At 68.0% G+C, this 46,648-nt stretch carries 35 protein-coding genes; 18 read left to right on the top strand and 17 right to left on the bottom strand.

Features of this window, described 5'->3' with window-relative positions:
* Positions 1-741, top strand: a 741-nt coding sequence (locus ABGB08_RS45795) for a helix-turn-helix domain-containing protein (protein WP_347604089.1), incomplete at its 5' end; no start/stop codon positions are given.
* 111 nt (positions 742-852) lie between these two features.
* Here ABGB08_RS45795 and ABGB08_RS45790 read toward each other — a convergent pair.
* Positions 853-3,024, bottom strand: coding sequence for a beta-propeller domain-containing protein (locus ABGB08_RS45790; protein ID WP_347604087.1), 2,172 nt, complete (start codon positions 3,022-3,024; stop codon positions 853-855).
* A 42-nt stretch (positions 3,025-3,066) separates the two neighbouring features.
* Positions 3,067-5,220, bottom strand: a complete 2,154-nt coding sequence (locus ABGB08_RS45785) for a serine/threonine-protein kinase (RefSeq protein ID WP_347604085.1) — start codon at positions 5,218-5,220, stop codon at positions 3,067-3,069.
* A 148-nt stretch (positions 5,221-5,368) separates the two neighbouring features.
* Here ABGB08_RS45785 and guaA point away from each other — a divergent pair, with 148 nt between their 5' ends.
* Together guaA and ABGB08_RS45775 are read left to right on the top strand one after the other, a co-directional pair.
* A complete protein-coding gene (gene guaA, locus ABGB08_RS45780) occupies positions 5,369-6,934 on the top strand; it encodes a glutamine-hydrolyzing GMP synthase (protein WP_347604083.1) in 1,566 nt (521 codons plus the stop codon).
* A 151-nt stretch (positions 6,935-7,085) separates the two neighbouring features.
* Positions 7,086-8,213 (top strand): acyltransferase, encoded by a 1,128-nt coding sequence (locus ABGB08_RS45775; protein ID WP_347604081.1) that lies wholly within the window; start codon positions 7,086-7,088, stop codon positions 8,211-8,213.
* On the opposite strand, the gene ABGB08_RS45770 is transcribed toward ABGB08_RS45775, so the two are convergent.
* Positions 8,210-9,013 (bottom strand): polysaccharide deacetylase family protein, encoded by an 804-nt coding sequence (locus ABGB08_RS45770; protein ID WP_347604079.1) that lies wholly within the window; start codon positions 9,011-9,013, stop codon positions 8,210-8,212. The genes ABGB08_RS45775 and ABGB08_RS45770 overlap by 4 nt on opposite strands.
* Positions 9,014-9,184: 171 nt before the next feature.
* Here ABGB08_RS45770 and ABGB08_RS45765 point away from each other — a divergent pair, with 171 nt between their 5' ends.
* A complete protein-coding gene (locus ABGB08_RS45765) occupies positions 9,185-12,046 on the top strand; it encodes a glycosyltransferase (RefSeq protein ID WP_347604077.1) in 2,862 nt (953 codons plus the stop codon).
* Positions 12,043-12,735, top strand: coding sequence for a hypothetical protein (locus ABGB08_RS45760; protein WP_347604075.1), 693 nt, complete (start codon positions 12,043-12,045; stop codon positions 12,733-12,735). Before ABGB08_RS45765 ends, ABGB08_RS45760 begins: the two co-directional genes overlap by 4 nt.
* Here ABGB08_RS45760 and ABGB08_RS45755 read toward each other — a convergent pair.
* The gene (locus tag ABGB08_RS45755; protein ID WP_347604073.1) at positions 12,722-14,215 is read right to left on the bottom strand and encodes a stealth family protein; all 1,494 of its coding nucleotides are present in this window, start codon (positions 14,213-14,215) and stop codon (positions 12,722-12,724) included. The two genes, ABGB08_RS45760 and ABGB08_RS45755, sit on opposite strands and share 14 nt — an antisense overlap.
* 203 nt (positions 14,216-14,418) lie before the next feature.
* On the opposite strand from ABGB08_RS45755, the gene ABGB08_RS45750 reads away from it, so the two are divergent.
* The 3 genes from ABGB08_RS45750 to ABGB08_RS45740 are packed head-to-tail and all read left to right on the top strand — an operon-like array spanning position 14,419 to position 17,337.
* A complete protein-coding gene (locus ABGB08_RS45750) occupies positions 14,419-15,276 on the top strand; it encodes a CDP-alcohol phosphatidyltransferase family protein (protein ID WP_347604071.1) in 858 nt (285 codons plus the stop codon).
* Positions 15,269-16,270: a sulfotransferase gene (locus ABGB08_RS45745; RefSeq protein WP_347604069.1), complete on the top strand. Its 1,002-nt coding sequence runs from the start codon at positions 15,269-15,271 to the stop codon at positions 16,268-16,270. The genes ABGB08_RS45750 and ABGB08_RS45745 overlap by 8 nt, the downstream gene beginning before the upstream one ends.
* Positions 16,267-17,337 carry a sulfotransferase gene (locus ABGB08_RS45740; RefSeq protein WP_347604067.1) on the top strand — a complete coding sequence of 357 codons (1,071 nt, stop codon included), beginning with the start codon at positions 16,267-16,269 and terminating at the stop codon, positions 17,335-17,337. The genes ABGB08_RS45745 and ABGB08_RS45740 overlap by 4 nt, the downstream gene beginning before the upstream one ends.
* Here ABGB08_RS45740 and ABGB08_RS45735 read toward each other — a convergent pair.
* The 3 genes from ABGB08_RS45735 to ABGB08_RS45725 form a co-directional block, all read right to left on the bottom strand.
* The gene (locus ABGB08_RS45735; protein ID WP_347604065.1) at positions 17,318-18,376 is read right to left on the bottom strand and encodes a glycosyltransferase; all 1,059 of its coding nucleotides are present in this window, start codon (positions 18,374-18,376) and stop codon (positions 17,318-17,320) included. The two genes, ABGB08_RS45740 and ABGB08_RS45735, sit on opposite strands and share 20 nt — an antisense overlap.
* Positions 18,373-21,084 carry a CDP-glycerol glycerophosphotransferase family protein gene (locus ABGB08_RS45730; RefSeq protein ID WP_347604063.1) on the bottom strand — a complete coding sequence of 904 codons (2,712 nt, stop codon included), beginning with the start codon at positions 21,082-21,084 and terminating at the stop codon, positions 18,373-18,375. Before ABGB08_RS45730 ends, ABGB08_RS45735 begins: the two co-directional genes overlap by 4 nt.
* 163 nt (positions 21,085-21,247) lie before the next feature.
* On the bottom strand, positions 21,248-21,733 hold the full coding sequence (locus ABGB08_RS45725; RefSeq protein WP_347604061.1) for an NUDIX domain-containing protein: 486 nt from the start codon (positions 21,731-21,733) through the stop codon (positions 21,248-21,250).
* A 145-nt stretch (positions 21,734-21,878) separates the two neighbouring features.
* Between ABGB08_RS45725 and ABGB08_RS45720 the strand changes: the two genes are divergently transcribed.
* Complete coding sequence (locus ABGB08_RS45720) at positions 21,879-23,342, top strand: ATP-binding protein (RefSeq protein WP_347604059.1); 1,464 nt, start codon at positions 21,879-21,881, stop codon at positions 23,340-23,342.
* On the opposite strand, the gene ABGB08_RS45715 is transcribed toward ABGB08_RS45720, so the two are convergent.
* From ABGB08_RS45715 to ABGB08_RS45690, 6 genes are all read right to left on the bottom strand, one after another.
* Positions 23,343-24,101 carry an SRPBCC family protein gene (locus ABGB08_RS45715; RefSeq protein WP_347604057.1) on the bottom strand — a complete coding sequence of 253 codons (759 nt, stop codon included), beginning with the start codon at positions 24,099-24,101 and terminating at the stop codon, positions 23,343-23,345.
* A 60-nt stretch (positions 24,102-24,161) separates the two neighbouring features.
* Positions 24,162-25,025 (bottom strand): xanthine dehydrogenase family protein subunit M, encoded by an 864-nt coding sequence (locus ABGB08_RS45710; protein ID WP_347604055.1) that lies wholly within the window; start codon positions 25,023-25,025, stop codon positions 24,162-24,164.
* A complete protein-coding gene (locus ABGB08_RS45705; protein ID WP_347604053.1) occupies positions 25,022-27,361 on the bottom strand; it encodes a xanthine dehydrogenase family protein molybdopterin-binding subunit in 2,340 nt (779 codons plus the stop codon). The genes ABGB08_RS45710 and ABGB08_RS45705 overlap by 4 nt, the downstream gene beginning before the upstream one ends.
* Positions 27,358-27,831 (bottom strand): (2Fe-2S)-binding protein, encoded by a 474-nt coding sequence (locus tag ABGB08_RS45700; RefSeq protein WP_347604051.1) that lies wholly within the window; start codon positions 27,829-27,831, stop codon positions 27,358-27,360. The genes ABGB08_RS45705 and ABGB08_RS45700 overlap by 4 nt, the downstream gene beginning before the upstream one ends.
* 109 nt (positions 27,832-27,940) lie before the next feature.
* Positions 27,941-28,198, bottom strand: a complete 258-nt coding sequence (locus ABGB08_RS45695) for a hypothetical protein (protein ID WP_347604049.1) — start codon at positions 28,196-28,198, stop codon at positions 27,941-27,943.
* The gene (locus ABGB08_RS45690) at positions 28,188-29,414 is read right to left on the bottom strand and encodes a hypothetical protein (protein ID WP_347604047.1); all 1,227 of its coding nucleotides are present in this window, start codon (positions 29,412-29,414) and stop codon (positions 28,188-28,190) included. The genes ABGB08_RS45695 and ABGB08_RS45690 overlap by 11 nt, the downstream gene beginning before the upstream one ends.
* A 768-nt stretch (positions 29,415-30,182) precedes the next feature.
* Here ABGB08_RS45690 and ABGB08_RS45685 point away from each other — a divergent pair.
* The 5 genes from ABGB08_RS45685 to ABGB08_RS45665 all read left to right on the top strand — a co-directional run bounded on the left by ABGB08_RS45685 (position 30,183) and on the right by ABGB08_RS45665 (position 35,649).
* A complete protein-coding gene (locus tag ABGB08_RS45685; RefSeq protein ID WP_347604045.1) occupies positions 30,183-31,367 on the top strand; it encodes a PspC domain-containing protein in 1,185 nt (394 codons plus the stop codon).
* Positions 31,364-32,002, top strand: coding sequence for a response regulator transcription factor (locus ABGB08_RS45680; protein ID WP_347604043.1), 639 nt, complete (start codon positions 31,364-31,366; stop codon positions 32,000-32,002). The genes ABGB08_RS45685 and ABGB08_RS45680 overlap by 4 nt, the downstream gene beginning before the upstream one ends.
* Before the next feature lie 27 nt (positions 32,003-32,029).
* Positions 32,030-33,490: a glutamate--cysteine ligase gene (locus tag ABGB08_RS45675; protein ID WP_347604041.1), complete on the top strand. Its 1,461-nt coding sequence runs from the start codon at positions 32,030-32,032 to the stop codon at positions 33,488-33,490.
* Positions 33,491-33,711: 221 nt separating this feature from the next.
* A complete protein-coding gene (locus ABGB08_RS45670) occupies positions 33,712-34,485 on the top strand; it encodes a neutral zinc metallopeptidase (protein WP_347604039.1) in 774 nt (257 codons plus the stop codon).
* Between the two features lie 252 nt (positions 34,486-34,737).
* Positions 34,738-35,649 carry a CPBP family intramembrane glutamic endopeptidase gene (locus tag ABGB08_RS45665; RefSeq protein WP_347604037.1) on the top strand — a complete coding sequence of 304 codons (912 nt, stop codon included), beginning with the start codon at positions 34,738-34,740 and terminating at the stop codon, positions 35,647-35,649.
* Between the two features lie 171 nt (positions 35,650-35,820).
* On the opposite strand, the gene ABGB08_RS45660 is transcribed toward ABGB08_RS45665, so the two are convergent.
* The 4 genes from ABGB08_RS45660 to ABGB08_RS45645 all read right to left on the bottom strand — a co-directional run bounded on the left by ABGB08_RS45660 (position 35,821) and on the right by ABGB08_RS45645 (position 38,879).
* Positions 35,821-36,651, bottom strand: coding sequence for a methyltransferase domain-containing protein (locus ABGB08_RS45660; protein ID WP_347604035.1), 831 nt, complete (start codon positions 36,649-36,651; stop codon positions 35,821-35,823).
* A 52-nt stretch (positions 36,652-36,703) separates the two neighbouring features.
* Positions 36,704-37,423 carry a PIG-L deacetylase family protein gene (locus ABGB08_RS45655; protein ID WP_347604033.1) on the bottom strand — a complete coding sequence of 240 codons (720 nt, stop codon included), beginning with the start codon at positions 37,421-37,423 and terminating at the stop codon, positions 36,704-36,706.
* A gap of 114 nt (positions 37,424-37,537) precedes the next feature.
* Entirely contained in the window at positions 37,538-38,446 is a 909-nt protein-coding gene (locus ABGB08_RS45650; RefSeq protein ID WP_347604031.1) for a M23 family metallopeptidase, read from the bottom strand.
* Positions 38,447-38,531: 85 nt separating this feature from the next.
* The gene (locus tag ABGB08_RS45645) at positions 38,532-38,879 is read right to left on the bottom strand and encodes a hypothetical protein (RefSeq protein ID WP_347604029.1); all 348 of its coding nucleotides are present in this window, start codon (positions 38,877-38,879) and stop codon (positions 38,532-38,534) included.
* Between the two features lie 184 nt (positions 38,880-39,063).
* Here ABGB08_RS45645 and ABGB08_RS45640 point away from each other — a divergent pair, with 184 nt between their 5' ends.
* The 4 genes from ABGB08_RS45640 (at position 39,064) to ABGB08_RS45625 (ending at position 46,549) form a co-directional block, all read left to right on the top strand.
* On the top strand, positions 39,064-39,930 hold the full coding sequence (locus tag ABGB08_RS45640) for a hypothetical protein (protein WP_347604027.1): 867 nt from the start codon (positions 39,064-39,066) through the stop codon (positions 39,928-39,930).
* A gap of 9 nt (positions 39,931-39,939) precedes the next feature.
* A complete protein-coding gene (gene pcrA / locus ABGB08_RS45635; RefSeq protein ID WP_347604025.1) occupies positions 39,940-42,150 on the top strand; it encodes a DNA helicase PcrA in 2,211 nt (736 codons plus the stop codon).
* Positions 42,151-42,982: 832 nt separating this feature from the next.
* Positions 42,983-43,693: a hypothetical protein gene (locus ABGB08_RS45630; protein WP_347604023.1), complete on the top strand. Its 711-nt coding sequence runs from the start codon at positions 42,983-42,985 to the stop codon at positions 43,691-43,693.
* A 141-nt stretch (positions 43,694-43,834) separates the two neighbouring features.
* Positions 43,835-46,549, top strand: coding sequence for a LamG-like jellyroll fold domain-containing protein (locus tag ABGB08_RS45625; RefSeq protein ID WP_347604021.1), 2,715 nt, complete (start codon positions 43,835-43,837; stop codon positions 46,547-46,549).
* Positions 46,550-46,648: the final 99 nt, after the last annotated feature.

Below are 46,648 nucleotides of genomic sequence, written 5' to 3'. Positions count from 1 at the left end.
ATGCCAGGGGGCAGGCTCACCCAGCAGGAACGCCAGCAGATCGCCTTGGGGCTGGGAGACGGGCTCGCCTACGCGGAGATCGCCAGACGCCTCGACCGTCCGACCTCGACGGTCACGCGTGAAGTGATGCGCAACGGCGGCCCCACCGGCTACCGCGCCGACCTGGCCCACCGCGCCACGGAACGGCGCGCCCGCCGGCGCGGGCCCGGCTCGTCGCGGGGGTCGCAGTCGGCCCTCCAGCCGTACGGACGCGACGCCGAGGCCGTCCGTGAGTACGAGGAGTTGTTCACCACCGTCATGATGGCTTCGGGCCTGCCCAAGATGATGGCGCGGGTGCTGGGCTGCCTCTACACCACCGACGCCGGCAGCCTCACCGCCTCTGAGCTCGTCCAGCGGCTCCAGGTCAGCCCGGCGTCCATCTCCAAGGCGATCGCCTTCCTGGAGAGCCAGGACCTCGTCCGCCGGGAGCGCGACGAACGCCGGCGCGAACGCTACGTCGTCGACGACGACCTCTGGCACCAGTCGACGATCGCCAGCGCCCGGTCCCTCGTCCAGGTCGTCGAGGTCGTCCGGCAGGGCGTCGGCGTGCTCGGCCCGCACTCCCCGGCCGCGGTCCGCCTGGAGAACATCGCCCGCTACCTCGCCTTCGTCGCCGAAAAATTCACCCGCGCCGCCGAGCAGGCCCGCGAAATCCTCTACACCCAGCCCAAGGGCGGCGGGGTGAACAACCGGCCAGAGTGACAGACCCCACTGCGGTCAGCCAAGTCGCCGGGGTGCAGTGGTTCATGCGCTGTCCCCTGGCCCGGGTTCTCGCTTGGGCCCGGGCCAGGGTCTGCGTGGGAGTTGTGGAGGTCAGGTGAAGGGGAGCCAGGTTTGGTCGGTGAGGGTGGTGGAGTCGTTGATTTTGAGGCCGAGGTCGGAGACGGTCCAGATGGTGTTGCCGATGATCAGGCAGCGGCGGATGCCGGGGTTGGCGGGGGCGAATTCGGCTTGTTGGGCGACTTTGGGGTGCTTGATTGTGCCGAGTTTGGTGATCTGGGTGTCGGTGATGTGGAGGACCAGGGCGGAGCTGCCTTCGGACCAGTTGTCGCCCCAGCTCATGAGGGGCATCATCGCGAGGCCGCTTTCTGGCCAGTAGAGGAACGCGTGCGGGTCCCATTCGGCGTCGGAGCCGCTTTGTTCCTGGACGAAGCGGGCTAGGGCCTTCGGGGCGGCGGGGTCGGCGACGTCGAAGAGGGAGACCTGGGTGCCGGTCTGGCGGCCTTCCGTGGTGGCTTCCTGGCCTACGCCGATCAGGCGGCCGGGGCCGGCGGGGTGCAGGTAGGCGGAGTAGCCGGTGATTTTGAGTTCGCCGGTGACCTTGGGGGCGGACGGGTCGCGGAGGTCAAGGGCGTACAGCGGGTCGACCTGGCGGAAGGTGACGACGTAGCCGAGGTCGCCGATGAAGCGGACCGAGTAGATCTGCTCGTCTTTGCCGAGGCCGGTGACCGAGCCGACCTGGGCGAGGGTGTCGGATTTGAGGACGTAGACGGCGCTTTCACTCTTGCCGTTAGCCGTCTGCGGGGTGTCGGTGGTCGCTATGCGCAGATGTCCGGCATGTTCGGATAGTGAGTACTGGTTGAGCAACCGGCCGGGGACCGAACCGGAGCTCACATAGCGGGGTGAACCCGGCGCGGTGATGTCGAAGCGGTGAACTTCGGTTCGTTCGGGCGGAGGGGTCGCTTCCGGCACGGCGGTGGACTGCACAGCGGAGGGAACGACCTCCGGGATGGGGGTGGTGGACTGTATGGCGGAGGGGACGACCTCCGGGACGGCCGGGGCGGATCGCACGCCGGAGGGGGTGGCCGCCGCAGGAGGTACCGGGCTTAGGGTGATTTTTTCGGCGTCTGGGTGGCTCGGCTGGACCTCGGGTGCCACGGAGCCGACCGGGTCCGGGATCAGGGTGGGCATCTCCGGGTCGTGCGTGGGTGCCTGCGCCGTGGGTGTGCTGACGACGTCGGGGATGGGCATCGGCATGAACCAGAACTGAGGGTTGCTGGTGACGTAGAGGCTGTCCTTCGTTCCGTACACGGTGTCGCCGTCGGCGACGACGCTGATCGGCTCGACCGCCGCGAAAGAGCCGTTCAGGTCCAGGGTGTGCACGGTCAGCAGGGACGTGCCGGTGAACTCGGCGGGGTGGGTGACGTTCTCGCACTTCACCGTGTGCGGCGTCGTGACGCCGTTGGCCTTCACCTCGAACTTGGGCAGCCAGGCCCCGATCGGCGCGTTTTCGACGGCCGCCTTGTTCGCCGCCAGTATGTCGGCGGCCGATGCGTTCGGCTTCGGCTCGGGGATGGCGATGTCGGGTGCGGACTTGACCACGATGCGGACGGTCGTGCCCACCATCCGGGCGTCCACATGGCTGCCGCTCAGCGACATCGAGGCGAGTTCGGTGGGTTTGCCGGTCAAGTCGACCAGGACGTACTTCGGGCCGAGCGGGCCGGGACGAACCCGGGCGATCGAGTCGATGGCCATGACGTCGCCGCCGTGGGTCATCAGCACCAGCGCGCGGTTCCCCGACAGCAGCAGGTCGGCCGGCATCCAGTTCTGCTCCTTCGGCACCAGCCGGAGCTCACCGGTCACCTTCCGGGTGGCCGTGTCGATCACGCGGAGCACGCCCTGGGTGACCACGACGACCCGGGCGCCGTCCGTCTTGACCAGGTCGGGCTCGTCCACTCCGGCTTCGTGCACATTCGTGGTCGAATACGAGCCAACGCTGGCCGTGTCGGCTGTTTTTTCGGCCGTGGCCTGCTCCATCAGGCGCATGGGCGGACTGCCGATGCCCCACGCGCCGACGTTCCGCGCGGTCGCCGCCCGCAGGCCGGCGAGCATGTCGTCGCATCCGTTGTAGGAGACCAGCTGGATCTTGCCGGTCAGGTTGACCGCGGGGGGAGCCGAGGAGCCACCGCCGCTGCCGCCGGACACGCACGCGGTGGCTAGCAGCGCGACGGCCACCGCCCCGGATGCCCGAATCGAAATCCTCATGCCCCCTACACGGATCCGGTTTGAGCACGGTTCAGGTAGGACCTAACTGCTACCGGTGCGTACGTAGTAGGGAGACAGGCGTTTCACATCGGTCATTTCGATGAGATTGCGTACGACGCTACCTTCGAGATCTACGACGGCGACCTTGGACAACTCCGCGCTGGGCGACATCCAGCAGTACAGGTGCTGCTCGTCCCACCAGCCGAGCACCGTGTTGCAGTCGGAGGTGAACTGGGTCTGTGCCGCGCCAGCCTCGGAGTCCCAGATGCAGTTCCCGGCGTTCGTGTCGGGGCATTTGGTGACGAACCTATCGCCGGACGGCGAGTACAGGCCGTTCGCGGTGTTGTACGGCACGCCGACTCCCGGGATCGTCTTCACGACCTCCCCCTGGAAGTTGTAGTGCCGCAACCCGCTCGTCGTCCCATCCGTATAAGCGATGACAAATCCGGATTCGTCGGGGCTCCAGTAGAAGCGGCCGTCCTTGATCGTGGGGTCGTTGATCCGGCGGACGGTGGTCTTGCCGGTGGCGATGTCGATGACGATGAAGCCCTTGACGGTCCAGTTCTCGCCGCTCGGGTTGAGGATCGTGAACAGCAGGCGGGTGCTGTTCCTGGACCATTCGCCGTACTCGTACGTGAGCGGCAGTTTGACCGTCTTGAGGGTCTGCACCGCGCCGGTGGAACGGGTGATGATTTCCACGCCGTGGTAGTTGTCGGACATGTAGTTGCGGGGGCGCCCGACCGCGTAGGTCCCGTCCGGGGAGAGGTACTGCTGCCAATATTTGGTGCTGCGGGTGAACTTTCCGTCACGCGACTCGCGTGGGTAATTGACCCATTTCTTACCGGATTCGTCGCTGATGTCGTAGTAGGTGAGTGCGAGAGGGTCGGTCGAGGCCTCGTACAGGTAGGCGGACAATCCCGGCATTTTCGCACGGACCACCGTGGGGGTGGGGCTCGGCTGCGGCTCGGGAGTTGTCGGCTCGGACGACACGCTGCTCGACGACGACGAGCTCGCCCCGGTCGTCCCGGTGTTGTTGTCGCGCATCGCGACCACGACGACCGCCGCGATCGCGACCACGGCCACCCCGACCGCGACGGCGGCCAGACCGACCCTGGAGCCCTTCTGGACCGGAACCTGCGTGCCCATGTGGTGGATCGGCTGCGGGTGGTACGGCGGGGGTGGCGGCTGGTTGACCGGAGGCCGGAGGGGCTGGTTGACGGGCGGCATGCCGTAGGAGCCCGTTTGCGGAGGAATGCCGGCGGCGTACTGCTTGGTCGGAACGGGCGGCGGCGCGCCGTACGGCGCATTCGGTGGGGCCCAGGCGTTGGGCGGCGGCGGAGTGGCGCCGGCCGCGGCGGCCGCTTCCTGCAGGATCGCCGGGTTCGGCTGGGCGTGCTGGAGCAGCCGCAGCAGCACCTGCTCCGCCGTGGGCCGGGCGCGTGGATCCTTGGCGACACACGATTCGACCACGTCGCGGAGCAGACCGTGTAACGCGTCGGTGGTCGGCGTTGCGTTCAGGATGCGGTTGATCACCGCGGGGAGGGTGTCGCTGCCGAACGGGCTGTTGCCGGTCGCTGCGTACAAAATGGTGCAAGCCCAGGCGAACAGGTCGGCGGGCGGGCCGACCTGATGGCCCATGATCTGCTCCGGCGCCATGTACGCGGGAGTCCCTACCGGCCGGGATGTCTGGGTCGCGGACGCGTCCAGCGCCTTGGCGATGCCGAAGTCGATCACCCGGGGGCCGTCCGGGCCCATGATCACGTTGGCCGGTTTGAAGTCGCGGTGCACCACGCCCGCTTGATGAATCGCGGCCAGCGCGGTCGCCGTGCCGATCGCCAGCCGATGCAGCGCGGGCCCGCCCAGCGGCCCCGACGTCAGCACCCGCTGCTGGAGCGTGTCCCCTTCGATGTACTCACTCACGATGTACGGCTGATCGCCCGCCACGCCCGTTTCGATCAGCTGAGCCGTACAGAACGGCGAAACCCGCTTGGCGGCGTCCACCTCCCGCAGGAACCGCTCCCGCATCATCGGATCCCCGGCCAGGTCCGACCGGAGCAACTTGACGGCGACGTGATCCCCCGACGACCCCACCCCAAGAAAGACGACCCCCTGGCCACCTTCCCCGATTCGCCCCTGAAGGCGGTACGCACCCAGGTTGTGGGGATCGCCCGACCTTAGTGGAACGATTTCCGGCATAAGAGAATTGTGGATCCACCGAAGACACGGCGGAAGCATCGTGTCCTGATGGTTGTACTAGTTGGCGGCTCCACGTCGTGGCGTACGGGTGGGAGGACGGCGTCGATAGACTGGTGGGACCGCTGGTTCTTGGCTTGGGGGTCTTGTTGTGTCCGGTGAGGTGCGGCAGTCGGAGTTCGACACGGTTTTGGTGGTCGACTTCGGGGCGCAGTATGCGCAGTTGATCGCGCGGCGGGTGCGGGAGTGCCATGTGTACTCCGAGATCGTGCCGTCGACGATGCCGGTGGACGAGATGATGGCCAAGCGGCCCAAGGCGATCATCCTGTCGGGGGGGCCTTCTTCGGTGTATGCCGAGGGGGCTCCGGCTGTGCCGGAGGGGTTGTTCGAGACCGGGGTGCCGACGTTTGGGATCTGTTATGGGTTCCAGGTCATGGCGCAGGCGCTGGGCGGGCGGGTCGCGCGGACGGGGGCGGCGGAGTTCGGGGGGACGGCGCTGACCGTGCTGCGGGAGGGCATGCTGTTCGCGGGGCTGCCGGCGGCGCAGCAGGTGTGGATGTCGCACGGGGATTCCGTGGTAGCGGCTCCGGAGGGGTTCCTGGTCACGGCGTCGACGGCGGACACGCCGGTGGCGGGGTTCGAGAATGCGGCGCGCGGGATCTACGGGGTGCAGTTCCACCCCGAGGTGATGCACTCCGATCACGGGCAGGCGGTGCTGAAGCACTTCCTGGACGCGGCGGGGTGCCGGCCGTCGTGGACGATGGTGAACATCGTCGAGGACGCGGTCACGGCGGTGCGGGCGCAGGTGGGGGACGGGCGGGCGATCTGCGCGCTGTCCGGCGGGGTGGATTCCGCGGTCGCGGCGGCCATCGTGCAGCGGGCCATCGGGGAGCGGCTGACCTGCGTGTTCGTCGATCACGGGCTGCTGCGCAAGGGGGAGGCGGAGCAGGTCGAGCAGGATTTCGTGGCCGCGACCGGGGTGAAGCTGCGGGTGGTGGACGCGGCTGAGCGGTTCCTCAAGGCGCTGGCGGGGGTGAGCGAGCCGGAGGAGAAGCGGAAGATCATCGGGCGGGAGTTCATCCGGGTGTTCGAGGATGAGCAGCGGGCGATCCTGGCGGACGGGCCGGCGGACTTCCTGGTGCAGGGCACGCTTTATCCGGATGTGGTGGAGTCGGGCGGCGGGACCGGGACCGCGAACATCAAGTCGCATCACAACGTCGGCGGGTTGCCGGAGGATCTGAAGTTCTCGCTGGTGGAGCCGTTGCGGGCGCTGTTCAAGGATGAGGTTCGCCGGGCGGGGGAGGAGTTGGGGCTGCCCGCGGCGATGGTCTGGCGGCAGCCGTTCCCCGGGCCTGGGCTGGGGATCCGCATCATCGGTGAGGTCACCCAGGAGCGGCTCGACATTCTGCGTGAGGCCGACGCGATCGCTCGGGAGGAGCTGTCGCGGGCCGGGCTCGATCGGGAGATCTGGCAGTGCCCGGTGGTGTTGCTCGCCGACGTGCGCTCGGTCGGGGTGCAGGGCGATGGCCGTACGTACGGGCATCCGGTCGTGCTGCGGCCGGTCACCTCGGAGGACGCGATGACCGCCGACTGGTCCCGGGTGCCTTATGACGTTTTGTCGCGCATCTCCACCCGGATCACCAATGAGGTCCGCGAAGTGAATCGTGTCACCCTCGACATCACCAGCAAGCCCCCGGGCACCATCGAGTGGGAGTAGTCCCGCCCGGCTCGGTGAGTTGGGGTGAATCGGGCGGTGTGGGATCTGGTGGGCGGGTAGGTTAGCGCGAGTGATTTCCACACAGCAGGGGCTTTCTTCGCAGAGTTCGCGAGTTGCGGCTGGGCCGGGTGTGTCGTCCCGTGGGGGGCGGATGGCTTGGCTGGATGCGTTGCGGGGGGTGGGCGCGCTCGCGGTGGTGGGCGAGCATATGCTGCCGTGGATTCTGCCGGGGTTGCGGCCTTATTGGTTTAACATGGGCATGTATGGCGTGCTCGTATTTTTTCTGGTTAGTGGATATATTATCCCGGCTTCGTTGGAGTCCAGGGGTGACGTTCGAGCCTTTTGGATAAGCCGGATATTTCGTCTTTATCCGTTGTATTTGGTTGTTATTGCGGTTGCGTTGATTATTGCTATTTGGGTGCCTGTTCGGGTTCAGGTGCCTCGGGATCTTTCAGGTGTAGCCGCGCATATCAGCATGTTGTTGGATGTTGTTCACATCGGTGGACTTGCCGATCCGATGTGGACTTTGTCGTACGAGATGGTGTTTTATCTGCTGGTCACAGCCCTGTTCGTACGCGGGATCCATCGCGCGAGCGGCGTCTACGCGGTCGTGTTCGGCGCGATCGCCATCGTGGCCGGGATCGTCTTCGATTCACCGATACTCGGCGGCCCATGGCCCGCGATCATCTCCGGGGCCCTCTTCCTCACCGGCCTAACCTGCCTGTTGTCCGGAAATTTCCGGACAACTGCCGCCTACACGCTCGGCCTCATGGCCGTCATTCTGCTGCTGTTCAGCGGCTACGTCCCCTGGTTCGGCGCCGCGATCCTCGCCGTCATGTTCACCGGCACAACCCTCTACCGCTGGGAACACGGCACCGGCCCATTCTGGCCGGTCCTCGCCTCCGCCGCCCTGGTCGCCATCTCCCCGGTCTGGTCGATCCAAGCCGGCTGGTGGTGGGTCCAACCCCAGGTCTGGATCACCACCCTGGCCCTGGCCGCCGCCACCTTCGCCGCCGCCAGAGCCCTCCGCGACCGCACCATCCCCCGCACGCTCGTCTGGCTCGGCCTGGTCAGCTACTCCGTCTACCTGCTGCACCACCCGCTGCTGCGCCTGCTGCCCGAATTCTTCGGCGACCTGCGCTACCTCACCCTGACCACCAGGCTCGCCCTCGGCACCGGCTACCTCACCACGCTGCTGCTGCTCAGCTGGGCCACCTACCGCCTGGTCGAAGGCCCAGCCCAACGCCTCGGAAAACGCCTGGCCAGAAGAACGGCCTAGACCTCGCCGGCCGGCCCGGAGAAGTCATCGTCGTCGTCCAGCTCGCCGGTCTCATTCTTCGGGTAGAACTCACCCGGCACCAACGTCTGCCCTTCCAGCAGCTTGGACACCGTGACGAAGTAATACCCCTCCTTCGCCAGCGTGGAGAGCACCTTCGGCATCGAGTCGACCGTCTCCTTGACGGTCTCGTGCATCAGGACGACCGCGTTCTTCTCAGCCGCCTCCAGCGCGGCCGTAGTGAGGAACGCCACATCCCGATATTCCTTGACATAGTCCTTGGTAGCGACCGTGCCCGGGATCTGGATCAGCTTCAGCTTGGCCACGACCGCGTTCACGTCGTCATCGGTCAGCCCGCCGGGCGCGCGGAACACAGTCGGCGTCTTGCCAGTGGTCTTCTTGATCAGCTTCTGGGTCTCGTTGATCTCTTTGTAGATCGCAGCGGGAGACAGGTCGGTCAGCCACGGGTGGCTCCACGTGTGGTTCCCCAGCTCATGGCCACCCTTGACGATGTTCTTGGTCAGCACCGGGTGTTTCTTCACTCGCGAGCCCATCACAAAGAACGTCGCCTTGGCCTTGTACTTCTTCAGCGTGGCCAGCAGCTTCGTGGTGTTGTCCGAGGGACCGTCGTCAAAAGTCAAAGCGATGCACTTGTGTGTCTCGCAGAACGGGACGGCCTTTTTGCCCGGGGCCGCTCTGACAGTGACCTTTGTGTCCACGGGGGCGGCCTGCGCTCCGGCCGCCGGTAGCAGCACCAGGGTCGCACAGGCGGTGAGGGCGGGAATGGTGTGACGCAGCAGCATTGCGGCATCCTAACGTGCCCTCCTGGGAGTTTTCTGAGGCTCTCGCCATTCGGGCGGAGCCGACGCGGCAAGGAAAGCCCAACCGGGCCGCTAGGAAACCGCAAACCCTGGCATGACCTGCCGATTCGGTGTCCATGTTGGCTGGAAAACGACGAACCCGGAGGATGGTCCGTGCCTCGACTGAGCGTCATCGTGCCGATGTACAACGTGGCCGCGCATGTGGGGGCGTGCCTGGAGTCGCTGCGGGCGCAGACGTACCGCGATCACGAGGTGCTGATGGTGGACGACGGGTCGCCGGACGGGAGCGCGGCGGTGGCGGCCCGGTTCGAAGCGGCCGATCCGAGGTTCCGGTTGATCCGGCGGCAGCACGGCGGTCCCGGCGCGGCCCGCGAGACCGGGCTGCGGCACGCCACCGGCGAATCGTTGCTGTTCCTGGAGGGCGACGACATGGTGCCGCTGACCGCGCTCGAACTGATGGCGGGCAGCCTGGCTGAGTCGGATTCCGACCTGGTCACCGGGAATGTCCGCCGGTTCAGCGCGCGCGGGGACTGGCCGTCGCCGGAGCATCGGGCGATCTTCGCCAAGCCTGAGTGGCGGACTCATATCAGCCGCCGTCCCGATCTGTTCGGGGACCGCCTGATCACCAACAAGTTGTGGCGGCGCGAATTCTGGGACGGGCTGCGATTCGCGGAACACGAGGACATGGTTATCGCCCTGTCCGGGCACCTGCTGGCCAAGGCGGTGGACGTCCGGCCCGAGCCGGTCTACCTCCGGCGGCAGCGGGAGGAGGCAGACCTCAGCGTGTACGCGCTGGAGGCGCGGTTCGCGGCCGTCCACGCGATGCGGGCGTTCCTGGTCGAGCAGGGCTTGGACGAGCAGATCGAAGCGTGGGACTTGGCGGTTTTCGAGAGCGATCTGCCGGTTTTCCTGGACGCGGTAGACCACGCCGACGACGCCTACCGGGAGACGTTCGCCGAGCTGACCAACGCGTACCTCGATCACGCCCCGGGCGTGCTGGCGCGGCTGCCGGTCGGGCGGCGGGTCAAATGGCATCTAGTACGCGAAAAAAGGATGGCCCAGCTGGTCCGCCTGACGCGGCGGGAGCGGCGGGGCTGGGTGCGGGAGCGGGCGATCGGCGGATTCGGCCGATACCGCCTGCGCAGCAGCGCGCTGACCCGCCTGGGCGTGCAGGTTCCGGCCGAGGTGCTGCGGCTGCGCGAGGAACTGGCACTGCAACAGCGGGTGGACCGGGTCGAGTGGGTGGACGGCAAGCTGGTCGTCGAGGCGCGCGCCACCGTGCGGTTCCTGCGGCCCACCCGGCGGCTGCACCAGCGGGTGTACGCCTGGCTGGCCGACGATCGCGCCGGCCGCCGGATCCGGCTTCCGGTCAAAAGGGTCAAAGCCCGGCCGCTGGTGGCCAAGCCAGGAGTCCGGCGTACGGACTGGGGCGGCTTCACCTTCGCCGTCGATCCCGCCACGCTCCCACCTGGCGACTGGCAGGTTGACCTGCTCGTCATGCACCGCGGCATGGTCCGCAAAGCCCGCCTGGCGGGCGCGCCCAGAAAGTTGCGCACTCTTGTCGTGAACGGCGCTCGCGTGGTGCCGTCCCGCACGCTCGCCGAGGAGCTGCTCGTCGCGGTCCGGCCGCAGGACACGCGGGTCGGCCTGCTCCGCGTGGAGCGAGACCAGCTCCTGCTCCACGGTGACGCGTCCGTCGACCTCGGCCAGAACCCGCTCCTGCAGCTGGTCCGTCCCGGCGCCCGGGTGAGCGTGCCGCTGGAGGTGCGCGGGCGCACGTTCGCCGGGTCCCTGGATCTGTCCGCGCTCCGTCCGGCCGAACAGGTACGGCTTGCGCCCGCCAGCCCCGAGGCCCTCATCCTGGACGCGCCGGTCACCTGGCAGGCGCGGATCGTCCCGGCCGACGGCGTCGAGCGCACGCTCGTGGTCACGGACTCGGTCCGCCACGCGGACGAGGACCGGGAGTATCGGGCGGGCCCGTCGGATGCGGGCGAACTCGTCGTCCAGGTGCAGCCGCCGGTCGCCCTCGCCGAGGTGGTGGAGTGGACGGCCGACGATCGGCTGATCCTCAGCGGGTCCTTCGCGGCGGCGCCGCAGGAGAAGCCTGAGCTGGTGGTTTCCGCGCTGGATCGTCTGGACGAGCGGGTGTTGCCGCTGGAGTCGCGGGGCCGCCGGTTCACCGCCATGTTCTCGCCGGTCGCGGTGGAGAGCCCGGTCGGTCGGGTGCCGTTGCCGTCAGGGGCGTACGGGCTGACGGTGCGGGTGGATGGGCGGGAATTTCCGGTGGAGCTGGGCTTTGCCGTACCGGTGGAGCGGGAGACCACCACGGGGCGGAAGGTCGAGCTGGACGGGAACGCGCGTGGGCATGCCGTGCTGACCATGGTGAGCGATCTGAGCAAGGACGAGCGGGGCCGGGACGCCCAGCAGATGTTGCGGGAGCAGCGGTATCCGACGGCTCGGCATGCCGCCCTGCGGGAGGAGGTGTTCTTCGACTGCTTCCATGGCACGCAGTTCTCCGACAGCCCGCGCGCGATCCTGGAAGAGCTGCGCCGCCGCCGTTCCGGACTGGCGTTGCGGTGGAATGTCCACGATGGGCAGGTGGCGCTTCCGGCCCACGTGGAACCGGTTCGGATGCTGGGAGTCGAGTACTACGACGCCCTCGCCCGCAGCCGCTTCATCGTGACAAATGTGCATCTGCCGGAGTGGTTTCGGCGGCGGCCAGGGCAGACCGTGGTGCTGACCGGGCCTATCACCTTCGACGGGCAGGAACGGCCGATGCTCTTCCTCGCCCAGGACGACCAGCGCGGATTCGACTTCCGGACCGAAGCCCCCGGCCCACTGCTGGCCGGCACCGCCGAGGTGATCGACGCCATCCGCGACCTGGCCGGCGTCTCCGCCGAGTACGCCGAGCGCTACCGTGCCTTCGTCACCAAGTTCTGCCCCCTGGACGACGGCCAGGCCGCGAAACGCGTGGTAGATCATTTGCTCGCGTATTCCGATATTCTCCCCCGGTGAGTCGCCGCCGAAAGCAGAGTTCAGGTCACCCCGCCAAGCGCGCCGCCATCCGGACCCCCGGCAAGCCAGCGGACTCCCCGCTGGTCCGCGCCGCGGCGGCCACCCCGGTCCTGCGCGGCCTGCGCGGCCTGGCGACTTGGGTCGGCGAGGGCGTCGCGGTGACCGGCACCGGCGTCCCCCGCCCGGGCGACATTCCCGACCTGTGCCAGGCGCTCGGCCTCGAACCCCCGCCGTTCAAGATCCGCACCGCCAGCCGGGTGCCCTGGCTGATGTCGCTATGGGCGGTCGCCCGCGCCGCCGACGTGATCCAGATCAGGGGCCGCAAGGCCCGCCCCGGCGCCGGGCTCACCACGGACGCCCTGGAGACCTGGCGGAACGCGTTCGTCCGCACCGTGGACGGCGACGACGAGGAGTTCATCGAAGGCGCCGAAGGCGGCGCGCTGGTGGCGCTCCAGGTCCTGGCCAACGTGCCCGCCGGGAGCGCCGTGGACGAAGCCGCCCTGGACGCGACCATCCGCGAGGCCGCCCAGGCCGAGGGCGTGACCTTCGACGTCACCGCCGGCCTGGACCTGCTCGCCTTCTTCGGCGCGGTGCGCCGCGACCCCGGGCGGGTCACCCTCACCCCGCTGGGCGCCCACCTGGTCTCTTTCCTGCACGTCACCATCCTGCACGAACTCACTCCGGCGTGACCTCGAACGGGCTGGGCATCGGGTAGTACGCCTCCAGGAACTTGTGCACCATCGCGTCCTGCTCGGGCGTGGTGGCCGCGGTGTCGTTCAGGCAGTAGGCGTCGTGCTCCCGGGCCGCCAGCATGCGCCGCATCTTGGCCGGAGCCTTGCGCATCGACAGGTCCACGTACGTGTAGTGCACCGACCCCGGAATCGCCCGCCCGCTCAGATACCCGTAATAGTGCACCAGCGAGGACACCACCGAGATGTCGCTGGAGCGCCGGAACGCCGACCGGGTGGTCTCCTCGAACTCCTCCGCGAACCGGTCCTCCAGCTCGAACAGCAACGACCGGCGCAACGCGTACGGCACGTGCTTCATTTTCTGGGTGAGGGTGCGGCCGGACAGCTCCTCCAGCAGCCGCCGGTTGTTCATCCCCGCCGCGTGCACCGGATTGTCCTCGTGCAGCGCGAACGGCACCTGCGCCGCCGACGGGAAGAACCGGGTGATGCCATTCCCCTCGAAGAACATCTCCGGACAGAGCGGACGCCCCAGGAAGAAGTCATCGTTCAGGTAGAGGAAGTGCTCGGCCAGCCCCTCGATGCGATGCAGCTGGGCCTCGATCGCGTGCGAGTTGAACACCGGCAGCAGGCCGGGATCCCGGAAGATCTCCTTGTGATCCACCACCTGGATCCGGTCGTGCTCCCGCAGCCAGGACGGCCGCTGCTGGTCGGTGACCAGCCAGATCTTCCTGATCCACGGCGCGTAGGTCATCAGCGAGCGCAGCGAATACCGCAGCTCGTCGCGGCTGACGAAACGCGCCTCGGAGACGGCCGCCTCGCTCAGCCCGCCGGTCAGCGCCAGGTCGCGGCGCGCCCGCCAGGCCGGATCGGCGCCGTCCACCCAGGTGTAGACGGCGTCGATCGGGAAATCGATCTCGTCCACCAGGCGGCAGAGGAACTCCGGCCGGGTCGGGTAGCTCCGCTCGCCCACGGCGACCAGCCGGTTGAACAGCTCCTCCCGGCCCTCCACCGTGGGTCCGTCCACCGGGACCGCCTCGCACACCCGGTTCGGCCGGGGCGCCACGAGCAGGTCGTCCTCCACGTGCCAGATCTCCAGATCGATGCCCGTCTCGCCGCCGAGCGTGAACGTCCGGGCCGGGCTGGTGAAGAACAGCGCCAGCCGGATCACCCGGGCGTGCGCCAGGTCGGTCTTGCGCAGCGGGCGGAGCCGCTCGAAGTCCGGCCGCCGCATGCCGCTGCGCCCGGTCGGCAGGCGGGCCGCGTAGAAGGCGTGCCGGGCCAGCGCGGCCAGCGCCTTGGCCCGGTACACGGTGCGCACCGCCACCACGGGTGGCCGCCCGGCCAGCGGCCGGACGCAGAAGAACGGCACGTCGGCCTCGGCCAGCGTGCGGCAGACCAGGTCGAACGTCTCCCGCACCGCGTGGAGCGGGCTCAGCTCGGCCCGGATCAGGGCAGACTGCGGCGGCGAGGTGTCACGCACGCCGAGTCGCCCCTGCAACTGTCGATACAACGTTCCCACAGGCATGGGTCTCCCCCCGAAGATTCCAGGACTCTAACCGACGTCTGCCGCGTTGGCAGGGGCTTTGCCCACGTCAGGGCAACGGTCAAGAAGTGGCAACGAGATCCCCCGGCTGTCACCGAAGAAGAGGTTACCGACTACCTGGCGTAGCCATTCTTACGTGCATGGGGGGCTTCACGCTCGATGACATCAATGCGGCGCGCAAGCCGCGAGACTCGTGGTGGACCGTTTTTCTGGTCGATCCGCTGGCCTGCCGTCTCGCGCTGCTCGTCGCCAACCACACTTCGATCACGCCCAACGGGCTGACCCGGCTGTCCATCCTGCTCGGGTTCGGCGCCGCGGGGTTGTTCGCCACCGGCCGCCTGGCCGCCGGGGCGATCCTGTTCTACCTGAGCTTCACGGTCGACTGCATGGACGGGAAGATCGCGCGGCTGAAGGGCACCGGCACGCCGTTCGGGCTCTGGCTGGACTACGTGGGCGACCGCGTCCGGATCCTGTGCTGCGCGTTCGGCTTCGCCTACGGCCAGGGCGCGTCGGTCTACTGGATCACCGCCACCGTCGTGGTCCTGGTCGACCTGTTCCGGTATATCAACGCGCCGCAGGTCAACCGGGTCAGGGAAGCCACCAGGACGCTGGCCGCGGCTCGCGCGGGCGGCGAGGTCGTCTTCGTGGAGGACGTGCTGCGGCTCACCCCGCAGTCCCGGGTGGGGCACCTGGTCGCCACCCACGACCAGCCGCTGGTGGACCTGCATCGCGGCTGGCGCCGGACGTTCCCGTGGTTCGACCGGTTCCGGATCTTCCTGGTCCGGCATCGGGTGCGCACCCATGTGGTGGGCGGCATCGAGTTCCATGCCGCCGTCTTCGTGATCGCGCCGCCGTTCGGGCCGTGGGCGATGGTGTGGGCCGCGGGCGTCGCGGGGGCGCTGGTGCTCCTGTTCGAGGCCGCGCTGGTCTACCGGATCTGGCTCGCCGCCCGGGAGGCCGGGCGCACCGTACCGAAAAGGGAGAAGGTTCTTGTCTGAGCGGCCGATCTTCGTTGTCGGGTGTCCGCGGTCCGGCACCACGATGCTGCAGCTCATGCTGCACGCGCACCCGCGGGTGGCGGTGCCCCCGGAGACCCGGATCCTGGTGCAGGCCTACCGGGACCGGCGCCAGTGGGGCGACCTGCGCCGGCCGAAGAACCGGCGCGCCCTGGCCAGGTGGATCGCGAAGGGGCCACGCACGCAGTTCGAGGATCTCGGCGTCGATCGGGACGAGTTCATCCGGCGGGCGGTCGCCGGGCCCGGCAGCCTCGGGTCCGTCGTCGGCCTGGTGTACGCGATGTTCGCCGAGCGGCACGGCAAGATCCGCTGGGGCGACAAGCGCCCGCCCTACATCCGGCATCTGGACGCGGTGCTGGCCATGTTCCCGGACGCCCAGATCGTGCACCTGATCAGGGACGGCCGGGACTGCGTGGCGTCGCTGAAGGAGATGCCGTGGTTCAAGGGGGACATCTCCGAGGCCGTCTACCGGTGGGCTGAGGCGATCGACATCGGTCGGGGGCACAAGCTGCCGCCGGACAGCTACTACGAGCTGCGCTACGAGGATCTGTGCGCCGATCCGACGGGCACGCTGACCGGTCTGTGCACGTTCATCGGCGAGGATTACGACCCGGCGATGCGGGAGCCGTACCGGGTGGCGGATGTGGTGCCCGCGCACAAGGAGTGGCATGTCAACACGCGGCAGGCGGTGACCACCACCCGGGCCGGGAGCTGGTCGAGCCGGTTGGAGCCGGCGGAGGTGTCGCTCTGCGAGACCGTGCTGGGCAGCCGGCTCACCGCCTACGGCTACGAGCTGACCGGCGCGCCGCGGGCCCCGCGCCGGGACCTCACCGCCTACGAGAAGACGGCCAGCTCGTGGCGGCGCGAGTTGCGGCGGACGGCGCTGGTCGAGCGGATCAACCGGTTCCGCGAGCCGGGCCCGGTCGCCGCGCTGCTCACCAACACCCAGCGCGAGCTCGCGGGTGTCCCTAAATGAACAGACTTGTCACGGGGGAGACGTACATGCAGGACAGGCCGATCTTCGTCATCGGCTGCCCGCGCTCGGGCACCACCATGCTGCAGCTGATGCTGCACTCGCACCCGCGGGTCGCGGTCCCGCCGGAGACCCGGTTCCTGGTCCCGGCCTACTTCGGCCGCCGCAAGTACGGCGACCAGCGCGAGCAGGTCAACCGCCGGGTGCTGGCCGAGTGGATCGCCACCGGCAGGGACACCAAGTTCCGTGAGCTCGGCCTCGACCGGGCCGCGTTCATCGACCAGGCCACGGCGGGCCCGGGCAGCCTGGGCTCGGTGATCGGCACGGTGTTCCGCAGCTACGCCGCCCGGTTCGGCAAGCCGCGCTGGGGCGACAAGCGGCCCAGCTACTTCAAGCACGTGGACATCCTGCTGCGCATGTTCCCCGACGCCCAGTTCATCCACCTGATCAGGGACGGCCGGGACTGCGTGGCCTCGCTGAAGGAGATGCCCTGGTATCACCTGAGCAGCTTCCACGCGATCTCCAACTGGGCCGAGGCCATCGACTTCGGCCGCAGGAACGCGCAGCGGCTGCCCGAGGGCAGTTACTACGAGCTGCGCTACGAGGACCTGACCGCCGATCCGGAGCTGGAGCTGAAGAAGCTCTGCGGGTTCATCGGCGAGGAGTACCACCCGGCCATGTGCGAGCCCCAGCACGTCGCCCAGGTGGCGGTGCCGGCGCACAAGGTGTGGCACAGCAACACGCACGGCGCGGTGACCACCGCCCGCTCGGGCAACTGGTCGCAGCGGCTGGAACCGTGGGAGATCGCGCTCTGCGAGGACGTGCTGGGGGAGCGGCTGACCTCCTACGGGTACGCCTTGAGCGGGGCGCCGAAGGCGGCGAAGGAGCATGTCAGCGCGTACAAGACGGCGGCGGCCAAGCGCCGGTCGGCGCGGTGGCGGAAGACCAACCGGGACCGGATCAACCGGCTGCGCGAGCCGGGTCCGGTCGCCGCGCTGCTCACCGAGGGGCAGCGGAAGCTGGCCGGGCTGCCCCCGCGCGAGCTGGCGCTCAGCGCCGGAGGTGCGTGAAAAGCTCCTCCCAGCGGTCCACCACGTTCGGCAGCTTGAACTGGCGGGCGTGCCCCCGGGCGGCCGCGCCGAGGCGCCGCCGCTTGCGGGTGTCCGCCATCAGCGTGCTCAGCGCGGCGGCGAGCGCGGCCACGTCCCCCGGCGGGGCGAGCAGGCCGGTCTCGCCGTCCCTGACCAGGTGGCGTACGCCGCCGGAGACGTCGAAGGCCACCGCGGGCAGGCCGTGGGACGCGGCCTCGGCCAGCGCCAGCGGCAACCCCTCATGGTCGCTGGAGAGCGCCGCCAGCGAGGCCGCCCGGTATTCCGCGGCCATCTCGCCGGCCGGGATCCGGCCGCGGAAGCGCACCCGGTCCGCCACCCCCTCGGTGACCGCGTGCACCATCAGCCGCCCCGCGTCCGGCCCGTCGCCGACCAGATGCAGCTCCCAGTCCGAACGTCCGGTACGGCCGAAGGCCGAGATCAGCCGGTCGAACCGCTTGACCCCCGCCAGCCGTCCGACGGCCAGCACCCTGCGCCGGTCGAGCGGGGAGGTCTCCGGCGGCCAGTCGGGCAGCGGGTTGGGGATGTCCCAGGTGTTGGGCAGCAGCGCGTGCTCGGAGAACTGCCAGGCGTCGTCGGGGCTGAGGAAGACAGCCTGGTCGAGCGTGCCGTAGTGGGCTTTGACCGCGGCGTAGTGCCAGCAGTCGCGGGCGTGCGCGAACGAGCCGTGATACTGGCCGATGCCCTGGTGCAGGCGCAGGAGATCCTTCATCCGGGTGACGACGCCGGGGGATGTCATCACGACATATCCGGGTTCGAGGGAGTTGAGGAGCGCGGCGGTGCGCCGGCGGGCCCACGGGCCGCGTTTCGGGCCCGGGCTGATCACGTGGCGGCTGTAGTGGGGCGAGGTCACGTAGGTGATCGGGTCGCCGGCGCGGTGCAGGCCCACCACGTGCACCTCGTGGCCGCGCTCGGCCAGGCCCTGGGCCACCGTGTGCACCACCCGCTGGATGCCGCCGAGCGTGTCGGCGTCCATGCTGGCGAAGACGACCGTGCTCATCTGCGGGCTTTCTCCCGCACGGTCAGCGGCCGGCCTTCGAAGAAAGCCGACACGATCCTGGCGGCGGCGTCGCCGCGCTCGTCGGCGCACCAGGTGGTCAGGAAGGCGGCGTAGCGCTCCAGGTGGTACGGCTCGCGCAGCGCGGTCAGCAGGTCCGCGGTCGTGGTCACGCAGGGGCCGGGGGCGATGGCGGGGAAGTCGTAGGTGACGCCGCGTTCGGCGCGGCGGTACTCCTCCCAGTCGTCGATGTAGAACACCATCGGCTTGCCGGTCAGCGCGAAGTCGCACATCAGGGAGGAGTAGTCGGTGACCAGGACGTCGGCGGCCAGGAGGAGGTCGTTGATCTCCGGGTAGGCGCCCGCGGGGCGGACGAAGCCGCGCAGGCGTTCGGGGACCTGGTAGGTGTCGACGGGGTGGGTTCGCAGGATCAGGACCCACTCGTGCGACAGGTGGGTGGCTAGTTCGGACAGGTTGATTCGTACGGATTTGCCGGACATCTTGTTTTGGTCGCGGTAGGTGGGGGCGTACAGGAGGATCTTCTTGTCTGGGGGGATCTCCAGGTGGTCCCTGACGCGGGCGCGGGCGGCCGGGTCGCCCTTGACGAGCACGTCGCAGCGGGGGGAGCCGAAGCGGAGCACCAGGCCGGCGTATTCGTTGGAGGGGACGAAGGTGCGCTCGAATTCGGCGCTCGGGGAGACCAGGGCGTCCCAGCGGGCGACGTTGGCCCGCCATTCCTCGCGCGGGCCGGGGAAGTCGCCGCGCAGGTCGGGGGCGTTGAGGCCGACCGTTTTGATGCCCTGGCCGTGCCAGGTTTGCAGGTATCTGGTGCCGGTGGGCTTCGGGAAGCCGAGCGGCATGCCGTGGCTGTCCACCCACCACCCCGCCCGCGCCATCGTCCACACGTGGCGCCAGCTCATGCGGCGGACCGTGGCGACGTCGGTGGGGAACTTGCCCTTCGCGCGGGACCAGACGGCGGTCAGGCCCAGGCCTCTTTTGAGGAGCTCCTCGTGGATGTACCGGGGATGGCCGGTGTAGCCCTTTCCGGCGTCGGCTTCGAAGAGGACGAGGTCCTTGCGCTGGGGGACGAACTTGATCAGCTGTTTGTAGACGCTGAGTTTGATCCTTCTTGAGCCGAGATGGTGGCGGGCTTTTGTCGGGAGGGCGCGGAGTTTGCGGGCGTGGGGTTTCAGCCAGGGGGTGCGGGCGATCGTGTGGACCATGTCGGTGCGCAGCCAGGTCAGCCGGAGCACTCCGGCGGCGCTGTGCGGTCCGATCGTTATGCGGCGTCCGCGGAGGTTTACGGGGATGGGGTGTGTGGTGGGGGATATCAGCACGCGGTCGCTGGTCGTTTTGCCGTCCTGCCGGGTGAAGGCGATCCTCGGCTCATGGAACCCACCCAGGTCCTGAAATTTCGCTAGATCGAGGGTCAAAGTGGTCAGGTAGGTGGCGTTGGGTTGGGGTTTGGGCGTCAGCCGTACCTCGTGGTGGTCGATCTTCATCGTGGCGTGGTAGTCGGGCTTGATGACCTGGAACGGGTCGTATGTCGTGATCTCCATCGCGAGCGTTGCCGCGTTTATGGATATGTCGGTCACTTCATGCCGGATCCGGGTCGCGGTGAACGGCAGGCCGGCCAGCCCCAGGTTGGTGATGTCCAGGGCGGGATCCTTCCGGTCTCCCCAGTACGTGCGCCCGCCCTCGACCAGAACCTCCCGAGGTGGCGCCTTCGGACCGGTCAGGCTCCGCGCCGCCACCGCCAGCTCGTCGATCCGGCCCTGCTGGATCAGCGTGCAGCAGACCCGTACCATCGGGTCGGCCTTGGCCAGCACCCCCGGCGCCAACCGCTCCAGATACGGCCCGGCCACCGCCGCCAGCTCCTGAGCCCAGCTCGCGTCGTGGTACGGCAACGCGTTCAGATACACCCGCAGATCCTGCTTGACGAACCGGACCTGCCGGTCGGGCACCAGATCCGCCAGGCCGTTCCGGCGCAGGATCTCGTCCGCGGCCTCGGCGGCGGCCACCCGCTGGCGGGCATTGTTCACCTCGCGCAGATTCAGCGAGATCGACACCCCGCGCCCCGGCACCCGGTGCCAGTGATAAACCACCCACGGCACGATCGCGAACCGCTCGGCCGCCGCGTAAAGGTCGGCCGTGAAAACGTGATCCTCGTAATGCAGATCCTCCCGGAACCGCAGCTGATGCCGCCGCAGGAAATCCACCCGATACAACTTGTTCGTAGAGAACCCGTCCAGGAAAAGCTTCGGCTCGGCCCGAATGCCGTCCACCACGCGGCGCGGCGAGAACAACTCCGGATAATACGGCTTCGTCTTCCCACTCGACTCGTACAGCCGCGAGATCTGCCCCGCCACGAAGTCCGACCCCGTGCGCTCGATCTCCGTCAGCAAGCTCTTACACGCATGCCTCGGCAGCTCGTCATCACTGTCCAGAAACATGATGAACGGCGCCCGCGCCGCGTCTATGCCATCATTCCGCGGCGCCCCACACCCGCCACTATTCTGCTCCCGCCGCACATACCGCACCCCCGGCAACCGCCGGACGACCCGCTCCGTCTCATCAGTACTCGCATCATCCACCACAATAATCTCAAGATTCCGCAACGACTGCCCATAAAGCGACCGCACAGCCCTCCCCACCCGCCCAGCATCGTTGTACGAAATCACAACAACACTGACCTCCGGCCGCCCCAACATGGAAATCCCCCACTCAACCCAAAGATCCTGAGTGGTGTGTTCCCTTAACTAAGCCGCACTCTGTCCCTTTCGCCCAACCCTGAACGCATTCTTTGCCACGTCATTGGTGGACCACCGTCGCCGGTCGCCGCCAAGGGCGTGGGATCTGCGTCGTGGTTGAGGGTCACGTCCAGATCTCCAGCGGCTCGTCGATCGTCTCGCCATCGAGAAAGCGGGTCAGCAGGCGGGGAAGTGCGCGGGGATAGAACTGGTCAGTGCTCGCGACCACCTCGGCGATCGGCCACCAGCGGGAGTCGAAGTAGTCCTCCTTCTCGTAGTCCAGCCGGTCGCGGTCGTCGATGTCGGGTCCCGACCCGGCAAGCCGGATCTCGACGACGACCTCGTGTTGGAGATGGCGGACGTTGCGGTGGCGGAATGAGCCATCGCGGATCCAGGTCGGCGCCCCGATCTGTTCATCGTCGATCGTGATGCCTGTCTCCTCGCGTAGTTCGCGTAGGGCGGCTTGGCGGTAGCTCTCGCCGAGTTCGATGCCCCCACCAGGCAGTTCCCACCACTGGCCGAGTTCCGGAGCGGTGATCTCGCGGGTATGGAACAGCAGGATCCGGTCGAGGGCGTCTCGCACGACCAGCCGCACGACGTCACGCTCCACGATGGGCAGTCCCGCGGCAGTCGAGCCATCGAGTACCGCCCCCTCCGTTTGCGCTCGGCGTGTCTATGAGCAAGGAGACAGTCGCCGGGCTGCCGAACTATTATTCGCGCAACTATAATAGTTGCCCGAATAATAAGGAGACCTCATGGTGCGGAAGCCGGAGCGGCTGTTCGGGCGGTCCCAGGAGTGGCAGGAGCTGGGGGAGTTCGTTGAGTCTGAGCGTGAAGGGGCGACGCTTGGCCTGGTCTACGGGCGGCGTAGGCAGGGCAAGACGCTGATGCTCGAACTACTCGCTCACGAGGTAGGCGGGTTCATGTTCGGCGCCACCGAGCAGAGCGAGCGGCAGAATCTGGCCGATCTCGGCGAGGCGTACGCGAAATTTGTTGGGCTTCGGCGGCCAGTGGCGTTCAGGTCGTGGCGAGAGGCGCTTGGCGATCTGCTGAGGCTGGGGGAGAAGGGGCCGACCACGGTAGTCATCGATGAGTTCCCCTATCTGGTGGCAACGAGTCCGGGGCTGCCGTCCTATCTGCAGCAGGAGCTGAGCCCGTTGGGGTTCGCCAAGGAGCACACGCGGACCCGGCTCATTCTCTGCGGCAGTGCGTTGACCACCATGGCGCAACTGCTGGGCGGGGGTGCGCCGTTGCGGGGGAGGGCCACGCTGGAACTGGTAGTCCGGCCGTTCGGGTTCCGGGACGCGGCCGAGTTCTGGGGGATCCGCGAGCCTGAGCTGGCATTCCGGGTCAACGCGTTGGTCGGGGGGACGCCGGCGTACCTGGAGATGTGCGGAGGCGGCCCCGCCACGCTCGACGGGTTCGACGAGTGGGTGCGGCGATGGTTGCTGAACCCGGCGACTGTCATGTTCCGTGAGGGTGGCCAGCTCCTGCGAGAGGAGCCATCGATCACCAACCCGACCTCGTATGTGGCGGTTCTGGCGGCGTTGAGCGCCGGGAATCATCGTCGGTCGGAGATCGCGGCGGCGCTCGGGCGGCCGAGCACGTCTCTCGCGCACATCCTGTCCGGGCTGCGCGGTATTGGGCTCATCGACCAGATCGACGACGCCCTGCGCGAGAAAAGGGGCGTTTATCGCATCGCCGAGCCGGTCGTGCGGCTGCATCAGCTCCTGATCCGGCGGCATGAGCCGGAGCTGATCGCCAGGCGAGCGGAACGGGTCTGGGCGGAGAGCGCGGACACCGTCTCCGGCAAGATCTACGGGCCGCATTTCGAGGATCTCGCGCGTGCCTGGTGCTTTGACCACGCCGACCGGGAAACGCTCGGGGGGACGGCGACTCAGGTGCGACCGGCGGAGCTGCCATGCCGCGAGCATCGGACCGGGCATGAGGTCGACGTCGTCGTGACCGAGGCGGTGTCGTTCGCGGGGGAGCGGGTGACCGCCATCGGCGAGGCCAAAGGGACCAGGACGCCCATGGACCTCCCGCACTTGCAGCGTATGGAGCACCTGCGTGGGCTGTTGCCCGACGCGAAGATCGAGGGCACGCCGAAATTGTTGCTCTTCGCGCGGGCAGGGTTCACCCGTGAGCTGCGGGACGTGGCCGCCGGGCGGTCGGATGTGGAGCTGATCGACCTGGAGCGGCTGTACTCCGGGGAGTGATCAGTGCTGGCGGGAGCGTCTGATCAGCCAGATGACCAGGGCCAGGACGCCCAGGGCGGCCAGGGCGGGGGCGAGGCGTTTGAGGACGGGGGCACCGGCGATTTCGAGGAGGTCGAGGGCCTCCTCGTCGGGGGTGCGGGAGGTGCGGGAGGTGCCGGCGGGGTGGGCTTCGCGGGCCAGGGTCTCCTCGGCGACGGGGGTCTGGCGGGGGGTGGGGACGGCCGTCAGGTGGCGGGCCGGCTCGTCGGATTCGGTGGGGGCGGGGGCCTGGCGGGGGATCTCGGGGGTGGGCACGGGTTCGGGGGTGGTGCCTTCCTGGAGGATGGCGGCCAGGTTGGTGGCGAAGCGGTCGATCAGGCGGGAGCCGACCTCGTTCATGACGCCGCGGCCGAACTGGGCGGGGCGGCCGGTGACGTTGAAGGAGGTCTCGACGGTGACCTTGGTGGTGTCGCCCTCGGGGACGAGGCGCGCGGCGACGGTCGCGCTGGCCGTGCCGGCGCCGCGTGCCTCCTTGCCCGAGGCCTTGAGGGTGAGCGTGTGGGCGTCCTTGTCGACGTTCTCGAAGGTCGCGGTGCCGTTGTAGGTGACCGTGATCGGGCCGACCTTGACGCGCATCTTGCCCGTCACGGTGTCGCCCTCCACGGAGTCGAGTGACGCGCCGGGAAGGCACGGGGCCACCCGCTCGGCGTCAAGCAGCACCGACCAGGCCTGCTCGACCGGGACCGGCACGGTGAACTCGTGCTCGAACCGCATCGCCATGGCTCGACTCCGTTTCTCTCTTTTCCTTGACACTACGACTGGGTGAGCGCCATCCGCCACTCAGGCGGCGGCTTTGCGTACCGCCCGTTCGGTGAGCACCACCGCCAGATGGCGACGATAGTCGGGACGGGCGTGCAGGTCGGTGGGGGGTTCGGTGTCGTTGGCCGCGGTCGAGGCGGCCTCGCGCAGCTCGCCGTTCCCGTTGGCCACCGGCACGCCGGGCAGCCGCCGCTCGACGGAGAAGGCCCGCACCGGGGTGGAGCCCATGTTGGTCAGCGCCACCCGGCCCTCGGAGATCGTCCCATTCTCCCGCTTCACGGCCGCCGCGACACCGACGATCGCCCAGGCCTGCGCGGTCCGGTGGAACTTCTCGTAGTGGAAGCCCCAGCCGGCCCCCAGCTTGGGGACCTTCGCGCCGAGCAGGATCTCGCCGGGACCCAGCGCCGTCTCCAGGTAGTCGACGAAGAACTCCGACGCCGGGAGGGCCCGCGTCCCCTCCGCGGAGAGGATCGTGAACTCCATGTCCAGCGCGAGCGCCACCGCGGGCAGGTCCCCGGCCGGATCGGCGTGCGCCATCGACCCGCCGAACGTGCCGCGGTGCCGTACCGCGGGGTCGGCCACCTGGGCGGTGGCCAGCGCCACCAGCGGGCACTGTTCCTGCACGACCGCCGATTTGACCACCTCGTCGTGGGTGGTCATGGCGGCGATGAAGACGTGGTCGGCCTCGTCCCTGACGCCGCGCAGCTCGTCGATCCTGCCGAGGTCGATCAGCGCGGCCGGGTAGGCCAGCCGCAACCGCAGCAGCGGCAGCAGCGACTGCCCTCCGGCCAGCAGCTTGACGTCGTCTCCTGCCGCGTTCCGCAGGATCTGGGCGGCTTCCTCCACCGTGGACGGCCGGACGTACTCGAAACTCGCCGGGATCATGAGGTCCCTCCCTGGATCGCCCGCCACACGCGTTCCGGCGTGCACGGCATGGCCACGTCGCGGATGCCGTACGGGCTGAGCGCGTCCACGAGGGCGTTGACCACGGCCGGGGTGGACGCGATGGTGCCCGCCTCGCCGACGCCCTTCACTCCCAGCGGGTTGGAGGTGGCCGGGGTGACCGTACGGGCGGTGGTGAAGTCCGGCAGATCGGCGGCCGACGGGATCAGGTAGTCGGCCATGGTGGTGGTGAGCAGGTTGCCGTCGGCGTCGTACACGGCCTCCTCGTAGAGCGCCTGCGCGATGCCCTGGGCGATGCCGCCGTGCACCTGGCCCTCCACGATCAGCGGGTTGATCACGTTGCCGATGTCGTCCACCGCCACATACGAGCGGATCTTCGACTCGCCGGTCTCGGTGTCCACCTCGATCGCGCACAGGTGGGTGCCGTGCGGGAAGGAGAACGCCTCCGGGTCGAAGGTGCTGCCCGCGTCGAGCTGCGGCTCGAAGCCCTCCGGCAGGTCGTGCGCGGCGAAGGTGGCCAGCGCGATCTCCTGGATGGTCTTGGCGGCCTCGGTGCCGCGCACCCGGAACGCGCCGTCGGTGAACTCCAGGTCTTCGGGCGCGCATTCCAGCAGGTGTGCCGCCACCTGCTTGGCGTTCTCCTTGACCTTCTCGCAGGCCTGCAGCACGGCGATGCCGCCCACCACCAGCGAGCGGGAGCCGTAGGTGTCCATACCGCGCGGCGAGGAGGCGGTGTCGCCGTGGATCACGGCCACGTCCTCGAACGGCACGCCGAGCGAGTCGGCCACGATCTGCGACCAGGCCGTCTCGTGGCCCTGGCCGTGCGGGCTGGTGCCGGTGACCACCTCGACCTTGCCGGTGGGCAACATCCGGATCGTGGCGTGCTCCCAGCCGCCCGCGGCGTACCGCAGGCTGCCCAGCACCCGGGACGGGGCAAGACCGCACATCTCGGTGTACGTGGAGACGCCGATCCCCAGCTGCACCGGGTCGTTGCGGTCCCGGCGGTCGGCCTGCTCGGCGCGCAGCTTGTCGTATCCGAACAGTGCCATCGCCCGGTCGGTCGCGGCCTCGTAGTTGCCGGAGTCGTAGGTCAGGCCGCCGGCCGTCGCGTACGGGAACTCCTCGTGCTTGATCCAGTTGCGTCGCCGGATCTCCAGCGGGTCCACGCCGATCTCGTGCGCCAGCTCGTCCATGGCGCGTTCGATCGCGTACGTGGCCTCCGGCCGCCCGGCGCCCCGGTAGGCGTCGGTGGGCATCTTGGTGGTGAAAACGCCGGTGCAGGTGAAGTCGTAGGCGTCCATCTTGTACACGCCCGTGTACATGAATGCGCCCAGCAGTGGAATGCCCGGCGTGACCAGCATCAGGTAGGCGCCCATGTCGGCCAGCAGGTCCACCTTGACGCCGCGCAGCACGCCGTCGGCCGAGGCGGCCAGGCTGATCCGCTGGATCTGGTCGCGGCCGTGGTGCACGGTGAGGTTGCCCTCCGAGCGGGACTCGGTCCACTTGACCGCTCTACCGAGCCGCTTGGCGATCAGCAGCGTCAGCACCTCCTCGGCGGTGACCTGCAGCTTCGAACCGAAACCGCCGCCCACGTCCGGGGCGATCACGCGGATCTTGTGCTCGGGGATGCCCGTGGTGGCGGCCAGCATGACCCGCAGGATGTGCGGGATCTGGGTGGCGCTGTGCACGATGAAGCTGTCGCCGTCGCTCTGCGCCACCACCGCGCGCGGCTCCATCGCGGACGGGATCAGCCGCTGCTGCACGTAGGTGCGCTCGATGATCACCGGCGCGTCCCGGAACGCGGCGTCCGCGTCACCGGTGCCGAACTTCCAGGTGAACGACTTGTTGCCGCCCTCGTGGACGGGCGTAGCCCCCTCGGCCAGCGCCTCGTTCATGTCCAGCACGGCGGGCAGCGGCTCGTAGTCGATCTCGATCGCGTCCAGCGCGTCCGCGGCCTTGTACCGGTCGGTGGCGATCACGCAGGCCACGGCCTCGCCGACATAGCGCACCGTGCTGGTGGCCATCGGCGGGTGGTCGGGGATCACGATGTCCTCGGTCACCGGCCAGGCGCACGGCAGGCTGCCCTGCTCGTCGCCGAAATCCTGGCCGCTGAAGACCGCGACCACGCCGGGCTGGCTCTTGGCGGCCGAGACGTCCACCCGGGTGATTCGCGCGTGCGCCATCGGGCTGCGCAGGAAGGCCACGTGCAGCATGCCGGGCAGCTGGATGTTGTCGGTCCACTGGGTGCGCCCGGTGATCAGGCGCGCGTCCTCCTTGCGGCGGCGGGCCCGGCCGATCTCGGCTTCCGTCGTGCTCATGGCGTGGCTCCCATCTCCTGGGCGCCTTTGCGTACGGCTCTGACGATGTTGGAGTAACCCGTGCAGCGGCAGAGGTTGCCCTCAAGGCCCGACCGGATCTCGTCCTCGGATGGGTCGGGATTGTCCTGGATCAGGTCGATGGAGGCCATGATCATGCCCGGCGTACAGTAGCCGCACTGCAGGGCGTGCTCCTCGTGGAAGGCGCGCTGCATCGGGTGCAGGGTGCCGTGCTCGGCCAGACCCTCGATGGTGAGGATGTCGGAGCCGTCCGCCTGGACGGCGAGCACCGAACAGCTTTTCACGCTCCGGCCGTCCATCAGGACCGTGCAGGCCCCGCAGTTGCTGGTGTCACAGCCGATCGGGGTGCCGGTTCGCCCCAGCCGGTCTCGTAGGAAATGGACGAGGAGCAGCCGTGGCTCGACCTCTTCCTCGTATTTGGTGCCGTCGACGGTGACGGTTATCCGAGACATACTGCCTCCGCACCACAAGTGATAAAGGACACTTGTGAACGTACGCCCGTGAGTGTCGCGGTCAACCCTCCATGCCGCGCCTAGCCGATCACATGACCAAACGCGTGCCTTACCGCTTACGTATGGCTTTGCTGAGAATGCCGATGAAACCGGCGAAACCCAGGCCGATCAGCAGGATGGGCACCATGAGCACCGGATCCGGGCTCGGCGGGATCAGGTAGCGGATGCCGAACCCGATGAACAGCAGGCCGCAGAGCAGGGCGAGCCAGTCGGTCCGGTGCACCCGGCGCTGCGGCTTGTCAATTTCAACTGGCTGCGGCGGCGAGGCCCACACATTGGTCTCCTCGCCGGGATCCTTAGGCGGCACGGCGCACCTCCACGTCGCCGACCCCCGCCTTGACGTGCAGCTCGATCGTGGAGGCGTCGCCGTCGACCGGGGGAACCTCCGGCTCCAGGACCCGGTTGACGGTCACGTCCGCGCCGTTGTCCACCTTGTGGTCGATCTTGATATCGCCGAGCCGGGTGTAGGCGAACACCTCCACCCGCGCGGTCGCCGGCAGCAACACGATCAGCTGCCCGACCGAGATGGTGGCGTCGAACCTGGTCCTGCCGCCCGGCGCCAGCTTGAGATCGCTCAGATCCAGCCGGCCCTCCCCGATGCCCACCGTGTACGTCCGGCTCGCCTGCGTGATGTCCACCGGATGCCAGCTGTAACTGCCGACCTTCCGCGGGATGCCGCTCACACTCGATCCGGCGACCAGCACCAGCGACACGATCGTGCCCGCCGCGACCAGGGCCGCGCCCCGGCCGAACCAGGTGGCCACGAGCAGGCCCGCGCCGATCGTGACCAGAACGGCCCCGCCGACGACCGGCAGACTGATCGAACCGGTCCCGGACTGCTGGACCGCGACCATGATCCCTCCAACGATGAGAGCCAGGCAGATGGTGAGTCCGCCGATGAATGACTTGGGCCGCTTCTGCTTGACCTTCGGCGGCCTCGGCTGGACCCGCTCCGGCATTTTCGGTGCGTACGGCCCGCGCGGGGCGAACGGCTCTCCCGCGTTGTACGGCCGGGGAGTGGGTCGCGGGGCCGTCGGGGGAGCGGCTTGCGGGGCGGTCTGGGGGGCTGCCGGAGGGGCGAACGTGGCGCTGCGGGCTTCGCGCGCCAGGTCGGACAATCTCCGGTAACCGCCTGTCTGGCGTGGTGCGACGTATGGGGGCGGGGAGCCGTACGGGCCGGGCGAGGGAGGCATCGCGGGCTCCGGCATCGCGTACGGCGAGGGGGCGAACGGGCGGGCGAAGGCGCTTTCCGGGGCGCGGGTCATGCCGCGGCGGCCGGTCATGCGTTCCGGGATGGACCTGGCCATGGCCAGCAGATCGATGCCGCGCGCGTGGGCGGCCAGCAGCGCGATCGCCAGCAGCGTGCCGACCACGATGGTCCCCCGGCCGATCCCGCCGGAGGCCACATTGATGATCAGCCCAAACGCGAACACCGCCGTGAGCAGCGCGAGCACCGTCTCCGCATCGAAGATCCGCCGCGTCCACTGCTCCATGTAGCCCGGACGCCCATCAGGCTCACGCATCAACAAGAACGCCGCGATATACAGAAAAATCCCAATACCCGACCCGAGCACCAACACCGCGAACCCGACCCGAAACAAAACCGGATCCATCCCGGAAAACCGCCCAAGCCCCGCACATACCCCCGTCAACATCCGCCCATCACGACTCCGCTGCAAGAACCGCGGCGCCTCCATGGCCCCACCAACCTGCGAGCCCGATTCCGCACCGGACCCACCGACAGGCTGCGAGACCGATTCGTCGGCAGAGTTCCCGTCGGGTCCCTGGGCGGGTTGGGAGACCGATCCGTCGGCGGAGTGCGCGTTGGGTCCGTGGGCGGGCCGGGAGGCCGATTTCGTGGCGGATCCACCGACAGGCTGGGAGGCCGATTCGTTGGCGGAGTTCGCGTCAGCCTCATGGGTGGGCTGGGAGCTCGATTCCGTGATGGATTCGCCGATAGGCCGCGAGACCGATTCCGTGGCGGATGCTGCGCCAGATCCCCCGGCTGGCGGCGCAGCCGAGTCCGCGGCGGAGCCCGCGATGGACTCTGCGCCGGACACCCCCTCTTCACCCACGCCGGTGTCGGTGTCAGGCGTTGCAGTGTGGGGTGTGGCGATATGTGGGGTCGCCGCGTTCGGGTCTTTTGGGTTCGGCCCGGACGAGGGTGCTTCGGTCATGGTCCCATCGTGGCCGTTGCGGGTGGGTTGCTGCCATCGGGGGAACCCCTGAACTCGGTCTCAGGGACGTGCCCTGATGCATACTCTGGTGCGAGATGTGACGATGCAGAGGCGATGTCTGAGATTCCTGACGCCACACCGGCGTTTCCCAAGCTGACCAGGCCCATGTCCGGGCGTGTGGTGGCGGGAGTCGCGCAGGGGGCGGCCGACCAGTTACGGCTGGACCCCGTTGTGCTGCGGCTCGCCTTCGTGCTGCTCACCGTCCTGGACGGCCTGGGCATCGTGGCGTACGCCGCCCTCTGGATGTTCACCCCCCGAGAGCCCTCCGAACGCGTGGACCGGGGCCGCGACTGGGGACAGGTGGCCGCCTACGGCCTGGTCGCCTTCGTGCTGGCCACCATCGGCCTGCTCAGCGGAGCCGCGGCGGGCGGCGTCGCCACCTGGCCGATCGCGATCGGCGGCATCGGCTCCCTGATCCTCTGGCAGCAGGCCGACCCCGCCAGCCGCCAGCGCTGGATGAACAGCACCGTCGGCCAGGTCCGGCAAACCTGGGTGCGCGCGGGTGTCGGCCTGCTGCTGGTCGTGGTCGGCGCGATCGGCTTCCTGGTCGCCCAGGACCAGCTCGCCCAGGCCAGCACCGGCCTGATGTTCACCGCGGTCGTGGTCGGCGGCATCGGCCTGATCGCCGCGCCCTGGCTGGCCAGCCTGTGGAAGGAGCTCCAGCGGGAGCGCACCGAGCGCATCAGGCAGGAGGAGCGGGCCGAGGTGGCCGCGCACGTGCACGACTCGGTGCTGCACACCCTCACCCTGATCCAGCGCAACGCCAACGACCCGCGCGAGGTCACCCGGCTGGCCCGTTCCCAGGAACGCGAGCTGCGCAACTGGCTCTACCAGCCCAAACAGGACGCCGACGCGACGCTCGCGGCGGCGGTCCGGCGGGTGGCGGCCGAGGAGGAGGACGCGCACGGCGTGCCCATCGAGATCGTCTGCGTCGGCGACTGCGAACTCGACGAAAGCCTCTCGGCCTTGCTCCACGCCGCCAGGCAGGCGATGGTGAACGCGGCGAAATATTCTGAATCCCCGGTCGTGTCGGTCTACCTGGAGATCGAACCCGACGAGGTGACGTTGTTCGTCAGGGACCGCGGCAAGGGCTTCACCCTCGACGATGTGCCGGAGGATCGGATGGGCATCCGCCAGTCCATCATCGGCCGGATGGAACGCAACGGCGGAAGCGCCCGGGTGAAGACCGCGCCCGGCGAAGGCACGGAGATCATGCTGACGATGAAGAGGACCTCATGAAGACCGTACGTGTGCTGATCGTGGACGACCACCGGCTGTTCCGGTCCGGGGTGCGCGCCGAGCTGGGGCCGTCCATCCAGGTCGTCGGCGAGGCCGAGGACGTGGAGACGGCCGTGCGTACGATCGCCGAACTCGAACCCGACGTCGTCCTGCTGGACGTGCACATGCCGGGCGGCGGCGGCCAGGAGGTGCTCCGGCGGGTGCTCGGGGCGGGGTCCCAGGTGCGTTTCCTCGCGCTGTCGGTCTCCGACGCGGCCGAGGACGTCATCGGCGTGATCCGCGGCGGCGCCCGCGGCTACGTGACCAAGACGATCAACGGCACCGAGCTGACCGACGCGATCAACCGGGTGGCCGAGGGCGACGCGGTCTTCTCACCCCGGCTGGCCGGGTTCGTGCTGGACGCCTTCGCCTCCACGGAGGCCCCGCCGATCGACCCCGAGCTCGACTCGCTGACCACCCGCGAGCGCGAGGTGCTCCGGCTGATCGCGCGCGGGTACGCGTACAAGGAGATCGCCAAAGAGCTGTTCATCTCGGTGAAGACGGTCGAGACGCACGTGTCGTCGGTGCTGCGCAAGCTCCAGCTCTCCAACCGGCACGAACTCTCTCGCTGGGCCACCGCCCGTCGCCTGGTCTGATCCGGCCGCGCGTGCGACGCTTACCAGGTGGGACGTGACGTACCTGCCATAACGTTCAGCCGGGAAGACCGCCGGATATATCGCGACAAGATTCGGCGGTCGCTGGACGTGCTCGCCCAGATGTTGCGGGAGTCGCGGTTCGAGGCCGACCGGCCGCTGGCAGGCTTGGAGATCGAGCTCAACCTGGTCGACGAGCGCGGCGAGCCCGCGATGAAGAACGCCGAGGTGCTCGCCGCGATCGCGGAACCCGACTGGGCGACCGAACTCGGCCAGTTCAACGTCGAGATAAACGTGGCGCCCCAGGACCTCTCCGAGGACGGGCTCTTCGCCCTCGAACAGTCGGTTCGCGACAAGCTCAACCACGCCGAGGAGCGAGCCGGAACCGTCGGCGGCCATATGGTCCTGGTCGGAATCCTCCCGACCCTCCGCGAATCAGACGTCAACGAGGCGACGCTCTCCGCCAACCCCCGCTACAAACTGCTCAACGAGCAGATCTTCGCCGCCCGGGGCGAGGACCTGCACATCGACATCGAAGGCGTCGAACACCTCGACACCTACGCCGACAGCATCACCCCCGAAGCCGCCTGCACGAGCGTGCAACTCCACCTGCAGGTCACCCCGCCCGCCTTCGCCGCCCACTGGAACGCCGCCCAGGCCATCGCCGGCGCCCAGGTCGCGGTGGCCGCCAACTCCCCGTTCCTGTTCGGCAAGGAACTCTGGCGCGAAACCCGCATCAGCCTCTTCGAACAGGCCACCGACACCCGGCCGGAAGAACTCAAAGCCCAGGGCGTACGCCCCCGAGTGTGGTTCGGGGAACGCTGGATCACCTCAGTTTTCGACCTGTTCGAGGAGAACGTTCGTTACTTCCCGGCATTGTTGCCCATGTGCGAGGACGAGGACCCCCGCGAGGTCCTCGACAGCGGCGGCACGCCCACCATGGGCGAACTCTCCCTCCACAACGGCACCGTCTACCGCTGGAACCGCCCCGTCTACGCCGTCGCCGACGGCCTCCCGCACATCCGCGTCGAGAACCGCGTCCTGCCCGCCGGCCCCACCGTCGTCGACATCGCCGCCAACGCCGCCTTCTACTACGGCCTGATGCGCGTCCTCCCCTACGCGGAACGCCCGGTCTGGACGCAGATGTCCTTCGCCGCCGCCGAAGACAACCTCCGCACCGCCGCCCGCCACGGCCTGGACGCCCGCCTCTACTGGCCCGGCCTGGGCGAAGTCCCCGCCTCCGAACTCATCCTCCGCCGCCTGCTCCCCCTGGCACACGAGGGCCTCGACAAATGGGGCGTTGCCCCCGCCTACCGCGACCGCCTCCTCGGCATCATCGAACAACGCTGCCTCACCCACACCACCGGCGCCACCTGGCAATCCCAAACCTTCCACACCCTCGGCGCCGACCACGAAGCCCTCCGCCAAATGACCCTCCACTACACCACCCACATGCACACCAACGAACCCGTCCACACCTGGCCTGTGTAACGTGTCGCCCGCTATTCACGGGCGGCGGTGATACGCACCAACGAACCCGTGCGCACCCGGCCTATGTAACCGGTCGGCTCGCTATTGGGTGGTTGGCGGAGAAGCATGCCAACGAGCCCGTCCGCACTTGGCCCACGTACTCGTCGGTCTGTTACGCGGTGGTGATGGAGATGTCGTCATTTTGGCTGATTTGACGGGCGTGTTCGGGCCACGATTAAGGGGTGTTCGCTCGAAGAGTTGCTGCTGTCATCGTCGCGGCGTGTGCTGTTCTGCCAGTCTCCGCATGCGGAGCCGTCACCGGGGCCGATTCGCCGGGGTCGGCGAACCGGGCCGAGACCTGGACCGCGCCCGCGTCAGGCGAGGCCGATCCCAGCGCGGGATCGGAATCCGACACCTCCAGTGACCCCAACGCGGCGGGTGCGTCCTCGGGATGCGATGAGGCCGGTGACACATTCGCCAGCGACGTCCGGCTGGCCCGCTGCCTGACCGAGAACTTCTGGGTCCGCCAGTTCCAGGCGAGCGGGGGAACCTACGAGCCCGTCCGGGATTTCGTCCCCTACAACGGTACTGACGGTCCCACCTGCGGTGGCGAGCCTTCCGTCCCAAACAACGCGTTCTACTGCTCCGACGGACACTTCATCGCCTTCGACGCGAACTGGCTGCAAGGCCTATACCAGCAACTCGGCGACGCCGCCGTATACGTCGTGATCCCTCACGAATTCGGCCACGCCGTCCAAGCCCAACTCGTCCAGAATTTCAACTTCAGCAAAGAACGCGAACTCCAAGCCGACTGCTACGCCGGCGGCACCCTCGGCGCCCTCATCCAAGCCCAGCAACTCAAAGCCGACCCCGGCGACGATTCCGAAGTCATGAACAACTTGATAGCCGCCGGCGACCCCACCGACGCCTGGTGGGAACCCGGCGCCCACGGCACCGCCGAACAACGCATCTCCGCCTTCGTCAACGGCTACCAACAAGGCGTCTCCGCCTGCTGACCCCATCACGCGCCTACCCCTCACCACGGGCTGACCCCTCCACCACGCGCCAACCTCCACGACCTGCTGACTGACGCTGAGTCGGTTGCGTGCTGCTCACGCGGTGGCGCGGAGCCGTCCTTGATGCGTACCGGGCTGACGCGGAGTCAGTTGTGGGATTGCTCGCTCGTTCCTACGACAATGCCTTTCCTGACGCCTGACCTGTGATCACTGCACCGGGCTAACGTCGTGGATATGGCGGGAGGAAGTTCGATGGCGGGAATGAAGGCTGTTGCGGTGTGCTGCGGGGTGCTGGCTGGCGCGAACGTGATGAACAACGTCGTTGCCAAGCGTTGGGCCCCGGCGACATCGGCGTTGGCCACGGGGGCGCTTCTGGGGATTGCGCTCCGGGAAGGGGTGCGGGGTGAAGAACTCGGGTTCGAACGCTGGAAGGAAGGTGCGGCGCTGGGCGGCGGGCTGGCGGTAGCAGTCGCCGTCACCTATGCGGCTGGAATCGGCCTGCCTCGAACGCGGTCCTTGTTCCGGGACGAACGTGCGCTCGCCCTTTCTCGTAGTCGTCTCCTGGAGGAGGCCCTGCTTCAGGTCCCGGTCGGCACGGTCATGCTGGAGGAAATCGCCTTCCGAGGCGTTCTCCCCGCTCTGCTGTCCCGTATGACACGAGCGAGAACAGCGGCTGCCATCTCATCCGCCCTTTTCGGCCTCTGGCACATTCTCCCCGCCCTCGATATGGCCCGCGCCAACCCTTCTCTCACCCGCCTGGCCGGAGCAGGCCTCGATCCAACCCCCGACCTCAGCCCATCCGATGCAGATCGAGGACCACACGCCTCACGCGCGGAGGGGAAGGAGGACCGGACGCACATGCCAAATGCAGTCCACGCCTCCAGGGACCAGGGCGAGGGGCAGGTCCCGAGTGCGGTCAATGTGGACGGGGAAGAGGGCGCTGGGCAGATCCCGAGCACGGCCGATGAGGGAAAGAGCAAGGCCGATCTCGCGCGCTTGGTCATCGGAACAGTAGTTGCCACATCCATGGTCGGGGGCCTCTTCTTGGGGCTGCGACGAAGAGGCGGGCTGTTGGCGCCCGCGTTGGTCCACATCGCTACGAACTCATTCGGATACGCGGCAGCCCGGCTTGCCCGGCGCATCGATGCCCGGTCGGAGTCCTAGACAGCGCGCGCACCGTTTTACGGCAGGGCTGTAGACACTTGTGCGCGCTGGCTCCGCCTGGCGGCGAATTGGCCTGGGCGGAACGCTGCTTCATTCAGTCGATGGCCCTCGTCGTATCACCGGTCACTTTCGCCGAGGCCGCGATCGATCCACAGTGAGCGCACTGGGGAGCTACGGGCGGATGGCGGTGGTGAAGCGGAGGTGCATGGTGTAGGTGAGGGTGCCGTTGGGGGTGGTTAGGGAGTGGAGGCCTTGGGTGAAGGTGTGGTGGGCCTCGGGGAGGGTGGATTGGGGGATGGATTCCATCATGCCGCGCATGCCGGCTGACCAGAGCCAGGACCAGTAGTGCTCGGGGGTGGGGAAGAGGATCTCCTGGAGGTGGTCGGTGCATTCGATGGCGGTGAAGTCTTTGAGGAGGTCGTGGAGGGAGGCGACGGTGCGGAGGCGTTCGGAGGGGGTGGGCTGGTCGGTGGAGGTGGCCGGGGGTGGGGGGAGGTAGGGGGTGAGGAGGTTGCGCAGGGTGGCTTGGAGGGCTTTGTCTTCTTCGCGGTCTTCGGCGAAGGTGGCTAGGGCTAGGCGTCCGCCGGGGCGGAGGACGCGGGCGATCTCGGCGGCCGCTTGGGGCATGTCGGGGACGAAGAAGAGGACCAGGCCGCTCTGGACCGCGTCGAAGGAGGCGTCGGGGAAGTCGAGGGATTCGGCGTCGCCGATGGTGACCCGGGCGTTGCTCACGCCTCTTCGTTGGATGTCGCGGCCGGCCTCGCGGACCATGCCGGGCGCCAGGTCGATGCCGTGCACGAAACCTTCGGGTCCGACACGTTCGGCCGCCGGGAACAGGCTCGCGCCCCGGCCGCAGCCGACGTCGAGCACGCGCTCGCCGGGTTGCGCGTGCTGCGCGAGCCGCACCCCCACAGGACCGAAGAAGTCCACCCCGACCTGCTCATAATCGGGCGCCGCACGGTCGAAGACCCCCGCGAGATACGCCTTCGCCTCTTCACTCACGCCGCGACCCTACGCCTCCGCACCGACATTTCCCGGCCCATCCGGCCGGACCTCAGCCGGTCGGCACCACCTGGAACGCCTCCGCGAACGATCCGTCGGGCAGGCCCGCCTGATTCGCGTTGTTTGCCAGGAATGTCCTCACCATCTTCTCCAGGTCGGGCATGTGACCGGTCTGGGTCTCATGGGCCCGGAGGGCGGCGAGTTTGCGGTCGACCGTGGTCGTGATGTCCACATAGTGGTTCGGTGACGGTGAGCCGATCAGCCACACCTCGCGGACGGTCCAAGCCCCCAGGCCCTCGTCGTTGAGGAGCTCGGGGAACGCGTACGGATTGCGGGCGTCCGGATACACCGCGTCCAGGGTCGCGCCGCCGACCGCGCGATGGTCGGGGTGGCTGGGGCCGATCCGGGCGTAGTTGCGTTCGGGGGTGGAGGTGATGACGAGGTCGGGCCGTACCTGGCGGATGACGCGGGCGATGTCGCGGCGCAGGGCCAGGGTGGGTTCGAGCATTCCGTCCGGGTAGCCGAGGTTGCGGACGTCGGTGACGCCCACCTGCTTGGCCGCCGCGACCTGCTCGGCGTGCCGGATCTCGGCCATGTGCTCGGCGCCTACCGTACGGTCGAAACCGCCCGCGTCGCCGGACGTGGCCAGCAGATACACCACCTCCACGCCGCGATCGACGAAGGCCGCGATCGTCCCGGCACCGCCGAAGTCGATGTCATCCGGGTGCGCGGTGACGACCAGAACCTTGCCGATGTCCGCTGGATCCAACACGGGCGTTTCCTCCTTGAGTCTCCAGCGCCAACTCGCCAGGCCCGGCGGTAATTCCTTCTCATGCCGGTACGGCTCCCGCCACGCGGGCGGAAGCCGTACCAGGAGGAAAGGGGTCTAGCAGTCGCGGATGACGACGCCGTTGTTGTCCTTGGCCTCGTCGTTGCCCCAGCGGGTCAGGTAGTAGGCGGAGACGTACTGGTTCTGCCAGGGGCTGCCGCTGTCCAGGTCGGTCTTCAGCCACCAGTGGTTGTAGGCGCTGCCGACCTGCACGATCGGGCCCCAGACCTTGCAGAACACGTAGTTGGTGCCCGCGTTCAGGGTGCCCGTGCGGGTGCCGCCGGGCGTGGAGTAGCCGGGGGCGGCGGCGAAGGTGTCGACGTAGTACTTGGCCGGCGGGGGCGGGGGCTGGGTGCCGCCGCAGCTGTTCACGTTGCGGTAGGTCTGGTTGTTGGCGGTGCCGTAGGTGGCGCCGTTGAACACCTGGGAGACCCGCTCGGTGCCCGCCGCGCCCCAGCTGGCCACGCCGTCGCCGTTGCTGTCGAAGGCCTGCTCGAAGTGCAGGTGCGGGTGGTTGTTGGAAGTCGGCCCGGTTCGCCCGACGGCGCCGATGACCTGGCCCTTGGAGACGACTGCGCCGACGCCGACGGCCCGCGACTGGAGGTGGATGCCGGTGGTGAACCAGCCGCCGCCGTGGTCGATCTGGATCATGTTGCCGGCGTTGGAGTGGAAGAACGACTGCACGACCCGGCCGCCGGCGGCGGCCACGAACGGCGCGCCCTCGGTGCCGACCTGGTTGGGCTCCTTCACCATGTCCAGGGCGGGGGAGTGCGCCCAGGTGTCGAGGCGCCACTGCTGGCCGCAGGGGAAGGGCAGCTGGAAGTCGGGGCGGGCGGTCATGGCGACCTTGGCGCTGGCGGAGGCTGCCGTGTGGGTGGCGATGGGCAGTGCCGCCGCGGCCAGAGTGAGCGCGAGCAGGACGGACCGGCCGAATGCCGGGCGGCGGAGCAGGGAGAGAGCTGACATCGGGATTCTTTCCTTCCAGATTAATTCAACAAAGCGTGAATTTTTGCGGGCGTGACTGGTACGAGAGGTGGTGCTGGGGAGGGGTTCAGCAGTAGGGGAGGCTCATGGAGACCAAGTCCCAGTTGTCGACATAGAGGGCGGGGATGAAGACGCGGCCCGCGCCGAGGTCGGTCATGACCCACCGATTGCTGACATAGCCGCCCAGGATGACGGTGGCGCCCGTGGTCTGGCAGTAGCCGAGGTGTGAGCCCCGCTTGACGATGCCGACCGGGCGGCATGTGGGGGTGTCGTTCAGGCAGGGGCGGGGGCGTCCGGGTGCGTCGGCGTACGTGGTGACGTACGGGCCGGGTAGGGCTTGAGCGGCCGAGGGGAGCATGGCCGCCGCGCAGAAGGTGATCGCCGCGATGAGCACGAGCCGGGCGGTTGTACGCATCGAGTCCTCCTCGTGACTCGTCGGGGTGTTGACCGAAATCAAGCACGCGGTGGGCGGCGGACGTCAGGGGGTAACCGCCCAGAACCGTTCTGAACGGCGTTCTCCCAGGTGAGGGGGTTGGTTCAGAATCGGTTGATTCTGGGTTGCGCGCCCGGCATGATGACCGTGCCGAAACGGAGGTCCCATGGCCGTCAGTGACGATCCGCCTCCGCCCACCCCGGAGGGCGCGGCCGGCTGGCCCGAGTTCACCGAGAAACTCCGCGAATTACACGCGTGGTGCGGTCGCCCCAAATACGCGACCTTGTCGAAGAACTCCGGCCTCGCGCCGTCGGCGATTTCCAACCTGATCGGCCGCAACCCGCTCAGCCGCCCGCCGGAAGCCGCGACCCTGCGCTTCGTCGAGGCCTGCCTGACCCACGGCGGACGCTCCCCGAAGACGGTCCAGGACCAGACCCGCCGCTGGCACGCGGCCTGGTCCGCCCTGGCCAACCAGGAAACCTCTCCTACCCCTGCTCCTCGCCCGGTACGGCAACGCCAGCCCATCGGCGTGGTCGTGATCGCCGTCGCCTTCGGATTGGCGGGCGCGCTCTGGGGATTGACCCGATCCTCCGCCGAGGTGCCTTTCGTCAACACCGCCGCGCCGCCCGGGGACGCGGTGCCCCGATGCGCGCCCACCTCGACGACGATTACCGACGCCCGGCAGGGACAGATCTGGAGCGGCCTGTACGAATGCCCGAACACCCCGGGCGCGGACGTGTACGAATTCCCGCGCGCCGGGGTGATCGTCGGCCAGTTGGAGTCCAATCCGAGCTGGTTCGTGTGCTGGGCCAAGGGCGAACGGCATCAGGGCGGAAACGACATTTGGTACTACACCCAGGGCGATCATTCGGCTGGGAAGCGAGAGCTGGAGGCGTGGGGATATGTCCCGGGGTTCATGCTGGACACCGACCTCGATCCCGATCCCGGCCTTACCCGCCAATGCGGCTTCATCGAAGGGGTTCGGGGGGAGTCTTCCGCTGGGGCGCAGCGAGTTGTCGGTCGGCGGCAATAACCTAGGGGAGTGTCGAGCCTCGTAACCCACCCCTTGCTAGACGGCCTCAATCCCCAGCAGCGGGAGGCCGTGGTTCATCAGGGCGGGCCCCTGCTGATCGTCGCGGGGGCCGGGTCGGGGAAGACGCGTGTGCTCACGCATCGCATCGCGCATCTGCTGGCGGAGCGGCACGTGCATCCGGGGGAGATCCTGGCGATCACCTTCACCAACAAGGCCGCCAAGGAGATGAAGGACCGGGTCGACAAGCTGGTCGGGCCGCGGTCCAAGGCGATGTGGGTGATGACGTTCCACAGCGCGTGCGTGCGGATCCTGCGGCGGGAGGCCAAGCGGCTGGACCTGCCGTCCAGTTTCTCGATCTACGACCAGGCCGACTCGCAGCGGCTGATGGCGATGGTGTGCCGGGAACTCGACCTCGATCCGAAGAAGTATCCGCCGCGGTCGTTCTCGGCGCAGGTGAGCAACCTCAAGAACGAGCTGGTCGATTACGACACGGCGGCGGACAAGGCGCAGACGCATCTGGAGAAGCAGATCGCGGAGGCGTACAAGCTGTATCAGCGGCGGCTCGTCGAGGCCGGGGCGATGGACTTCGACGATCTGATCATGAACACGGTGGCGTTGTTCCAGCTGTTCCCGGATGTGGCCGAGCATTACCGGCGGCGGTTCCGGCATGTCATGGTGGACGAGTATCAGGACACCAACCACGCGCAGTACACGCTGGTCAAAGAGCTGGTGGGGACGCGGACCACGGATGTGGACGGGGAGCCGGTGGAGCCCGCCGAACTGGTCGTGGTCGGGGACGCGGATCAGTCGATCTACGCGTTCCGGGGGGCCACGATCCGGAACATCCTGGAGTTCGAGCGGGACTACCCGCTGGCCAAGACGATCCTGCTGGAGCAGAACTACCGGTCGACGCAGACGATTCTGAACGCCGCGAATGCGGTGATCTCCCGGAACGCCAGTCGTAAGCCCAAGAATCTCTGGTCGGATCAGGGTGCCGGGCCCAAGATCGTGGCGTATGTGGCGGACAACGAGCACGATGAGGCGATGTTCGTCGCGCAGGAGGTCGATCGGCTGCACGACGAGGAGGAGATCACGCCGGGGCAGGTGGCGGTGTTCTACCGGACCAACTCCGCGTCCCGGGTGTTCGAGGAGATCTTCATCAGGACCGGGCTGCCGTACAAGGTGGTCGGGGGGGTTCGGTTCTACGAGCGTAAAGAGGTCAAGGATCTGCTGGCGTACCTGCGGGTGCTGGCGAATCCCGGCGATACCGTGTCGTTGCGGCGCATTCTCAATGTGCCCAAGCGGGGGATCGGGGATCGGGCCGAGGCGACCATCGAGGCGTTCGCGGGGCGGGAGCGGATCAGCTTCTGGGAGGCGCTGCGCCGGGCCGGCGAGGCGCCCGCGCTGGCCACCCGGTCGCTGAACGCGATCAAGGAGTTCATCGTCATGCTCGACGACCTGCGGGCGAAGGAGCTGCCGCTCTCCGATCTGGCCGAAGAGGTGCTCGCCGGGACCGGCTACCGGACCGAGCTGGAGACCTCGGGCGATCCGCAGGATGAGAGCCGGCTGGAAAACTTGAACGAGCTCATCTCCGTTGCCGCCGAGTTCGAGGGGGCCAATCCGGAGGGCACGCTGGTCGACTTCCTGGAGCAGGTCTCGCTGGTCGCCGACGCCGACCAGATCCCCGAAGGCGAGGACCACGGCGGCGTGGTCACCCTGATGACCCTGCACACGGCCAAGGGCCTGGAGTTCCCGGTCGTCTTCCTGACCGCGCTGGAGGACGGCGTCTTCCCGCACATGCGCTCCCTGAGCGACCCGAAGGAACTCGAAGAGGAACGCCGGCTCGCCTACGTCGGCATCACCCGAGCCGAACAGCGCCTCTACCTCTCCCGCGCGGCCGTCCGGACCTCTTGGGGCGCCCCCTCCTTCAACCCCGCCTCCCGTTTCCTCGGCGAAGTCCCCCAAGACTTGATCGACTGGCGCAACGACCCCAAGAAGAACGCCTGGCGCGCCGCCACCGCCCGCACCTCCCCCGCCAAACCCTCCGACCGCAACATCCCCAACCTCAACCCCGGCGACCGCGTCACCCACGACTCCTTCGGCCTCGGCACCGTCATCTCCATCGAGGGCAAGGACGGCAAAACCAGCGCCAAAATCGACTTCGGCTCTTCAGGCCAGAAGACACTGATCCTCGCGTACGCCAAGCTTGAGAAGTTGTAGGGGATTGGGGCATGCGGTAGGGGTGGGGGGATGCGGTCGCGGGGATCAACCCCGCGCCTGCGCTCACGGCCGCGCTCGCTGGCGGGTTCGAGGACGAGAAATTCTCCCATGCCATTACAACGCCCGCGTCGGCGGTGAGTTCGGAATCACCTCCATCGGCACCGGACGAAGGGCAGCGGCAACGGCCTGACCTGGGACGATACCCACGGGTGCCGCCAGAGGGGTAACCAGATGCCACCAACCGGCCCCTGTGGACAACTCGGCGGCACAGCGGCCACCCGATTCCGTCAAGGCCGAGCGGCCCAGGCACTCTGGCCGCCTACCGCCCGGCGATCCGCAGCGCCGGGGACTCGCCGTTCGCTGGCACCGGCCAGGCGTGTGGCGAAAGTCAGCCGAGTCACCGAGTTTCGCGCGGCGAACAGGTCCAGCTTGCTTCCGTCGGTCGCTCGCAGGACCGGGTTCTCATAGCACGGACCGGAGTACCGGGCCGACTCGGTGTATCCCGGACGTCTGCCCGCCCGACGACGGCATAGATCGTATTGGCCGATTGCTGAGGGCGCTCATGGCTCCCAGGGCCGCCCGACTGCCATCCATGCGGGGCAGCGCCCTAGCGTCGACGCGGCCTCCACAAGTCCGGTGCTGACGGAATCCGCCTTTCCCGTTACTGAAAAGGATCTTTACTTAAATCGTCGGACATGCGGCGATTACTCCGTTTTGCAAACATACGTTCGAAAGGCCGGAATTGGACACATCACGAAGAAAGCCGAGCCCAACCACCCGAACGCGCCGTCACGCCGCCCTGGTCGCGGCTCTGACACTGCCCCTGTCGCTGATGAGCGCCCCTGCCATCGCCCAGAACCCCACGTCAGCCACCCCTCCGTCGCCAAGCATGGCGGATCTCGCCTCCGGAAAGCTCTCCACCACGGTCGCACCTCCTTCCACGGGGAGCCATACCGTTGACAAGGTCCTGGAAGAGGCCAAAGCGAAGGCCAAGAAGCTGGGCAAGCGTGTCGAGGTTCCCTCACGCTTCAGCGAGAACATGAAGGTGTGGGCCAACATAGACGGCAAAACGCTCCACGCCGAACTTCACACCTCACCTATCCATCTTGAGGTGGAGGGCGAGAACGGCAAGAAGACCTGGAAGGCGATCGACACGACGATCGTCGAACAGGCGGACGGCACGTACGCGGCCACGTTCGTCAAGACGCCGCTGACGTTTGGCGGCAAGGGCGCCACGACCGTTGTCACTGCGGACGGAGCCGAGGGTAAGGCGGTCGTCGGCTGGGGGAAGAAGCTGCCTGCGCCGACCGTGGACGGTGGCAAGATCATCTACCATGACGCGGTCGCGAAGGGTGCGGACCTGGTCGTCAAAGCCCTGCCCGACGGGTTCATCCAGGAGGTCGTGCTACGGGAGCGCCCGACAGCCCCGATGACATTGACGATGCCGGTGACGCCACCGAAAGGCATGACGTACGGCACTGCGGCTGACGGCAGCACACCGCAGCTGAAGTCCGCCCGGGTGCGGCGAAGAGTGCGCCGCTGACGGTCCAGGCCGTGGACGCGGTCGCGGCCGAGTCATTCGACGCCGGGCGGACCGCAAAGGTTCCGGTCGCCGTCCAGAAGACGGCGTCGGGCACCAAGTCTTGTACTCAGGCCGGACCAGACCTTCCTGTCTCGCGCCGACGTGACCTACCCGGTGACGTTGTCCATGGACAGCATTGATTTGGGCGCGGGTCTGGCCGGTGACACCTTTGTCGCCAAGAACACCCCCTCGACCAACTACTCCAACGGCTACCTGCGGGTCGGCACCACCTCCACGAGCGCGGACGTCGCCCGTGTCTACGTCAAGTTCATCACGGAAGGCACCGATCTCGAGGGCGCGACCATCGACAACGCCGACTACATGCTCTGGAACTACCGGTCCGGCGGCGCTGGGACGATGAACACCAACTGCGGGGACATCGGCAGCGGCGTCGTCACCCGCAGAGTGACCTCGCAGATGACCATCAACACGATGACCTGGGGTAGCGGCCAGCCCAGCTACACGACGGACGGCCAGGTCGGTGAGACGTACGGCTACAGCGACACGGCGGGCTGTCCCGGTGCGGGTGAGTTGGTCTACTCGATTGAGGACATCGTGCGGGGGTGGGTGGATGGTACCCCCAACCACGGCTTGGTGATGATGGCCCCCTCGGAGAGCGCCGTGATCAACTGGCGGCAGTACCGCTCCCAGGAGACCGGCACGCACGACCGGGAGCCCAACCACGAGCCGATTCTCTTCATCGAGTACGAGCCCGCCGACCTGGAGTTCATGTCGTACACCACCGACAAGGATCTACCAGATAACCACACGTACGAGGAGGGCATGGCGGAAGCTGCTGCCATGGCACCGCCGAGCGTTGCTGACACCACACCCGAGCAGGAAGCGGCGTATGCCAGAGAGAGTGGCCTGACGGTCTCCGCTGATCTCAATCAGATCACGGAGTTCGCACCCGATGGCGTCGATCCGAACACGGGCACGAGCGAACCGATGCCGACGCCCACAGAGGAAGCCATACCCGTGGTGGGCAACCTGTCGGTTAATCCTTCCAGCCCGGCACCGGACGGTTCGATCACCACACCTTCGATAACGCCGGAACTTCGCGCGTTGCCCATTGACGAGCAGGGCAGGTCGATGAGCGTCGACTTCGAAGTCGAGCATGACCCTGCCGTCCCCGAGCAGGGCACTGGGCAGATTTGGGCCGGACAGGTGACCGGTGTCGGCAGCGAAGTGTGGGCCGCCCTCACCGTCCCGGCTGGCGAACTGACTCTGGGCTGGCGTGTGCGGTGGCGCGCGAGAGCCACTGCCGGCACCAGCGTCGGCGACTGGTCAGGCTGGCAACCACTCTCGGTCGCGGGCCCAGCACCTTCGCCGAGTCCTTCGCCGAGTCCTTCGCCTGTCCCTGGCCTGGTATCGGCGTACGCGATGGACGAGGGCGCCGGGTCGACGGTCACGGACAGTTCGGGATCGAATAACAACGGGGTCGCGGTCGCCACGGCGTGGACGGCTGGTAAGTACGGTGGCGCGCTATCGTTCAACGGCTCGTCGAGCGTCGTCAACATCGCCGATTCCGCGTCGCTGAGACTGACCACGGGGATGACTCTCGAGGCATGGGTACGGCCCAACTCGGTCAGCGGCTACCGGACCGTGATCATGAAGGACCACGTGGAGGGATCGGCCTACGGGCTCTACTCCAGCGGCGACGGTCCCCCCAGTGCCTGGCTACGCCAGCAGGGCGCCGATAACCACACCATCGCATCGGGCTCCTCGCCGATCGGGCTGAACACCTGGACCCACCTGGCCGCCACCTATGACGGAAGTACGGCCAAGCTGTATGTAAACGGCCAACTCGCCGGCCAGACAAGCGAATCCGGTAGCCTCGATTCAGTCGGCTTGCCTATGCATCTGGGCAGCAACACATTCTGGCAGGAATACTTCAGCGGTCTGATCGACGAAGTGCGCGTTTACAACCGGGCCCTCACTGCGCCAGAGATTCAGGCGGACATGGCAACGCCCATCAGCACGCCCCCGCCGGGCGGTTTGTCGGCCAGCCCCATAGCCCCGCAGCGCCCCGCGACGGGGCGGATCGCCTCGGCGACGGCTTCCAACCCGTACACACCCGATCCGATCCATCAGGCAAGTGATTGCTGGTCGTATCAAGCCGCGAAACGGGAATATGGATTCGTGAAGAACCGCTTCGCCTGGTGCAAGTTTGGGCATGGCTATGCTTCAGCGGGGCCGCGCGGCCGGTATACCGATCAGATCAAATTCCGCTACACGGTGATCGGATACACCTTCCAGGGGAGTAGGGAAATTCGCCTCCGCCTTGTGATAGACGACTTCAAAGTGATCCGTGGAACGCAATTCAATTCCGGTATCCTGAATCCGACTCTCGGCTTCGGCCTCTCTGTCTCTTCCAAATGTCAGCGGCGCTCGGCCGCCGACCCCGATCCGGCCGTGGGCGTGGCGAATCCGCTAAGCACGTGGCGCGCGTCGAGTAACAACGAGATTGAATTCTGGCTCACTGCACCACAAAGTCAGCCCGGCGTGTCAGGACCGGACTGGGTAAGCAACTGTGAGATCCAGCCCTGGTACGACGCGCAGAACACCAACCCCCTCTACACGGACATCACGCCCGGTAAGTATTCGCTCGCGCTGCCCTGGGTCAAGTACGGCATCCGCTGCGACACCGCGCGGAAGATGTCGCCGTTCAACGGGTGCGTGTTCTCCAGGGTGCTGCCCTTCCTGCGATTCTCGCTGGCACAGGCCGAGGTCAGACCGGAGCAGTGGCTCGTGGAGTCATGGGAACACTTCAACGACGCCATCTACCACAGGGCTGAATGCGTTCTCACATCGTGAGACCGAGAGCGATCAGTGGGTGTTCGAAGTTGTCGCGTGCCCATCGGGTTCCATCGGCGATGTTGGTGAAGTTGAGCAGGCGTAACGCGCCAATCGCGT

This window comes from Acrocarpospora sp. B8E8 (assembly GCF_039871605.1).
GTDB lineage: Bacteria > Actinomycetota > Actinomycetes > Streptosporangiales > Streptosporangiaceae > Acrocarpospora > Acrocarpospora macrocephala.
The sequence above is the reverse complement of the archived record's forward strand: the minus strand, read 5'-3'. Positions and strand labels throughout refer to the sequence as shown.

Coding starts and splice junctions, on each gene's coding strand:
- ABGB08_RS45790 (WP_347604087.1), bottom strand. CDS start 3,024: ATGAGGATTTCGATTCGGGCATCCGGGGCGGTGGCCGTCGCGCTGCTA.
- ABGB08_RS45785 (WP_347604085.1), bottom strand. CDS start 5,220: ATGCCGGAAATCGTTCCACTAAGGTCGGGCGATCCCCACAACCTGGGT.
- ABGB08_RS45775 (WP_347604081.1), top strand. CDS start 7,086: ATGGCTTGGCTGGATGCGTTGCGGGGGGTGGGCGCGCTCGCGGTGGTG.
- ABGB08_RS45770 (WP_347604079.1), bottom strand. CDS start 9,013: ATGCTGCTGCGTCACACCATTCCCGCCCTCACCGCCTGTGCGACCCTG.
- ABGB08_RS45750 (WP_347604071.1), top strand. CDS start 14,419: ATGGGGGGCTTCACGCTCGATGACATCAATGCGGCGCGCAAGCCGCGA.
- ABGB08_RS45740 (WP_347604067.1), top strand. CDS start 16,267: ATGAACAGACTTGTCACGGGGGAGACGTACATGCAGGACAGGCCGATC.
- ABGB08_RS45735 (WP_347604065.1), bottom strand. CDS start 18,376: ATGAGCACGGTCGTCTTCGCCAGCATGGACGCCGACACGCTCGGCGGC.
- ABGB08_RS45730 (WP_347604063.1), bottom strand. CDS start 21,084: ATGTTGGGGCGGCCGGAGGTCAGTGTTGTTGTGATTTCGTACAACGAT.
- ABGB08_RS45720 (WP_347604059.1), top strand. CDS start 21,879: ATGGTGCGGAAGCCGGAGCGGCTGTTCGGGCGGTCCCAGGAGTGGCAG.
- ABGB08_RS45715 (WP_347604057.1), bottom strand. CDS start 24,101: ATGGCGATGCGGTTCGAGCACGAGTTCACCGTGCCGGTCCCGGTCGAG.
- ABGB08_RS45710 (WP_347604055.1), bottom strand. CDS start 25,025: ATGATCCCGGCGAGTTTCGAGTACGTCCGGCCGTCCACGGTGGAGGAA.
- ABGB08_RS45705 (WP_347604053.1), bottom strand. CDS start 27,361: ATGAGCACGACGGAAGCCGAGATCGGCCGGGCCCGCCGCCGCAAGGAG.
- ABGB08_RS45700 (WP_347604051.1), bottom strand. CDS start 27,831: ATGTCTCGGATAACCGTCACCGTCGACGGCACCAAATACGAGGAAGAG.
- ABGB08_RS45690 (WP_347604047.1), bottom strand. CDS start 29,414: ATGCGTGAGCCTGATGGGCGTCCGGGCTACATGGAGCAGTGGACGCGG.
- ABGB08_RS45685 (WP_347604045.1), top strand. CDS start 30,183: ATGTCTGAGATTCCTGACGCCACACCGGCGTTTCCCAAGCTGACCAGG.
- ABGB08_RS45680 (WP_347604043.1), top strand. CDS start 31,364: ATGAAGACCGTACGTGTGCTGATCGTGGACGACCACCGGCTGTTCCGG.
- ABGB08_RS45665 (WP_347604037.1), top strand. CDS start 34,738: ATGGCGGGAATGAAGGCTGTTGCGGTGTGCTGCGGGGTGCTGGCTGGC.
- ABGB08_RS45650 (WP_347604031.1), bottom strand. CDS start 38,446: ATGTCAGCTCTCTCCCTGCTCCGCCGCCCGGCATTCGGCCGGTCCGTC.
- ABGB08_RS45645 (WP_347604029.1), bottom strand. CDS start 38,879: ATGCGTACAACCGCCCGGCTCGTGCTCATCGCGGCGATCACCTTCTGC.
- ABGB08_RS45640 (WP_347604027.1), top strand. CDS start 39,064: ATGGCCGTCAGTGACGATCCGCCTCCGCCCACCCCGGAGGGCGCGGCC.
- ABGB08_RS45630 (WP_347604023.1), top strand. CDS start 42,983: ATGAGCGCCCCTGCCATCGCCCAGAACCCCACGTCAGCCACCCCTCCG.